Origin of the sequence: Aurantimicrobium minutum, assembly GCF_002355535.1 — a bacterium.
Taxonomy (GTDB): Bacteria; Actinomycetota; Actinomycetes; order Actinomycetales; family Microbacteriaceae; genus Aurantimicrobium; species Aurantimicrobium minutum.
Map to the genome: position 1 here is coordinate 690,500 of NZ_AP017457.1, position 57,671 is coordinate 748,170.

Annotated in this window: 54 protein-coding genes and 1 tRNA gene (2 of these 55 running past the window's edge); 8 read left to right on the top strand and 47 right to left on the bottom strand. The window is 51.9% G+C overall.

The genetic code is table 11. The features are described from left to right. Positions 1 to 360: the start of an isoleucine--tRNA ligase gene (ileS, locus tag AUMI_RS03380; protein WP_096381317.1), read on the bottom strand. The gene continues 2,985 nt to the left of window position 1, outside the view; only the first 360 of its 3,345 coding nucleotides appear in the window; its start codon is at positions 358 to 360; its stop codon lies beyond the left edge, outside the window. Positions 361 to 664: 304 nt separating this feature from the next. Between ileS and valS the strand changes: the two genes are divergently transcribed. Beyond that, positions 665 to 3,256 carry a valine--tRNA ligase gene (gene valS, locus AUMI_RS03385; RefSeq protein WP_096381319.1) on the top strand — a complete coding sequence of 864 codons (2,592 nt, stop codon included), beginning with the start codon at positions 665 to 667 and terminating at the stop codon, positions 3,254 to 3,256. Between the two features lie 242 nt (positions 3,257 to 3,498). Next, positions 3,499 to 3,723, top strand: a complete 225-nt coding sequence (locus AUMI_RS03395; protein WP_096381324.1) for a TM2 domain-containing protein — start codon at positions 3,499 to 3,501, stop codon at positions 3,721 to 3,723. A 54-nt stretch (positions 3,724 to 3,777) separates the two neighbouring features. Here the strand turns inward: AUMI_RS03395 and trxA are convergent, their stop codons facing one another. After that, complete coding sequence (gene trxA / locus AUMI_RS03400; RefSeq protein WP_096381327.1) at positions 3,778 to 4,155, bottom strand: thioredoxin; 378 nt, start codon at positions 4,153 to 4,155, stop codon at positions 3,778 to 3,780. 195 nt (positions 4,156 to 4,350) lie between these two features. Between trxA and AUMI_RS03405 the strand changes: the two genes are divergently transcribed. Continuing rightward, complete coding sequence (locus AUMI_RS03405) at positions 4,351 to 5,760, top strand: APC family permease (protein WP_425338940.1); 1,410 nt, start codon at positions 4,351 to 4,353, stop codon at positions 5,758 to 5,760. A 65-nt stretch (positions 5,761 to 5,825) separates the two neighbouring features. Here AUMI_RS03405 and AUMI_RS03410 read toward each other — a convergent pair whose 3' ends face one another. The 3 genes from AUMI_RS03410 to AUMI_RS03420 all read right to left on the bottom strand — a co-directional run bounded on the left by AUMI_RS03410 (position 5,826) and on the right by AUMI_RS03420 (position 8,896). Next, positions 5,826 to 7,196: a class II 3-deoxy-7-phosphoheptulonate synthase gene (locus tag AUMI_RS03410; RefSeq protein ID WP_096381329.1), complete on the bottom strand. Its 1,371-nt coding sequence runs from the start codon at positions 7,194 to 7,196 to the stop codon at positions 5,826 to 5,828. 89 nt (positions 7,197 to 7,285) lie between these two features. Then, complete coding sequence (locus AUMI_RS03415) at positions 7,286 to 7,975, bottom strand: lysophospholipid acyltransferase family protein (protein ID WP_096381331.1); 690 nt, start codon at positions 7,973 to 7,975, stop codon at positions 7,286 to 7,288. A gap of 15 nt (positions 7,976 to 7,990) precedes the next feature. Continuing rightward, positions 7,991 to 8,896 (bottom strand): ROK family glucokinase, encoded by a 906-nt coding sequence (locus tag AUMI_RS03420; RefSeq protein ID WP_096381334.1) that lies wholly within the window; start codon positions 8,894 to 8,896, stop codon positions 7,991 to 7,993. A gap of 75 nt (positions 8,897 to 8,971) precedes the next feature. Here AUMI_RS03420 and AUMI_RS03425 point away from each other — a divergent pair, with 75 nt between their 5' ends. Next, entirely contained in the window at positions 8,972 to 10,792 is a 1,821-nt protein-coding gene (locus AUMI_RS03425; RefSeq protein WP_096381336.1) for an AMP-dependent synthetase/ligase, read from the top strand. Here AUMI_RS03425 and def read toward each other — a convergent pair. From def to AUMI_RS03440, 3 genes are all read right to left on the bottom strand, one after another. Beyond that, positions 10,789 to 11,280: a peptide deformylase gene (def, locus tag AUMI_RS03430; RefSeq protein WP_096381339.1), complete on the bottom strand. Its 492-nt coding sequence runs from the start codon at positions 11,278 to 11,280 to the stop codon at positions 10,789 to 10,791. The genes AUMI_RS03425 and def overlap by 4 nt on opposite strands. A gap of 15 nt (positions 11,281 to 11,295) precedes the next feature. Then, positions 11,296 to 12,609 carry a MinD/ParA family ATP-binding protein gene (locus tag AUMI_RS03435; RefSeq protein ID WP_231951824.1) on the bottom strand — a complete coding sequence of 438 codons (1,314 nt, stop codon included), beginning with the start codon at positions 12,607 to 12,609 and terminating at the stop codon, positions 11,296 to 11,298. A gap of 108 nt (positions 12,610 to 12,717) precedes the next feature. Continuing rightward, positions 12,718 to 16,134, bottom strand: a complete 3,417-nt coding sequence (locus AUMI_RS03440; RefSeq protein WP_096381342.1) for a pyruvate carboxylase — start codon at positions 16,132 to 16,134, stop codon at positions 12,718 to 12,720. A 74-nt stretch (positions 16,135 to 16,208) separates the two neighbouring features. Here AUMI_RS03440 and AUMI_RS03445 point away from each other — a divergent pair, with 74 nt between their 5' ends. Continuing rightward, the gene (locus AUMI_RS03445; RefSeq protein ID WP_096383433.1) at positions 16,209 to 17,015 is read left to right on the top strand and encodes a ParA family protein; all 807 of its coding nucleotides are present in this window, start codon (positions 16,209 to 16,211) and stop codon (positions 17,013 to 17,015) included. A gap of 63 nt (positions 17,016 to 17,078) precedes the next feature. Here the strand turns inward: AUMI_RS03445 and AUMI_RS03450 are convergent, their stop codons facing one another. The 3 genes from AUMI_RS03450 to AUMI_RS03460 all read right to left on the bottom strand — a co-directional run bounded on the left by AUMI_RS03450 (position 17,079) and on the right by AUMI_RS03460 (position 18,946). Next, positions 17,079 to 17,624, bottom strand: coding sequence for a MerR family transcriptional regulator (locus AUMI_RS03450; RefSeq protein WP_096381344.1), 546 nt, complete (start codon positions 17,622 to 17,624; stop codon positions 17,079 to 17,081). 141 nt (positions 17,625 to 17,765) lie between these two features. Then, positions 17,766 to 18,461, bottom strand: coding sequence for a transcriptional regulator FtsR (gene ftsR / locus AUMI_RS03455; protein WP_096381347.1), 696 nt, complete (start codon positions 18,459 to 18,461; stop codon positions 17,766 to 17,768). A 5-nt stretch (positions 18,462 to 18,466) separates the two neighbouring features. After that, entirely contained in the window at positions 18,467 to 18,946 is a 480-nt protein-coding gene (locus tag AUMI_RS03460; protein WP_371412366.1) for an FHA domain-containing protein, read from the bottom strand. A 378-nt stretch (positions 18,947 to 19,324) separates the two neighbouring features. On the opposite strand from AUMI_RS03460, the gene AUMI_RS03465 reads away from it, so the two are divergent. Next, the gene (locus AUMI_RS03465) at positions 19,325 to 20,803 is read left to right on the top strand and encodes a DEAD/DEAH box helicase (RefSeq protein WP_096381349.1); all 1,479 of its coding nucleotides are present in this window, start codon (positions 19,325 to 19,327) and stop codon (positions 20,801 to 20,803) included. Positions 20,804 to 20,812: 9 nt separating this feature from the next. On the opposite strand, the gene AUMI_RS03470 is transcribed toward AUMI_RS03465, so the two are convergent. Genes AUMI_RS03470 through AUMI_RS03480 form a run of 3 tightly spaced genes read right to left on the bottom strand, consistent with a single transcriptional unit; the run spans position 20,813 to position 24,664 of the window. Further along, on the bottom strand, positions 20,813 to 22,270 hold the full coding sequence (locus AUMI_RS03470) for a cryptochrome/photolyase family protein (RefSeq protein WP_231951826.1): 1,458 nt from the start codon (positions 22,268 to 22,270) through the stop codon (positions 20,813 to 20,815). 8 nt (positions 22,271 to 22,278) lie between these two features. Continuing rightward, complete coding sequence (locus AUMI_RS03475; RefSeq protein WP_096381353.1) at positions 22,279 to 23,223, bottom strand: DMT family transporter; 945 nt, start codon at positions 23,221 to 23,223, stop codon at positions 22,279 to 22,281. 10 nt (positions 23,224 to 23,233) lie between these two features. Continuing rightward, on the bottom strand, positions 23,234 to 24,664 hold the full coding sequence (locus AUMI_RS03480) for a glyceraldehyde-3-phosphate dehydrogenase (RefSeq protein WP_096381356.1): 1,431 nt from the start codon (positions 24,662 to 24,664) through the stop codon (positions 23,234 to 23,236). Between the two features lie 159 nt (positions 24,665 to 24,823). Between AUMI_RS03480 and AUMI_RS03485 the strand changes: the two genes are divergently transcribed. Together AUMI_RS03485 and AUMI_RS03490 are read left to right on the top strand one after the other, a co-directional pair. Beyond that, positions 24,824 to 25,579, top strand: a complete 756-nt coding sequence (locus AUMI_RS03485; RefSeq protein ID WP_197702075.1) for an SDR family NAD(P)-dependent oxidoreductase — start codon at positions 24,824 to 24,826, stop codon at positions 25,577 to 25,579. A gap of 130 nt (positions 25,580 to 25,709) precedes the next feature. Continuing rightward, entirely contained in the window at positions 25,710 to 26,717 is a 1,008-nt protein-coding gene (locus AUMI_RS03490) for a LacI family DNA-binding transcriptional regulator (protein ID WP_096381361.1), read from the top strand. 2 nt (positions 26,718 to 26,719) lie between these two features. On the opposite strand, the gene AUMI_RS03495 is transcribed toward AUMI_RS03490, so the two are convergent. From AUMI_RS03495 to AUMI_RS03650, 33 genes are all read right to left on the bottom strand, one after another. After that, the gene (locus AUMI_RS03495; protein WP_197702076.1) at positions 26,720 to 27,631 is read right to left on the bottom strand and encodes a DMT family transporter; all 912 of its coding nucleotides are present in this window, start codon (positions 27,629 to 27,631) and stop codon (positions 26,720 to 26,722) included. Between the two features lie 232 nt (positions 27,632 to 27,863). Then, positions 27,864 to 28,529: a LysE family translocator gene (locus AUMI_RS03500; RefSeq protein WP_096381364.1), complete on the bottom strand. Its 666-nt coding sequence runs from the start codon at positions 28,527 to 28,529 to the stop codon at positions 27,864 to 27,866. A gap of 3 nt (positions 28,530 to 28,532) precedes the next feature. Beyond that, positions 28,533 to 29,009 (bottom strand): heme-degrading domain-containing protein, encoded by a 477-nt coding sequence (locus AUMI_RS03505; protein WP_096381366.1) that lies wholly within the window; start codon positions 29,007 to 29,009, stop codon positions 28,533 to 28,535. A 27-nt stretch (positions 29,010 to 29,036) separates the two neighbouring features. Beyond that, positions 29,037 to 29,441 (bottom strand): RidA family protein, encoded by a 405-nt coding sequence (locus AUMI_RS03510; RefSeq protein WP_096381368.1) that lies wholly within the window; start codon positions 29,439 to 29,441, stop codon positions 29,037 to 29,039. Positions 29,442 to 29,481: 40 nt separating this feature from the next. After that, the gene (locus tag AUMI_RS03515; protein WP_096381370.1) at positions 29,482 to 30,282 is read right to left on the bottom strand and encodes a potassium channel family protein; all 801 of its coding nucleotides are present in this window, start codon (positions 30,280 to 30,282) and stop codon (positions 29,482 to 29,484) included. 11 nt (positions 30,283 to 30,293) lie between these two features. Next, positions 30,294 to 31,640, bottom strand: a complete 1,347-nt coding sequence (locus AUMI_RS03520; RefSeq protein WP_096381373.1) for a hypothetical protein — start codon at positions 31,638 to 31,640, stop codon at positions 30,294 to 30,296. 166 nt (positions 31,641 to 31,806) lie between these two features. Continuing rightward, positions 31,807 to 32,385 (bottom strand): carbonic anhydrase, encoded by a 579-nt coding sequence (locus AUMI_RS03525; protein ID WP_096381375.1) that lies wholly within the window; start codon positions 32,383 to 32,385, stop codon positions 31,807 to 31,809. A 174-nt stretch (positions 32,386 to 32,559) separates the two neighbouring features. Continuing rightward, entirely contained in the window at positions 32,560 to 34,056 is a 1,497-nt protein-coding gene (locus AUMI_RS03530) for an MFS transporter (RefSeq protein ID WP_096381378.1), read from the bottom strand. A 41-nt stretch (positions 34,057 to 34,097) separates the two neighbouring features. After that, positions 34,098 to 35,828, bottom strand: coding sequence for an amidohydrolase (locus AUMI_RS03535; RefSeq protein WP_096381379.1), 1,731 nt, complete (start codon positions 35,826 to 35,828; stop codon positions 34,098 to 34,100). A gap of 112 nt (positions 35,829 to 35,940) precedes the next feature. Continuing rightward, entirely contained in the window at positions 35,941 to 36,318 is a 378-nt protein-coding gene (locus AUMI_RS03540) for a DUF2200 domain-containing protein (protein ID WP_342411722.1), read from the bottom strand. After that, positions 36,293 to 37,621 (bottom strand): MFS transporter, encoded by a 1,329-nt coding sequence (locus AUMI_RS03545; protein WP_096381385.1) that lies wholly within the window; start codon positions 37,619 to 37,621, stop codon positions 36,293 to 36,295. The genes AUMI_RS03540 and AUMI_RS03545 overlap by 26 nt, the downstream gene beginning before the upstream one ends. 79 nt (positions 37,622 to 37,700) lie before the next feature. Beyond that, positions 37,701 to 39,122, bottom strand: coding sequence for a phytoene desaturase family protein (locus AUMI_RS03550; RefSeq protein WP_096381388.1), 1,422 nt, complete (start codon positions 39,120 to 39,122; stop codon positions 37,701 to 37,703). Next, on the bottom strand, positions 39,119 to 39,964 hold the full coding sequence (locus AUMI_RS03555) for a UbiA family prenyltransferase (RefSeq protein ID WP_096381391.1): 846 nt from the start codon (positions 39,962 to 39,964) through the stop codon (positions 39,119 to 39,121). Before AUMI_RS03555 ends, AUMI_RS03550 begins: the two co-directional genes overlap by 4 nt. A gap of 121 nt (positions 39,965 to 40,085) precedes the next feature. After that, a tRNA-Pro gene (locus AUMI_RS03560) sits at positions 40,086 to 40,162 on the bottom strand. A gap of 38 nt (positions 40,163 to 40,200) precedes the next feature. Next, positions 40,201 to 40,839: a TMEM175 family protein gene (locus AUMI_RS03565; protein WP_096381393.1), complete on the bottom strand. Its 639-nt coding sequence runs from the start codon at positions 40,837 to 40,839 to the stop codon at positions 40,201 to 40,203. A gap of 9 nt (positions 40,840 to 40,848) precedes the next feature. Further along, positions 40,849 to 41,349, bottom strand: coding sequence for an NUDIX domain-containing protein (locus tag AUMI_RS03570; RefSeq protein ID WP_096381396.1), 501 nt, complete (start codon positions 41,347 to 41,349; stop codon positions 40,849 to 40,851). A gap of 9 nt (positions 41,350 to 41,358) precedes the next feature. Further along, the gene (der, locus tag AUMI_RS03575; protein ID WP_096381398.1) at positions 41,359 to 42,888 is read right to left on the bottom strand and encodes a ribosome biogenesis GTPase Der; all 1,530 of its coding nucleotides are present in this window, start codon (positions 42,886 to 42,888) and stop codon (positions 41,359 to 41,361) included. Positions 42,889 to 42,909: 21 nt separating this feature from the next. Further along, positions 42,910 to 43,578, bottom strand: coding sequence for a (d)CMP kinase (gene cmk / locus AUMI_RS03580; protein ID WP_096381401.1), 669 nt, complete (start codon positions 43,576 to 43,578; stop codon positions 42,910 to 42,912). Continuing rightward, positions 43,578 to 44,666 carry a prephenate dehydrogenase gene (locus AUMI_RS03585; RefSeq protein WP_096381403.1) on the bottom strand — a complete coding sequence of 363 codons (1,089 nt, stop codon included), beginning with the start codon at positions 44,664 to 44,666 and terminating at the stop codon, positions 43,578 to 43,580. The genes cmk and AUMI_RS03585 overlap by 1 nt, the downstream gene beginning before the upstream one ends. Further along, positions 44,666 to 45,436 carry a pseudouridine synthase gene (locus AUMI_RS03590; protein ID WP_231951869.1) on the bottom strand — a complete coding sequence of 257 codons (771 nt, stop codon included), beginning with the start codon at positions 45,434 to 45,436 and terminating at the stop codon, positions 44,666 to 44,668. The genes AUMI_RS03585 and AUMI_RS03590 overlap by 1 nt, the downstream gene beginning before the upstream one ends. Before the next feature lie 100 nt (positions 45,437 to 45,536). Further along, entirely contained in the window at positions 45,537 to 46,166 is a 630-nt protein-coding gene (gene scpB / locus AUMI_RS03595; protein ID WP_096381409.1) for an SMC-Scp complex subunit ScpB, read from the bottom strand. Then, the gene (locus AUMI_RS03600) at positions 46,156 to 46,995 is read right to left on the bottom strand and encodes a segregation and condensation protein A (RefSeq protein WP_096381411.1); all 840 of its coding nucleotides are present in this window, start codon (positions 46,993 to 46,995) and stop codon (positions 46,156 to 46,158) included. Before AUMI_RS03600 ends, scpB begins: the two co-directional genes overlap by 11 nt. After that, on the bottom strand, positions 46,982 to 47,842 hold the full coding sequence (locus AUMI_RS03605) for a ParA family protein (protein ID WP_231951828.1): 861 nt from the start codon (positions 47,840 to 47,842) through the stop codon (positions 46,982 to 46,984). Before AUMI_RS03605 ends, AUMI_RS03600 begins: the two co-directional genes overlap by 14 nt. Positions 47,843 to 47,952: 110 nt before the next feature. Continuing rightward, positions 47,953 to 48,861 carry a site-specific tyrosine recombinase XerD gene (xerD, locus tag AUMI_RS03610; RefSeq protein WP_096381414.1) on the bottom strand — a complete coding sequence of 303 codons (909 nt, stop codon included), beginning with the start codon at positions 48,859 to 48,861 and terminating at the stop codon, positions 47,953 to 47,955. A 2-nt stretch (positions 48,862 to 48,863) separates the two neighbouring features. Then, positions 48,864 to 49,529: an NUDIX domain-containing protein gene (locus AUMI_RS03615; RefSeq protein WP_096381417.1), complete on the bottom strand. Its 666-nt coding sequence runs from the start codon at positions 49,527 to 49,529 to the stop codon at positions 48,864 to 48,866. A gap of 8 nt (positions 49,530 to 49,537) precedes the next feature. Continuing rightward, positions 49,538 to 51,214, bottom strand: a complete 1,677-nt coding sequence (locus AUMI_RS03620; protein WP_172418245.1) for a CTP synthase — start codon at positions 51,212 to 51,214, stop codon at positions 49,538 to 49,540. A gap of 14 nt (positions 51,215 to 51,228) precedes the next feature. After that, the gene (gene recN, locus AUMI_RS03625) at positions 51,229 to 52,917 is read right to left on the bottom strand and encodes a DNA repair protein RecN (RefSeq protein ID WP_096381421.1); all 1,689 of its coding nucleotides are present in this window, start codon (positions 52,915 to 52,917) and stop codon (positions 51,229 to 51,231) included. Beyond that, positions 52,914 to 53,825: an NAD kinase gene (locus AUMI_RS03630; protein ID WP_096381424.1), complete on the bottom strand. Its 912-nt coding sequence runs from the start codon at positions 53,823 to 53,825 to the stop codon at positions 52,914 to 52,916. The genes recN and AUMI_RS03630 overlap by 4 nt, the downstream gene beginning before the upstream one ends. A gap of 2 nt (positions 53,826 to 53,827) precedes the next feature. Then, a complete protein-coding gene (locus AUMI_RS03635) occupies positions 53,828 to 54,628 on the bottom strand; it encodes a TlyA family RNA methyltransferase (RefSeq protein ID WP_231951831.1) in 801 nt (266 codons plus the stop codon). Then, the gene (locus AUMI_RS08145) at positions 54,621 to 54,782 is read right to left on the bottom strand and encodes a hypothetical protein (RefSeq protein WP_172418246.1); all 162 of its coding nucleotides are present in this window, start codon (positions 54,780 to 54,782) and stop codon (positions 54,621 to 54,623) included. The genes AUMI_RS03635 and AUMI_RS08145 overlap by 8 nt, the downstream gene beginning before the upstream one ends. A gap of 85 nt (positions 54,783 to 54,867) precedes the next feature. Beyond that, entirely contained in the window at positions 54,868 to 55,992 is a 1,125-nt protein-coding gene (locus AUMI_RS03640) for a bifunctional 2-methylcitrate synthase/citrate synthase (RefSeq protein ID WP_096381429.1), read from the bottom strand. A 39-nt stretch (positions 55,993 to 56,031) separates the two neighbouring features. Beyond that, positions 56,032 to 56,943, bottom strand: coding sequence for a methylisocitrate lyase (gene prpB, locus AUMI_RS03645; RefSeq protein WP_096381431.1), 912 nt, complete (start codon positions 56,941 to 56,943; stop codon positions 56,032 to 56,034). Beyond that, positions 56,943 to 57,671: the end of an MmgE/PrpD family protein gene (locus AUMI_RS03650; protein ID WP_096381433.1), read on the bottom strand. It continues 795 nt past the right edge of the window; the window shows 729 of its 1,524 coding nt (coding positions 796–1,524); its start codon lies beyond the right edge, outside the window — the gene reads right to left on this strand; it ends in the stop codon at positions 56,943 to 56,945. Before AUMI_RS03650 ends, prpB begins: the two co-directional genes overlap by 1 nt.

Consider the following 57,671-nt stretch of genomic DNA (forward strand, 5'->3'; position numbering starts at 1 on the left):
CTCTTCGATTTCTTCCTTCTTAGTAATTCCCAACTGACGCATAGCTTCCAGTTCGGCGGGGAGACCGTGTGTGTCCCACCCAAAACGACGATCGACCTTCTTGCCGCGCATAGTTTGGTAGCGAGGAAAGAGGTCCTTGGCATAACCAGTCAGAAGATGTCCGTAGTGAGGAAGACCATTGGCAAAGGGAGGACCGTCATAGAAGACCCACTCGTCTCCCTTGGAGCGCTGTTCAATCGAGGCCTTGAAGGTGTTGTCCTTCTCCCAGAAAGCCAGGATCTGCTCTTCGATGGCAGGAAACGACGGCGAAGGAACAATCTCAGTCTGCTGACCGAATGTATTACGGCGGGGATACGTCACTTAGGGCTCCAGTTGTTGAGTAAAACACTGTGCCAGGACGAAATTTCTTCCGCGGTACCACCTGAGCTTGTGAGAAAAATCTCACCTCTTGTTCTTGAGCAATAACGGGCTCGTCCCGTTCGGTTCTACTAAGTCCGAAGACTTTTCTTCCGAAAACTCCCCGGTGATAGCCGGATCGGTGTCGTTAGAGACCATTCTATTGCCTTTAGTAAGCTAGAAACATCACCATTTGAGGCATCAAGTAGGCAAACATCCTGTTTTCCTACATTGACGCGATGCCGCCCATAGAGAGCGAGAAATACCTATGACTAAGACGCCCGCGAATGTTCCTGACAAGCCGGCTCTGGAAGGTCTCGAGACTCTCTGGGATAAGAAATGGGAAGAGTCGGGTCTGTACCGCTTCCGCAAGGAAGGTCAGAGCCGCGAAAGTGTCTACTCCATTGACACACCTCCCCCCACAGCTTCTGGTTCACTGCACATCGGACACGTATTCAGCTACACCCACACTGATGTCATCGCCCGTTTCCAACGCATGCGCGGCAAGGAAGTTTTCTATCCAGCTGGTTGGGATGACAACGGCCTGCCCACAGAACGTCGCGTACAGAACTACTACGGCGTTCGCTGCGACCCTACTCTCCCCTATGTTGAGAACTTTGTTCCACCATTCGAAGGCGGAGATAACAAGAGCTCTAAGGCAGCTGATCAGCTGCCCATCAGCCGTAAAAACTTTATTGAACTGTGTGAAAAGCTCACCGTCGAAGATGAAAAGCAGTTCGAAGATGTCTGGCGTCAACTCGGGCTTTCCGTCGACTGGACCCAGACCTATCGCACCATCTCTGACGAAACCATCACCACCAGCCAGTTAGCTTTCATCAATAACCACGCACGTGGTGAGGCCTACCAGGCGATGGCACCGACTCTGTGGGATGTGACTTTCCGCACTGCAGTGGCTCAGGCAGAGCTCGAAGATAAAGAAATGCCTGGCGCATATCACCGCCTCACTTTCCACAAGCCTGACGGTGGTCACATTGAGATCATGACCAGCCGCCCCGAGTTGCTTCCTGCCTGTGTTGCTCTGGTGGCACACCCAGATGACGAACGTTACAAGCCCTACTTCGGAAAGACCGTAAAGACTCCTGTTTTTGGTGTTGAGGTTCCTGTTATGGCCCACCACCTGGCACAGCCAGACAAGGGTACTGGCATTGCCATGATCTGTACTTTTGGTGACGTCACCGACGTAATTTGGTGGCGTGAACTCAACCTGCCAACTCGTGCTGTAATCGGCTTCGATGGTCGTTTCGTATCCGAAGCACCAGAAGGCCTTGAATCGCCTCAAGCACAAGCTGCCTACGCAGAGCTTGCGGGCAAGACTGCCTTCAGCGCTAAGACTGCAATGGTTGAGATGCTCAAAGAAACAGGCGAAATGCTGGGCGAACCGGAGCCCATCATGCACCCGGTTAAGTTCTTCGAAAAGGGTGACAAGCCTCTTGAAATCGTCTCCACTCGCCAGTGGTACTTGGTCAACGGTGCCAAGGATGACCAACTCAAGAAGAAACTCATTGATTTGGGTAAAGAAATGTCGTGGCACCCTGACTTCATGCGGGTGCGCTACGAGAACTGGGTTAATGGCCTCAACGGCGATTGGCTTGTCTCGCGCCAGCGCTTCTTTGGTGTCCCCATTCCTGTGTGGTACCCGCTCGATGGTGACGGAAACCCCGTTTTCGACGAGCCAATCATTGCTTCAAGAGAACAACTTCCCGTTGATCCTTCTACAGATGTTCCAACCGGCTATACAGAAGCTCAGCGCGGCATCCCGGGCGGATTCCAGGGTGAAGTTGACGTCATGGACACCTGGGCAACTTCGAGCCTGACCCCTCAACTAGCTGGTGGGTGGGAACGTGATGAAGACCTGTGGAATCTGGTATTCCCCTACGACCTGCGTCCACAAGGTCAGGACATCATTCGCACGTGGCTGTTCTCCACCATGCTGCGTTCTGCCTTGCAGAACGGTGGCAAGCCATGGACAAATGCTGCCATTTCTGGCTTTATCGTTGACCCAGATCGTAAGAAGATGTCCAAATCCAAGGGCAACGTTGTCACTCCTGCAGACATGCTGGATCAGCACGGCTCTGATGCTGTGCGCTACTGGGCAGCAAGCAGTCGTTTGGGAACAGACGCTGCCTTCGACCCACAAAACCCCACCCAGATCAAGATAGGTCGTCGCCTAGCCATCAAGCTCCTCAATGCATCCAAGTTCATCCTGGGATTCAATGCTCCTGCAAACACAGTGATTACCAACCCACTGGATTTGAGCATGCTCGAAACTCTTCACACCGTGGTTCGAGAGGCAACAGAGGCGTTGGAGAACTATGACCACGCCAAGGCATTAGAAGTAACAGAGCATTTCTTCTGGACCTTCACAGATGACTACCTCGAGTTAGTTAAAGAACGTGCCTATAACCAAGAGCACCCAGAACAAGCTTCCGCAGCTGCTGCGCTCAACCAAGCATTGACTGTCTTCCTGCGCCTACTTGCACCTGTTCTGCCATTTGCCGCAGAAGAAGCATGGTCATGGTTCAACGACGACAGTATTCACCGTTCATCCTGGCCTGTTCCAGGAGATGAGGTTATTGGTAACCCCGAGGTACTCAAGGCTGCATCTGAGGCACTTATTGGTATTCGTCGCGCAAAAACTGAGGCCTCAGCTAGCCAAAAGACCGAGGTTCTCACCGCGACCATTGCTGCTCCGGAAGCCACTATTTCTCTCCTTGAAGCTGCTCGAGGTGACCTGATGGCTACCGGGCGAATTGCTCAACTCAATTTCGAAGAAGCAACCGAGCTTATTGTGAGCCAGATCGAACTTGCTCCAGCACCGGAAACTACCCCGGAGAAGTAATGCAGCTTGGAACGAGATGGAAGGCACATACTGAGCCTCCTCAAACGCTAGACAAGGCAGTTCGGGAAGCTGTTGCTGAGGTCGAACGTGAACTTACTGCGCTGAAACAGGACACTAGTACGTGGTTTTGGACTTTAACCTATCTAGAAAATCGTCCCGTGGTTCAGTTAGATGACGGAACAACGATACGTCAGAGTTCAACCGGTCAGATTTTTGTCGAGAACGTGGAGTAATTTGTAACTATGGCTCAAGAAACCGCAACTGCTCCTCGTGACTGGACAGTCACACTCATTTTGTCAATCTTCGTCGGCACCCTGGGAATCGACCGTATGTTTATTGGTAAATGGGGAACCGGAATTCTCAAATTGATCACAGGTGGCGGTTTGGGCGTCTGGTGGATTGTCGACATCATCATCATTGCAACTGGCAACATGCGCGACAAGTGGGGACGAGAACTCGTTAAGTAGTTTTATCAACACGTAATACGAAAGCCCCTCCTCTGGAGGGGCTTTCTGTTTGAGTCAGTAGTCGTTAACTATTGCTTGCTGCTTTGAAATCTCAGCGTGGACTTCTGTCATATCTAGGGCTTTTACTTGCCCGACTAGGTCTTCCAAAGCCGCCGGAGGCAAAGCGCCTGGTTGAGAAAACAGAAGAATACTGTCTCGGAAAATCATCAGAGTAGGAATTGACTGAATTCCGGCAGCGGCTGCCAGTGATTGTTCAACTTCGGTGTCTACTTTTCCGAACACAATCTCTGGGTGCTTTTCTGAAATCGCCTCAAAAGTTGGCGCAAACATCTTGCAGGGGCCACACCACTCAGCCCAGAAATCAACAACGACTATGTCGTTGCCCATGATGGTGGAATCAAAGTTTTCAGCGGTGAGTTCAACTGTTGCCATGGACTAACCCTACGGGAACAACACACTTATTACTCTGAGTAATTGTGTGAGTGAACCCGATACAAGAGATTATGAATTCGTTGTAAAAACTGCATTTCTACACTCGTTTCGCACCTCAATGAGGACTAGGCTGGGGAAATGCTCAGGGGTAACTCCCTTGACCTTAAGTAAATGGCCTCAACGAAGAGAGAAGTTATGCCAGAATCCTTTGTCCCCGGTAGCGGCTCGAGGGTCGCACTGAAACGTAATCTCGGCATGTGGGCCATTGTGGCTCTTGGCCTGGGTTACATGACCCCAACTGTTGTCTTTGACACCTTCGGCATGGTTGCCGAAACTACAAACAACGTTGTGCCACTGGCATACCTGGTTGCTTTGATCGTGATGATCTTTACCGCAATCAGCTACGGCAAGATGTCTGCAGAGTTCCCTTCCGCGGGTTCTGCATACACCTACGCAAAGAACTCGATTCACCCCAACGTTGGTTTCATGGTTGGTTGGACCTCCATGCTGGACTACATGCTGTTGCCTTTGGTCAACATCATCATCGTTCGCAGTTACATGGAATCCTTCTTCCCAGATATTGATGGCGCTGTCTGGGTCATCCTTTTCACTGTTCTTGCAACAGGAATTATCTACGTCACCATGCGTGGTACTTCGAACGTCAACACGATTCTGCTCATCATTGCAATCGCAGCAATGCTTGCCTTCGTTGTGATGGTTATTGTTCAGCTTCTCGGTGGCGCCGGTGAGGGAACGCTCATCACTCCAACCCCATTCGTTCACGAAGGCGTTGACTTCTCCCTCGTTCTTCTTGGTGCAACCATTGTCTGCTTCAGCTTCATTGGTTTCGATGCCGTCACCATGTACGTTGAAGAAGCTCGTACCCCCAAGGTTGTTCCTCGTGCAATTATGCTCACCGTTCTCATCGGTGGCGGTATCTTCATCGTGACCGCATACTTCACTCAGGCACTCTTCCCTGACTGGAACGTATTCGCTCCTGGTGGAGATCGTCAGTACGTTGACGATTCAACACTGCCCATCATTGGTGAGCTCGTTGGTGGTCAAACCATGAAGATCATCCTGACCGCAGCAGGCTTTGCCGCAACTATTGCGTCTCTGCTCGCATCACAGGCTTCTGTGGCTCGTATGCTGCTGGTAATGGGACGTAACAACGTTCTCCCCAACAAGCTCTTCGGTTACGTCAACCCCAAGACTCAGACCCCAACCTTCAACGTCATCCTTGCTGGTGTCGTCTGCTTGACCGGTGTTGTACTGACCTTGGCTGACATTGTTCACTTCATCAACTTCGGTGCGTTGATTGCATTCAGCTTCGTCAACATCTCCGTGTTTGCTTGGTTTGCAATCCGTCAGGGCCGCCGCAAGACAGGATCTGACATTTTCAAATTTGTCATCCTGCCACTTGTTGGTCTTGCAATGACCATCATCCTGTGGGTCAACCTCTCCCCCGAGGCTCTCACCGGTGGTCTCATCTGGGCCGGCGTTGGTCTGGTTTGGTTGATTATCCTGACTCGCGGATTCCGCAAGCAGGTTGCTGGCTTCGATGAAGCACAGCCTGTTACCGGCTTCAACAAAGTAGTCAAGTAACACTGAAAAACAAATAAGGCCCCGTCACCACAAGGTGACGGGGCCTTATCAGTGAAGAGTGAGAATTAAGCCTTCTTGAGTTCCTCAGCAACCAAGAATGCAAGTTCAAGTGATTGCATGTGATTGAGTCGAGGGTCACACAGAGACTCGTAACGGCTCTCCAGGTCCTTCTCATCAATCTGTTCAGAACCGCCCAAACATTCAGTGACGTCGTCACCTGTGAGCTCTACGTGCACTCCACCGGGGAATGTCCCAACCTGGCGATGAGCTTCAAAGAAGCCACGAACTTCGTCCATGACATCGTCGAAGCGACGGGTCTTGTAACCATTGGGGGTAGTAATGCCGTTTCCGTGCATAGGATCAGTGATCCACAGAGGATTAGCGTCCATTCCTTTGATGGCTTCAAGTAGCGGAGGCAAAGCCTCACGAATCTTGCCGGCACCCATGCGGGTGATGAAGGTCAGTCGGCCTGGCTCTCGCTCAGGGTCCAGCTTGTCAATAAGTTTCTTCATCGTGTCAACGTCGGTGGTGGGACCAAGCTTCACACCAATGGGGTTACGAACACGGGAAAGGAAGTCAACGTGTGCGCCATCAAGTTCACGTGTGCGCTCACCGATCCATAAGAAGTGGGCACTGGTGTTGTATGGGGTTCCAGTACGTGAATCAATGCGAGTCATGGGTCGCTCGTAGTCCATCAAGAGCGCTTCGTGGGAAACAAAGAACTCTGTGGTCTTGAGTGCATCAAAATCAGCACCACACGCAGCCATAAATTTGATTGCGCGATCAATTTCGTTCGCCATGGCTTCGTATTCAACGTTGGCTGGGTTTTTAGCGAAACCTTGGTTCCAACGGTGAACTTCGCGAAGGTCTGCAAAACCACCTGTGGTGAATGCCCGTATGAGGTTCAACGTTGCAACAGATGTGTTGTAGGCCTGGAGCAGACGGTCTGGGTTTGCTGTACGTGATTCAGGAGTGAAGTCGTAGCCGTTGACGATATCGCCACGGTACGCAGGCAGAGTCACCTCACCACGAGTTTCAGTGTCACTCGAGCGAGGCTTAGCAAACTGCCCAGCCATACGACCCATTTTGATGACGGGCATCTCTGCTGCGTAGGTGAGTACAACAGCCATTTGAAGAACAGTCTTGATGCGGTTACGAATCTTGTCTGCTGTCGCACCAGCAAAGGTCTCTGCGCAATCTCCACCCTGAAGTAGGAATGCCTGACCTTGAGCAGCCTTAGCAAGGCGTTCACGAAGAGTGTCTACTTCACCGGCAAAAACTAGAGGCGGAAGAGCAGCTAACTGTGCGCTGGTTGCTTTCACTGCTGCAGCATCTGGCCATTCAGGCTGCTGCTTGATAGGAAGTGTGCGCCAATAGTCCAAACCCTCGATGACGGTCTTGTCAGCGACGATGTTGGGCTCAGTTTGGCTAGCCACGAAGGAACTCCCCTAAAAATGGATGCGTGATGGATATCACAGCTTGTGAATGCTTGTCTCAATTGGCTTTATCCAGCCAAGTCTTAAGCTTATCTTGCGCTGACGGGCCGTTTTTCACGCACAGACGAGGCATAGACATCGTCATACTCTTGGCCGGACAAGCCAGCCAGCTCATAAATGATTTCGTCTGTCACAGCACGAAGAATGAAACGATCACCCTCCATACCTTGGAATCGAGAAAAGTCCAGAGGTTTACCGATGATGATTCCCGGGCGACGCAACTTAGGCCATTTAGAACCAATCGGCATGATCTTTTCGGTGTCAATCATGGCAACAGGAATAACAGGGACACCTGATTCCAGAACCATGCGTGCAATGCCGGTGCGACCCCGGTAAAGCTTGGCGTCAGGAGAGCGAGTTCCCTCGGGGTAAATTCCTAAAACGCGACCCTCAGCCAACACGCGTAGGCCTGTATTCAAACTAGCCTCTGAAGCTTTTCCGCCAGAGCGGTCAATGGGCAACATACCGGTGCCCTTCATAAACCACTTCGTGGCCCAACCTTTAATGCCTTTTGTGGTGAAGTATTCGCTCTTTGCTAAAAAGACCATTTCCCGATCGATAGAGATCGGAAGAAAAACTGAATCAACAAACGAGAGGTGATTGCTGGCCAAAATCACTCCGCCCTCAGCGGGAATGTTGTCAGCACCGGTTACCCACGGACGAAAGATGCCCTTGAGCAAAGGTCCGGCGATGACGTTTTTCATCAGCCAATAAAACATGCTTTTAGCTTACCGCTAGAGTTTTTCTGCGTGGCGGCGCGCAAGATCTGCAGCACCCACGACACCGGCATCATTGACCATTTCAGCAATACGAAATTCTGGTTCTGGGTGGTATCCGCGAGCAGATACGTTACTCAAAAATGACTCACGAATAGGGTTCAGCAGGTGTTCGCCAGCTGCGGCAACACCGCCACCGATGACAAATACTTGTGGATCAAGAATCGCTGAAAGACTGGCACAAGCCACACCCATCCAGCCCCCGAGAGTGCTCACCGCACGCCAGGCGGCTGGATCGCCGTCCTCAAGAAGTTTTTTTCCCTCTTGGGCTTCAAGCTGAGGGTTCTGGGTTTCTTCGCGCATGTAGCGCAACAGGGCACGTCCCGAAGCATATGCTTCGATGCATCCTCGCTGTCCACACCCACACTCGAGGCCATCAGGTTGCACACGAAGGTGCCCCAACTCAGCTCCTGCACCGAAACCACCGGTAAACAATTCTCCGTTAGCGATGATTGCTCCACCAACGCCGGTGCCAATGGTGAGCATGGTCATATGGGTGAAAGATTTCCCTGCACCGAATCTGTACTCTGCCCACCCGGCCGCATTCGCATCGTTTTCGATGACTATTGGTAAATCAATTTTTGCTTCGAGCTTGTCTTTGAGGGGTTCATTGCGCCACGCGATATTTGGGGCGTAGTAGACAGTGGACTGAGCAGCATCAATGAAACCCGCTGCTGCAACACCGGCAGCAACGACTGGGTTGCCTACTGAAAGTTCCGTGATGAGTGAGATTATGGCCGATTCCATATCTTCAGCGCTGTGCGCAGGGGAAGGAACCTGGGTTTTGGTGATGATTTCCCCCAGCTCATTGACCAGGGCTCCAGCTATTTTTGTTCCCCCGATATCGATACCAATGGAATACATAGCTGTGAGTCTCCTGAAAGTCTTGGGAGGGAATGGAGGGACTACTAAAGTGTAGTTAACACCGAAGGAGATGCCATGGTTAAGAGCGTTATTCAGTTCGACACACCCGCTTTAGTTCCAGCGGAGCCACAAGCAAATACCACTCAGGTTTTGCTCGACCGTGTGCGTGAAACTCCAAATAATGCTCTTTTTTCACTCCCTGTTGACGGTGGCTGGAAAGACGTCACTTCGACCGAGTTTCTTGAACAAGTTGTTGCACTTGCTAAAGGATTTATTGCTAGCGGCATCAAACAGGGTGACCGCGTCGGATTGATGTGCAAGACCCGCTATGAGTGGACCCTTGTTGACTTTGCGATGTGGTTTGCTGGTGCAGCATTGGTGCCGATCTACGAAACAAGCGCACCCAGCCAAATTCAATGGATTTTGGAAGACTCTGAAGCTGTTGCACTGATTGTCGAAACTCCCGACCACCTCAAGCGTTTTGAAGAAATCCGCTCAGATGCTCCATTTGTTCACTCAGTATGGCAAATAGATGCCGGCGATTTGGAAGCACTTGTGATTGCTGGATCTGGTGTTTCTGATGAAGAAGTTGAAGAACGTCGCTCCTCTTTACACGGCAGCGATCTTGCAACCTTGATTTACACCTCGGGTTCGACCGGCAAGCCTAAAGGCTGCGTGCTAACTCACTCCAACTTCTTGGAGCTTTCACGCAATGCGCAGGCTGCCGTCCCCGAGGTGGTTAACCCACAGTCCTCTACGTTGCTCTTCATCACAACGGCACATATTTTTGCACGCTTCATTTCGATTCTGGCTGTGCAAGGTGGCGTTAAAGTTGGCCACCAGGGAGACACAACCCAATTATTGCCAGCCATGCAATCTTTCAAGCCCACATTCCTTTTGGCTGTGCCCCGTGTATTTGAGAAGGTCTACAACTCTGCCGAGCAGAAAGCTGAAGCTGGTGGCAAGGGAAACATCTTCCGTGCAGCTGCAAAAACGGCAATCGAATACTCCACAGCAGAAATGGCAGGTCATATTCCTCTCGGCCTCAAGCTGAAGTTTGCTGTGATGGACAAACTTGTTCTTTCCAAGCTGCGTGCCGCACTCGGTGGTAACTGCACCTATGCCATCAGCGGTTCTGCCCCATTGGGTGACCGACTTGCACACTTCTTCCATGCACTTGGCCTGGTTGTTCTTGAGGGCTATGGCCTCACTGAAACAACTGCCCCCATTTCCATCAACCTCCCCTCCAAATTCAAAATTGGAACAGTAGGACCCGCATTGCCAGGGTGTTCTGTCCGCTTAGGCGATGAAGGTGAAATTGAAGCCGCTGGCATCAACGTCTTCAAGGAATATTGGAAGAACCCACAAGCAACTAAAGAAACGTTCCATGACGGCTGGTTCAAAACCGGTGACATCGGTGAGATTGATGCTGATGGCTACATCACCATTACAGGTCGCAAGAAAGAAATTATTGTGACTGCGGGCGGAAAGAACGTTGCTCCCGCTTTCCTAGAGGACCCTATTCGCGCAAACCCAGTCATTAGCCAGGTTGTTGCTGTGGGAGATGCAAAGCCATTCATTTCTGCGCTCGTGACGCTGGACCCAGAGATGTTGCCTATGTGGCTCACCAACAACAAGCTCGATCCCACAATGAGCGTTGCAGAAGCTGCTAAGAACCCTGCGGTGATTGCTGAAGTTCAAACAGCAATTGACCGCGCCAATGCACGTGTTTCTCGTGCAGAATCTATTCGTAAGTTCACAATCCTGCCCACACAGTTCACGGAAGAGTCTGGTCACCTCACTCCGAAGATGAGCATTAAGCGCAATGTGATTGTGAAAGATTACGCCAATGAGATTGAAGCGATGTATGAAGGTGCTTCTGGAGCGGTTGACTAAAACCAATCGCTTTCGCGCACTTGCCGCATAGCTTCTTTACGTGTTTGTTGGTCTAACCGGTCAAGATACACCAGACCATCTAGGTGGTCGCACTCGTGCTGAAGAGCCTGAGCCATCAGCCCCTCCCCCTCAAGCACGATGGTATTGCCGTCGAGGTCTATCCCTTCAACTTTGGCAAATGGATACCTGGGTGTCTTGAACCATAGGTTAGGAACGCTAAGGCACCCTTCCTCGACCAGCCCAATTTCTCCGCGCGTTTCAATAATGCGTGGATTGAGAATGTAACCAATCTCTCCGTGAACGTTATAACTAAACGCACGAAGACCCACTCCAATCTGAGTGGCGGCAACACCGGCACGTCCAGGAATCTTGACGGTGTCTACGAGGTCATCTACGAGAGCACGGATCTTGTCGTCAATAACGACGATCTCCTCGGTAGGTGTCTTGAGAACGGGGTCGCCAAAGATGCGAATAGAACGTTCAGTCATCTGAGCTCTTGAGACTTAGAGGCCGTCAACAACCAAAGAAGCTAGCTGTCGAGCAGCCTCTTGCGTCTCAGGCTTGAGCTTCTTGAAGTCGATGTAGGAACCAGCAGCAAGCATCGCGTCATAGGGAACACGAACTGTCTCACGAACACGAGACTTAAAGTGGTCTTCAATTTCGCGCAGCTTAATCAAGTTCGTTCCTTGAGTAGCGGTGTTAATTGCCACAATAGAGTTCTTCACCAGTTCGCCGTAGCCATTTGATTCAAGCCAGGTCAGTGTTTCAGAAGCAAGGCGCGCTTCATCGAACGAGCCACCGGAGACAATAACCAAACCATCAGCGCGCTGCAGGGTTGCAGACATGACAGAGTGAATGATTCCGGTACCACAGTCAGTCAATGCAACCGAGTAATAGCGGCTCGCGAGATCTGCCACGATGTTGTAGTCGTTAGCGCCAAAAGCTTCGGATAAAAAGGGATCGGTATCCGAAGCGAGAACATCCAGTCGAGTCTTATCACGGTTGACGTACTCAGAAAAATCATTGAAGGTCAAAATCTTGGCCGCGTTAGAGACCAAGTCTCGAACTGTTTTTTCAGTGGTTTTGTTGAATCGTTCAGCCAAAGTTCCGCGGTCAGGGTTGGCGTCAATGGCAAGAACACGGTCCTCGCGCACCAGGGCCATAGCCATACCAAGAAGTGTTGTCGTGGTTGTCTTACCCACACCACCCTTACGAGTGAGGACGGGAACAAACTTGGTTCCACCAGTAAGGGGGCGACCAATGCTGGTGTCCAGTGCTTTGCGGTGACGAGTCTGCGGTGAGTCACCTAAGTTCACGGCGTGGAAGGTTACGTTGTATACGAACTTGTTCCACCCCTCAGTGGGCTTGTCACGCTTTTTCTTAGCGTCAAGCACACGCTCAGGAGTGAGCATCGCAACAGGCTCTGGTTTACCCGAGGGTTCTCCGGAAAGACGGTCACGGCGGGTAGGAAGTGAGCCTGTGTCAACAGTGTCGATTTCGCCGTAAACAATGTCAGCTATCTCAGAAACAACTGCCTCTGCCGGGGTACCTGCCTGAGCAGAAGGATTGTTGTCATTGCCGTAGGAAGGTTCATCAAAATCTTCTGATGTGCGAGCCATGAGGTTCAGCGGAATGGCAGGAAGGCTGATGTTAGAAACTTCAGGAGCCTGTTCTACGGTGAGCTCAGTGGCGACAGAAACTTCAGAAATACGCTCTGCGGTTTCAACTGGCGCCGTAGCTTTAGCCGTGGATTTCTTGGCTGCAGGCTTCTTTGCGGCAAGTTTCTTTGCAGGGGTTTTAGGGGTTTCTGTGCTCACGAATTAATCCTTTAGTTTCGAGTAACTTCGTTAGTCTACCTAAACAACTTCGGCCCCGAATAGTTTCGGGGCCGAAGATAGTTTCTGTCCAATGAAATAAGGATTTACCTAGTTCGCTGGAGTAATCGGAGTAATCACGACGATCAGATCGCCTGCTTCAACCTGCTGAGATTTTTGGAAGGAAATACGCTCCACGCGTCCGGTGATGCTGGCCGTGATAGCCGCTTCCATCTTCATCGCTTCGATGGAAGCCACCGGATCTCCTGCTGCAACAGTTTGACCAGGTTCAACCTTGATCGTGACCACACCAGCAAATGGTGCAGCTACGTGACCAGCCTCTGTGAGGTCTGCTTTCTCTGCACTCTTTGTGCTGATTTCGACAGAACGGTCACGGACGAATACAGGACGGAGTTGACCATTGAGCGTGGTCATTACCGTTCGCATACCCTTGGGGTCTACCCCACCAATAGCTTCGAGTCCGACATACAAACGAACACCCTGACCAAGGTCAACAATGTGTTCGCTTCCAGATTCGAGACCGTAGAGATAGTCAACTGTGTCCAGTACAGAAACATCACCGAACGTCTCACGAACCTGTTCAAAAGCCTTCGTGGGAACGGGGAAGAGTAAACGGTTCAACGTGGCGCGGCGTGATGCAGAGCCACCCGACAAACCTGCATGATCTTCTTCAGATAATGGGGCAATCTGAATATTGATGGTCTTACCCTCGAGAACCTTTGAACGGAAGGGTTCAGGCCATCCACCAGGAATGTCACCGAGTTCACCGGCCATGAATCCAATGACCGAGTCAGGGATGTCATATTTCTGCGGGTTGGCCTCAAAGTCAGCAGGATCAGCTTTAACTGCTGCGAGGTGCAACGCAAGATCACCAACGACCTTCGACGACGGGGTCACCTTGGGGACGCGACCAAGAATCTTGTTCGCTGCGGCATACATGTCTTCAATCAACTCGAAGTCATCTGCAAGACCAAGTGCGATTGCCTGCTGACGCAGGTTTGAGAGTTGACCGCCAGGAATTTCGTGGTGGTAAACACGGCCTGTTGGTGCAGGTAAACCAGATTCGAATGGCTTGTATATGTTACGAACAGCTTCCCAATAGGGCTCAAGGTCGCAGACTGCATCCAGGTTCAGCCCTGTGTCACGTTCAGTGTTTGCCAACGCAGCAACTAACGATGACGCACTTGGCTGGCTTGTGGTTCCAGACATCGGCGCAGAAGCAACATCTACTGCGTCAGCACCTGCTGCTGCTGCTGCCAGAAGCGTGGCGAGTTGTCCACCAGCGGTGTCGTGTGTGTGAACGTGGACTGGCACGTCGAAACGCTCACGGAAAGCGCTAACCAACTTGGCTGCAGCTGCAGGACGCAACAAGCCAGCCATGTCCTTAATAGCCAAAATGTGGGCACCGGCGGCGACCATCTCTTCAGCTAAGGCGAGGTAGTAGTCCAGTGTGAACTTATCCTCGTTGGGGTCTAGCAAATTGCCGGTGTAGCACACACCAACTTCAGCGATAGTCGTTCCCGTTTCGAGGACTGCATCTATTGCTGGGCGCATTTGGTTCACATCATTGAGGGCATCAAAAATGCGGAAGATGTCAACACCTGTTGCGGCAGCTTCTTGGACAAATGCCTTGGTTACTTCCTCAGGATATGGGGTGTAACCAACTGTGTTACGGCCACGAAGAAGCATTTGAATCGCCACGTTGGGCAGAGCCTCACGTAACTTTGCTAGTCGATCCCAAGGGTCTTCACCCAAGAAGCGAAGGGCGACATCGTAGGTAGCTCCACCCCACGCTTCTACAGAAAGAAGCTGTGGAGTCATACGTGCTACATAAGGTGCAACGTTGACCAAATCCTTGGTGCGAACTCGAGTGGCTAACAGCGACTGGTGTGCGTCTCGGAAGGTTGTTTCTGTTACCGCGACTGCCTTTTGTTGCCTTAATGCCTGAGCAAAGCCCTTCGGGCCAAGTTCAAGCAAAGCTTGACGACTTCCTGCAGGGGCAGATGTGTTGAGGTCGATGCGGGGCAACTTGGACTTGGGGTCTGCACCTGCAGGCCGGGGGCCATTGGGCTTATTCACGGTGACATCGGTAACCCAGTTAAGAATCTTGGTTCCGCGGTCTTTCGACTCGCGACCGGTCAGCAGGTGTGGTCGTTCTTCAATGAAGTTGGTTGCAACGTCACCAGCTTTGAACTGTGGGTCGTCAAGCACTCCTTGTAGGAAGGGAATGTTGGTGGAAACACCTCGAATACGGAATTCTGCAAGCGCACGACGGGAACGGTCAACTGCAGCCGCATAGGTGCGACCTCGGCAGGTGAGCTTGACCAACATGGAGTCAAAGTGGGGGCTGATTTGTGCGCCAGGGCTGACCGTTCCACCATCGAGACGAATTCCGGCACCACCGGGTGAACGGTAGGTCGTGATCTTGCCAGTGTCTGGACGGAAACCTTGTGAAGGATCTTCCGTGGTGATGCGGCACTGAAGTGCGAAACCACGAACGTGAATGTCCTCTTGGTGGAGGCCCAAATCGCCGAGGGACTCTCCCGCCGCAATACGCATCTGCGACTGCACAAGGTCAACGTCAGTCACTTCTTCAGTAACAGTGTGCTCAACCTGAATACGGGGGTTCATCTCGATGAAGACGTGCTGTCCAGCGCGTTCACCCGCAGTGTCGACCAGGAACTCAACAGTTCCGGCATTTTGATATCCAATGGAGCGGGCAAAAGCGATTGCGTCGCGGTGCAAAGCAGCACGCAGTTCATCAGAAATGTTCGGTGCTGGAGCAATCTCAACAACTTTTTGGTGACGACGCTGGACGGAGCAGTCACGCTCGAACAGGTGAATGGTTTCTCCCTGGCTATCGGCCAGAATCTGAACTTCAATGTGTCGTGGACGAAGAACTGCCTGCTCAAGGAACATGCGGCCATCGCCGAAGGCGCTTTCAGCTTCTCGCATGGCTGCCTCGAGTGCGGGACGTAGTTCTTCCATCGTCTCCACACGACGCATACCGCGCCCCCCACCGCCGGCTACTGCTTTGGCGAAGATGGGGAATCCGATTTCTGCTGCTCCTGCTAGAAGCGCGTCGATGTCGGTTGTTGCTGGTGTCGATTTGAGTACGGGAACACCTGCTGAGATGGCGTGTTCTTTGGCAGTGACTTTATTTCCTGCCATTTCCAGTACCCGGGCAGGTGGACCGATGAAGGTGATGCCGTTATCTGCGGCTGCTTGAGCTAATTCTGGGTTTTCCGAGAGGAAACCGTAACCGGGGTATATGGCATCGGCGCCGGAAAGTTTCGCGACGCGAATAATTTCGGAAACGTCGAGATAGGCACGAACAGGATGACCGGGTTCACCGATCTGATATGCCTCGTCTGCCTTTTGGCGGTGCAGAGAACTGCGATCTTCCTCAGGGAAAACAGCGACAGTCTTCGCTCCTAGCTCGACAGCCGCACGAAATGCGCGAATCGCAATTTCGCCACGGTTTGCTACCAAAATTTTCTTGAACATATGACCCCTTCGAATGCCGCCAGCATCGGTTCGTAGTTAGGTACTCCAAGACTACAGAAGGTATCGTGGTCTCAATGCACGTGCTTAGTATTAGTTCACTCAAGGGTGGCGTTGGAAAGACAACGGTCACCCTCGGTTTGGCATCTGCTGCTTTCGCTGCAAACTTGCGTACTCTCGTCGTCGATTTTGACCCTCAGGCTGACGTCTCAACGGGTCTCGGTGTAGACACTCGCGATCACCTTAATGTTGCTGATGTTTTGGCTAACCCAAAGCTGAAGACTGTTCGTCAAGCCATAGCCCCTGCTGGTTGGTCTGCTCCAGGTCATGCCCCCATCGACGTGATGATTGGAAGCCCTTCCGCTGTCAACTTTGATGGCCCCCACCCCACAGCCCGTGAGGTGTGGCGCCTGGAAGAAGCATTGGCCACCATAGAGGACGAATATGACCTGGTCCTCATCGACTGTGCCCCAAGCTTGAATGCGCTTACCAGAACCGCTTGGGCGGCTTCTGACCGTGTCGTAGTTGTCACCGAACCAGGCTTATTCTCTGTTGCCGCTGCAGACCGTGCTTTGCGCGCCATCGAAGAAGTGCGTCGCGGGCTTAGCCCACGATTGCAGCCTCTTGGCCTGATTATCAACCGCGTCCGTGCTCAATCATTGGAGCACCAGTTCCGCATTCAGGAACTTCGCGACATGTTTGGCCCCCTCGTTCTCCAACCTCAGCTTCCTGAGCGCACCTCCCTCCAACAAGTCCAGGGTGCTGCACGCCCTGTTCACGCATGGCCTGGAGAAGCAGCAGCCGAGATGGCAAAAAACTTCGATCAACTCCTCAACCGCATTTCTCGCGCTGGCAAAATCGGCGAATACGCTCCCAAGTCCTAAACAGGACAAGAAAAAACCCAGGCACTGCCTGGGTTTATTTCGTTAAGTTTTCGTAAATGAGGCTTAGCCAACTTTGCGGGCACGTCGAGCTGCAAGCTCATCTGAAGCATCGGTTGATGTTGAGGTGATTTCAACCAGGCTGGTTTCGACTTCACGCAAAACCTTGCCAATGGCGATACCAAACACACCCTGACCACGGCTGACCAGGTCAATGACCTCGTCATTGGTGGTGCACAGGTAGATGCTGGAACCATCGCTCATGAGCGTGGTTTGAGCGAGGTCATAAATACCGGCAGAACGCAACTGGTCAACAGCTGCACGGATCTGCTGGAGTGAGATTCCTGTGTCTAGCAGCCGCTTGACAAGCTTGAGAACCAAAATGTCGCGGAAGCCATACAGGCGCTGGGAACCAGAACCTGATGCGTCACGGACGGTGGGAACAACAAGTTCGGTACGCGCCCAGTAATCTAGCTGGCGGTAAGTGATTCCAGCTGCCTTTGCAGCTTCGGCACCACGGTAGCCCGCATTCTCATCTCGTTCAGGCATGCCATCACTGAACAGGACGTCGAGCTCGTAGCGAGCTTCGTCGCTGCGGTTCACTTCGTTCATTTCCGGCCCTTACCTGACGTCAACAACTTTAAGGTTCAAGTTGTTGTTGAGAGTTTGTATCCTCAAACTTACAGACAGTTTTTAATCGTGTCTGGGATTTAAAGCTTCACACGCCCTTTCGGCGTGTCGCAATACTCGAAGTTATCGAGATTGTTGGGCAATAACTTGACGCAACATCTGAGAACGAACAATCTCAATGTGGCGAGAAATCTCATGAGCACGCTCAATGGAACGAGCTTGGCTGGCTGCATCCTGGCGGTGAGAGACAGGTACCAGAGCACGTTCGATCAACGAGTATTCCCGCTCAGCTGCTGCACGCATGGTGCGCAAGTGACGTGGCTCAATTCCTGAGCGTTGAAGTTCCACAAGCGCGGTCAACACAACAATGTGCTCATCCGTATAGGAATCGGCAGGCTCAAGCATTCCAGCAGAAACAGCATCTTGTAGCAGGTTCATGCTCGCACCACATGCACGAACAAACTCTTCACGCGTGTAGCGAGAGGGTGTTGCCAAAAGTGAATCTGCGGACAGGCTTGCTGCGTTCGGAAGTGCCGGGTTGTTTCCTGCATCAATTTCTTCCAAATGTGCACGAATGACCTTCAGTGGAAGGTAGTGATCGCGCTGCATGGTCAGAATCAAACGCAAGCGATCAACGTGCTCAACGGAGAACTTACGGTATCCGGAGGGGGTGCGCTCGGGAGTGATCAGGCCCTGCTCTTCAAGGAAACGGAGTTTAGAGGGGGTCAGATCAGGGAAGTCTGGTGAAACCTTGGCTAGAACTTGCCCAATGCTGAGAAGTCCACGCGCGGGGGTGCTTTTTCTTACCGTTGTTGCCATGTTCCTTATGCACCTCGAGCTAGGTCTACACGTGAAGCAAAGAAGGTGAGGTGAAACTTCCCAACCTGAACTTCATCGCCATCTTTGAGAGCATGACGTTCAACACGTTCACCCTCGTAATAGGTGCCGTTCAGTGAGGCAAGATCTCTCACTTCAAATTCTGTTCCGTTGCGACGGAATTCAGCGTGACGACGTGAGACAGTCACGTCATCGAGAAAAATGTCCGAGTTAGGGTGACGACCGCAGGTTGTCACATCAACGTCGAGGAGGAAACGCGAACCCTGGCTTGGACCTCGACGAACAATCAACAGTGCATTCCCGCTGGGAAGAGAAGCGATAGCTTCCTGTTCTTCAGCAGTGACATCGACTGCTTCAAGTGCTTTAACCTGCTCGAGGAAAGACTGTGTGAAAGTAGCAGTCACGTCTGGAGCTGGGGTCGAACCGGGGACCTGTGTGGCGTCATCGCCAGCGAGTGAATCGTTCACTTTTCCCCTTTCGTACTTGTTCACATTAGTGGACTTTTCTCGTTAACAAAATACGAGACAAATTACGACCTTTCACCGGAAACCCCCACCGGTATTTTTGTAGTCTCAAGCATCCTTTGAGCATGCGGAGGGGCTTTCACAGCTTTCCCCGATAGGCTAGAGAAATCTTGTGAACGATATATTTCGTTCCCTGCGTCGATAGAACGCTTCCCTCACCACACTGGTTGACATTTTTCTTCGGCGAACGGATGCGTCACCAGACGCCTTCGCCATATATTCCCAGTTATTTACCACACCTCGTTTGACGTTCACTTACGTTCAATGTTGTGCTTGAAACACATAGTGAATGACCGGGAGATTTATCCAAAGGTAAAACTTATGTCTGAAAAGACTTTTTCCCAACTGGGCGTGCCCGCCCCTCTCGTCACAGCGCTGACCGCAGCTGGTATTGATTCTCCCTTCCCTATCCAAGTAGATACGCTTCCGGATACTCTTGCCGGCCGTGATGTTCTCGGCAGAGGCAAAACCGGATCGGGCAAAACACTGGCTTTTAGCATTCCGATGGTTGCTCGTCTTGGCGGCAAACTTGCCGGTGGCCGCCGTCGTGCTGGCCGACCGCTGGGCCTTGTGCTGGCCCCGACACGCGAGCTTGCAACACAGATTACGAACACGATGTCACCGCTAGCCGAAGCGTATGACTTGCGGGTAACAACCATCTTTGGTGGGGTTTCTCAAGGTCGCCAGGTCACCGCACTCAAAGAAGGCATCGACATCGTAGTTGCCACACCCGGCCGTCTAGAAGACCTCATGAAACAAGGTTTTTTGCATTTGGATGCCGTCGAAATTACGGTGCTAGATGAAGCAGACCACATGGCTGATTTGGGCTTTTTGCCCATCGTGACCAAAATCTTGAAAGCTACGCCTACCGGTGGCCAGAGACTCCTGTTCTCGGCAACACTGGATAACGGTGTTGACAAGTTAGTTAACCAATTCCTTCACAATGAAGTTCTCCACTCCGTTGATGAAGCGAATTCACCCGTAGCGGCAATGACCCACCATGTTTTCGAAACCAGCGGCAACGATGCCAAAAAGGAGCTTGTGTACAAGCTTGCTTCAGGTACCGGTCGTCGCATCTTGTTCATGCGCACCAAGCACCATGCCAAGAAACTGGCTAAGGCCCTGACCGACGCAGGAATCCCTGCAGTAGATCTCCACGGCAATCTATCCCAACCTCAGCGCGATCGAAACCTTGCTGCATTCGGCGACGGAGACGTCAACGTCCTCGTTGCAACCGATGTTGCAGCTCGAGGAGTACACGTAGACAACGTGGAACTCGTGATTCACGTTGACCCGCCGATGGAACACAAAGCATACTTGCACCGTTCTGGGCGAACCGCCCGTGCCGGCGCTGAGGGTGATGTCGTGACAATCTGTCTTCCCACACAACAAAAAGATCTAGCTTCGCTTCTCAAGAAAGCAGATATTCAGGTCCAACCCCAGAAGGTGACGGCAAACTCCCCCGAAGTTCTCGAACTCGTAGGAGAGATAGCACCTTATGTGAAGCCTGCTCCGCGGGAAGCCAAGCCTCAAGGTGGAAGCGGAAAGTCAATGGGGGCGAATGCTCAACGAAAGCGCGCACAGCGCGAATCGCGCGGCGCGAACCCTGCAGGTTGCCCCACTCGTGTGACCAAAGATGGCAAACCAGCACGAGATCGTTCTGGACGTCCACCAGCAAATGAGAACGGCCAACGTCGCTCAGGTTCTCACAAACCTAGCAATGGCTCAGGTTCTCGTAACTACGGAACTGCTGCTGGAGGCGGCCAACGTCAACGTCCTGCTCGACAGAACAGCCGTTAGTCAGGTCTCCTACCAGCTCGTTCGATGAGCTTCCTGCTCAATAACGGCATCGATATCTGCGAGCTTTCGCATGCCTGCTAGTGGTTGAGCCATCCTGTGGTTTCCACGAATACGTGGTTCGACTCGGTGTAAAAATGCCCAATACCCCGCGGTAAACGGACAAGCATTTTCTCCCAATCTCACCTTGGGGTTGAACGGGCAGCCACTACAAAAATCAGACATGGAATTGATGTAGGCGCCACCGGAAGAATACGGCTTGGTGGCCACAAGGCCGCCATCTGCGTGTTGGCTCATTCCTATCACGTTCGCAGGCATGACCCAGGGAGTTCCATCGACGAATGCGTCCATGAACCAATCGTTAAGTTGTGCAGGGTTATATCCTCGTTGCAAAGACCAGTTACCTAAAATCATCAAACGTTGAATGTGGTGTGCGTAGCCTGTATCGCCAACGGACTTCAAGACATGGCTCATACACTTTGCTGAAACATTCTCGCCGTCGAGATCCCAAAACTGTTGTGGCAAATCGACGTGAGCATCAAGGTAGTTACTCTTTTGGACATAGTCCTCACCGAGATGCCAATACAAGTGCCATACCCAGTCACGCCAGCCCGCTATTTGCCGAACTATGGCCTCCACACTTCCTAGGGGAGCTTTCCCTTGGTCATAGGCATTCACACAAGCATCAATAACTTCTTGAGGGTGGAGAAGACCAAGGTTCAGCGGGACGCTCAGCATGGAGTGAGCCATGACATCATCACCCATGAGACTTGCATCCTCAAAAGGGCCAAAATCCATCAATCTGGTCTCAACAAAGTCAGCCAATGCAACCAGTGCTTCCTGACGTGTTGCAGCAAATCTGCGTGGTCCATCACGACCCAAGAGCGTGATCTTTCCTTCACGCGACCATGTCGTGAGATCCTCCCGAACCTGAGCATCAATCTCGTCTTCAACAGGTTTCCACGGTGCAGGCAAACCAAGATTGGCAGCGCCTTTGGGCGGTGGCTGTCTATTGTCATGGTCGTAGTTATATTGACCACCTGCAGGCTGAGAACCCTCCATCAGAACACCTGAGGCGTCTCGCCAGTGCCGGTAGTAGTTTTCCAGTTTGAGAGATCCCGGCTTTTTCCCTTGAACCCAGGAAGAGAAGAATTCTTCAGAGCTAACAAACCCTCTACTGGGGAGAATCTTGAGGCCCAGCTCTTGGACAAGCGCCCTACTTCCCCAGCTTGTCGGGTTCACTACGCTCAGTGATTCCCCAGAATCCCGCAAAGGAATTAAGACATCTCGATAGTGCTCTGCAGTGACATATCGAGCACGATCACCTAATTCAGCTGCGCGATGACGCAAAGCACTGAGAATCAGATGAGCTTTTGCCCAGTGATATGGCCTGCGTGCAAGTACTGCTTGCGCCTCAATGAGTAAGACATCTCCCCCATCATCAAAATGCGGACCAAGTTGATCGGCCATGAGCCATCTCATCGTGACCGCTTTTCCTGAGATAAAAGTGCAAGACCGGCAAGAACTATGAGAAGCCCAATCCAACCCAGTGGAGTAATCACTTCTCCCACAACAATGACAGCGAGAATGACAGCGACCACTGGCTCAAACAGGGTGTAGACCGCAGCACGCGATGCAGGCATAACTCCCAAGCCAACGGCAAGAAGCAGATGGCCCACGGCAGTGGGGAATATAGCTAGATATGCCATAACAGGAATAGCTAAAGGAACATTCGAAAACTGTCCCGGATTCACAATGACGAGAGCTACCAACAAGACAATAAGTGGAAGCGCTGAAACAAACTGAATCGTCGAGATCACAGGCCGATGACCTAATCCTTGAGGCCTATCTGCATGAGGCTTCATGAGCTTGTTCGCCATGTAGGTGTAAAGCGCATAAGCAAAACCAGCTAGCAAGGCCAATACAATTCCTGCAACTACCATTGCTGAATCGCGAACTACTCCCCTACCGTCCTCGCCAAAGTTTCGGCCGGAAACCAAAAGCACTCCACCGACAACAGTGATTGCTGTGGCACCTAGCCACATCGCTGTGGGGCGCTGCTTGTCCACAACCCATTCGATGAGTCCAGCAAATAATGGAGCAGACCCCAGAGCAATCACATTCCCCAGCGCAACTCCAGCCCAACTCATTCCGATATAGAACACTGTGCTGTACAGCGCGAGTCCACAAGCACCAGCAATAACCAAAGATTTTGCGCCAATGTTGTGCCACACCATCCAGACCCCGGGAAGGGCAGTTAGTCCCAGAATCAGACCACCAATGCCCATGGTGCTGGCACCAATGATGACGGGATTGATTTCTGGAATGAAGCTCGCGGCCATTCCAGTGGTTCCCCAGAAGGTGCACGCCAGTAGTAAAGCAACAACACCCCCGCCATAACTGGCGTGGGGTGTTGTTTTCATAGTCTTCAGACTACAGAGCTGGGAACTTGGGTGGGTGTAATCCGGCAAGTTCTTGAATCACCCGAACAACTTGGTGGCTGTAGCCATACTCGTTGTCGTACCAAACGTAGAGAATGATGTTCTTGCCATTAGCAATCGTGGCCAGGCCGTCCACAATTCCAGCACGGTTTGACCCGACGAAGTCAGTTGAGACAACCTCTGGAGACTCGATGTAATCAATCTGGTTTCGTAAGCCTGACTTCAACGACGCATCACGCAACATCTTGTTGAGGGTGTCACGATCGACTGCTTTGTTGAGTGTCAGGTTCAAGATTGCCATCGAGACATCTGGGGTGGGGACGCGAATAGCATTACCCGACAGCTTGCCTTCCAACTCAGGTAGGGCTTTGGCAACAGCTTTGGCTGCACCCGTCTCAGTAATGACCATATTCATTGCGGCAGAGCGTCCTCGGCGATCTCCCTTGTGGAAGTTATCGATGAGGTTTTGGTCATTGGTGTAAGAGTGCACTGTTTCGACGTGACCGTATTCAACGCCGTATGCGTCATTGATGACTTTCAAGACGGGCGTGATGGCATTGGTTGTGCAGGATGCAGCAGTGATGATCTTGTCCGAATCAGTAATGGTGTCGTGGTTGATTCCGTAGACAACATTCTTAAGTGGGCTCTTACCAGGTGCTGTGAGCACAACCCGCGAAATGCCCTTGGCCTCTAAGTGTTGAGACAGGCCTGGCTCATCGCGCCAACGGCCAGTGTTATCCACCAGGATCGCATCTTTGATTCCATAAGCTGTGTAGTCCACAGTGGTGGGATCGTTCGAGTAGATGACCTGAATTGGCTTGCCATTGGCAATGATGAGATTCTTTTCCTCATCGATGGTGATGGTTCCGTTGAAGGGGCCATGAACAGAATCGCGACGAAGCAGGCTGGCACGTTTGACCAGGTCTTGGTCGCCACCTTTGCGCACGACTATGGCTTTGAGGACCGGCCCGCGGCCGTTCTCAGCATTTCCGAGCAGAATACGAGCCAAGAGACGACCGATGCGCCCAAAACCGTAAAGGACAACATCTTTGGCGTCCTCTGCGGTAGCGGGGCGCCCCTGACCAGCTACGGGAGCGAGCTCTTCAGCTGCATACTCAGAGATGGACTTACCCGAGGTAGCTTGCTCAGCCAAAATTCCTGCGACGTTAATCGATGCAGGACCAGGGTTGAGGGCAACGATGGCCTTTACCAATTCGAGAGTGCGGTTGATGTCGAGTTCTTGACCGTCAACATGGCGCGCATAACGATGAGCTTTGACGATTTGTAATGGTGATGAGTTGATCAGCCGGCGGCCATGAATCGAGGTAACAACTCCGTTGTCTCGATAGAGCCCACCAATCAGTGGAATGAGCTCTTCAGCAACTGCCTGACGGTCGGTCCAGGTGGCGTCGTGTGGTGCCATAACCTTCGGTTCTCCCTTGAAACATGTAACCAGTCGCCGTCTCGAGCTTGTGGCTGTGAACTGTTCTATTTGTACCGCAAGAAAAACTTCTTGTCAGGGAGGGAATATCTCAAGCCTAATTCAGCCCTTGCCTTAAGTGCGGGAGATACATTTGTTTCCATGAGTATGTTTCAAGCAACTGGGCGATCAATTCTTGTTATTGGCGGGCTGGGTGGATTAGGTCGGGGCATTAGTTCGTCTTTCCTCCACGCCGGAGCTCACGTGATCGCCCTGGACACACATGTCGAAAATGAGGCATCTTTCCGCAAAGAATTAAGGTCATCTACGTCTCAACTGAGCGTTATTTGTGGGGATGCAACACAATCTGAGGTTTATGCCACAGCACAAGAAGTTGCTAAATCACGGGGCCACACTGTTGACACAATAGTCATTTCTGCCACTCCGCCTCAATTTACCCACGCCATCGAAGACTATGACTGGGACTACCACCAGCAGATGATCGATGTTTTTCTCAAAATTCCATACGTTGCAACAAACGCATTGGTATCGAGTATGAAAACAGCCAAATTCGGTCGAATAATCAACATCACCTCAGAAGTATTTGAAACGAGCGAACCTTTCTCCTCCGCGTATGTTGCTGGTAAAGGTGCGCAGATTGGATGGACTCGATCTATGGCCGCTGAGCTCGCACCTTTTGGAATCACGGTCAACCATGTCGCACCAGGATTCATCCCTGTTGAACGTCATAAAGACCTGCCTCAAGAAGTCCTAGATGGTTACCTGAGAACTGTTCCCGCGGGCAGATGGGGTACTCCAGAAGATATCGGTGCTGCGTGTGTCTTTTTTGCTTCCAAAGAAGCCGGGTTTATCTCGGGACAAACACTTTTAGTAAACGGGGGACGAACTCCACATTGAAAACAGTCCTTCTATGAAACTCAGGGCTGAGGAACGCAGATAGCGGGAAATCCCCTCTCCTGTTTACGATCTGAAAATTCTAGGAATATAGTCGTGTGAGGTGCTTAACAGTTAAGCAATAAAGGCATTTATGAATCCCAGGCGCAGCACATCAACCTCAATCACCCTCAAAGAATTCGCATCCGCAGCAGGTGTATCGACGGCGGCGGCGTCGAATGCTCTGAGTGGCAAGGGAAGATTGTCCGATGAAACACGTCAACGCATCGTTGAGTTAGCAAGAGAACTCGGATACAAGCCCAATCCGACTGCAGCGTCTTTGCGCACAGGTTTGACCAAAAATATTGGCTTTGTCATTTACTCCGACCCCGATCCCGCTTCGGAACAACGCTGGGCCGGCTACAGCGCCCACTTGCTGTACACCCTTGTTGCAGAAGCCACACGTCACGGCTATTCCGTCAGCATCATTGCTGCAGATAGGCCAGAACAACTCATCACTTCACGAATTGACCTGCTGTATTACCTTGACCCATTTGATGATGAAGTACTCATTGATGAAGCTGTACGACTGGGTATCCCGGTACTCTCCAACGATCGTTTTGATGATCCGCGCATCTCCATCAACATCGATACACAATTTGAAGCAATGACTAGAGCTGCGCTTGATTTACTCGTGAGGCATGGTTCGACCAATCCAGCTTTATTCACCGAACTGAAAGGTATTGCCTCGGACGAGGGAGCTGAACGCGTATATCGCTCCTGGTGTAGCGAGAAGGGATTTACCCCCAGAGTGGTCAGAGGCGATTACGGTCGCACTGATTTGCACGAAAGACTCGCAGAGTTACTCTCTACTGGGTGTGACGGCATTTATTCCTTCTATGAAGAAGGGCCACAAATCCTCGAATATCTCACATCGCAAGGAATCCGGGTTCCGCAAGACGTCTTGCTTATTGCAGCGGCAACAGACCCGCGTGAAAATTCCTCAATCGGAGTCTCGTCGACAGTTTTTCACCCCGAACATACTGCCAGCGCAGCATTCAACTCCATCATCGAATTGTCGAAAAACCCTGACTTAGCTCCACTCACAGTTCAGTTACCGTGGGAATTGGTTGAACAGAATTCTTCCGCACGAGCTAACTGAGATTACCCAGGACCAAGAGGAAGTACCGGAACACTCCGATGTTTAAGCTCAATGGCTTGGGCTCGATAGCTTCCACCGATAATCAGTAGCGCACCGAGAGCTCCCAACCAGCTGAGAACGTCAGAACCTAAGCTCACCCCTATCAAAACAGCCCAAATGGGCTCAGTCCCGAGAAGCAAACTCACTCGAGCAGCAGATGTTTGGCGCACAGCCCATAACTGCACCAAGAAGGCAAATACGGTGCAGGCAGCTGCAAGATAGAACAGATCAAGCCAATCCCCCAGTGTAAAGCTCGAATAACTGGCGATGACACCGGGGACATCAGCGAGGGTAAACACCACAGCACATACAACGGTCTGGACAAATGTCACGCTGACGGAACTATAGCTATATCCCGAAGTGAGCCTGCCGAGAGCTGTGACGTGAATACTGCGCACTATTGCTGCACCTAGCATGAGTGCATCACCCCAGTTGGGAGTGTGGAAACCATTGCCCGAAACTAAAAGCAAAACGCCCACAATTGCGACGGTCGCGGCAATGAAATACGCCCTCGGCAACCATTTCTTCATCCACAGGGATTCAAGAATCGGGGTAAACACAATGGTCATGCTGATAATCAGCCCAGCATTGGTTGCACTCGTGAGCTTCACACCCCACGTTTCCAGGCTCAAAATACCTGCTTGGGTGAGACCAAACACCACGCCGATGAGGAAACCTCGTCGATCAAGGCGGCGGTTTTTTGACAGAGACCATACGGCAAGCATGATCACTGCAGCTATAAGGAAGCGTGCAGACAAGATGGCAAAAACACTGCCTCGCTCCGTGAGTACTTTGGTAGCCAGGTAACTACTTCCCCACACCGCTGCAACACCTAAAAGCAAGATGTCTGCTTTATTGCGGGTCAGAAAGTTCACATATTCAGACTAGGTGTCTTGGGCGCGTTCAGTGTGCACGCAGACTTCAGGCGTAGGCTCACGAACAAGAGTCACCGCGACTCGCCTGAAAGGCATCATCATGGCCGAGAAAAACATCAAAAAGAGCAATGGTAAAACTGCGCCTGCTAAATCACTCAAGGAAAAGCGTGCAGATAAGAAAGATAAAGCAACCGCAAAGGCCAACTACAAAGAGGTCTAATTCGTGGTGGGCTTAGTGCACACTCAAACCTGAAAACAACAATGTGATGGCCAGCACGGCGAACACTGTTGCCACAACAAATTCCATGGCAATGGTGAAGCCCGTGGTGGTCATCACTTTTCTCATGGCTGATGCTGCAAAAACTAACGTAACCAGCCACACCGCTGAAACCACTACGAAGATTAGGCAGAGCATGGTTAACTGCACCGCCGCATGTGAGCTGTCCCCGAGAAACTGGGGGAAAAATGCAAGAAAGAATATGAGAACTTTGGGGTTGGTGACGTTTGTCAAGAAACCCAAGACAAATGGGCCTGCCTTCGTGCGCGTGACACTCTGGTCCTGATCGACCGTAATAGATTCACCAGCAGAGTTGCGCTTAACGAGGTTTACTCCTGCACGCAAGCTCTGAACGGCAAGAAAAAGCAAATACAGTGCACCCAGTATTTTCAGCCAGAACAAAGCGCCGGGGGCTTTGGCAACAACTAAGCCCACCCCTGAAATCAGAAGCAATGACAGCGTTGTGATACCGGCATATATCCCCAGCATGGTGAGGAAACCATCTTTCTTTCCCCCACGGAGCGTTGATCGCAACATCAAGAAGGTATCTGCACCGGGAGAGAGAATAATCACCAAGGCGGAAACAAGGAATGCCGGCAAAACCGACAGGTCAAGAATCATGAATTAGTTTTCGAGTGCAGCACGCAACGTTTCAACAATGATGGCGTGATCATCTTGGTGTGGAACTCCACTGGAAAGAATTGCTCCCACAAATTCTCCGTTGACAATCAAAGGGAAACCTCCCCCGTAGGGAACGTAGTCGGGGTTAGGCAAACCTGTTTCCACATAGAAATCTTTGCCCTTTGCAGCAAATCTTTGACCGATTAAGAAAGTGGGTTCGTGAAACTTGTAGACAGTCCGTCGTTTTCTTTCCAGCCACTCATCATTTTCTGAACTAGTACCAGGACAGGCATAACGAAAAACGTGTTGATCACCCAGATACACAGAAACAGCCATTGGCCAGTTTCTCTCTTCTGCCCGAGCAGCTAGGTCCATTCCGAGAGCAAGCGCATCTTCGTGAGTGAGGGAAGTGAATTGCAATTGGGCAAATTGTTCTTCTAATTCAGTAACATCGGCAATAAGTGGGGGCTGTTCAACCATGAGTTCAGCCTAATGAGTTACGTGTAACTATCGAACTGTTGCTGAACCAATAATTGCGTCAACATCAATTTCAACGAGCATGTCTGGAGCAGCTAAGGCGCTTACTTCAACAGCTGTTGCAGCCGGGCGAATTTCACCAAAGAACTCTCCGTGGACTTTGCCTACGGCATCAAAATCAGCGATATTGGTGAGATAAATCCTGGTGCGGACAACATCACCAAAAGTTGCTCCCGCTTGTTCGAGAGCTACAGCCACACGCTTAAAAATCTCTCTTGTTTGAGCGGCAGGGTCGTTGCCGCCAATAGCGCCCTCAGGCGCACCAGCAGTTGTGCCGGCAATAAAGACAAAGTCTCCTGCGCGAACCGCGCGGGAATATCCCACAACAGGTTCATAGACGGATCCGGAAGAAATCAGTGTGCGTTCATAAGTCATAGCTCAACGATACCGGCGAGCAAGATAGGCAACGAACGAGTTACTTGTTTGTACCTCGTGAGCTCGCTGCTGCCGAAGAAGTCTTCTTCGCTGGAGAAGATGAACTTGATTTACCAGAGAGCTCTTTCACCTCAGCACGAAGTGCTTTAACCTCAGCTAATAAATCGCTGAGCGTAGCTTGAGCTTTCACTGATTCGTCTTGGATGTCTTTATCGCGTTGACCGGTTGGGTCCATCAAGAATGAGGCAAGGAATGCACTAATCGTTCCCAGCAGAGCAATACCCATGAGAACGATAACGACACCCACGAATCTGCCCTCGGGTGTGACAGGGAAACGATCTCCATAACCCACGGTTGCCAGTGTGATGAGTGACCACCACCAGCCATCTCCTACATCAGAAATGTTGGAGCCTTCAACACCGCGTTCTACTTGGGTTACGGCCAAACCTGTGATGAACCATAACAACAAGGAGCCACCTAGAACATAGAAACCAAATTTGTTTCGAGTGCTGCCACCATAACGAGACATTCCCATTGTCAGAACTGAGATCAAACGCAGCAGGCGGAGGAATGGGAACACCACAGAAATAATCATGATGATGTTGCGCTTCACAAATGGCTTTTTGTGTTCAGCGAGGATGAATCGGCCAACTAAATCGATAGCGAAGGCAAACCAGATGACAATGTTTGTTATGCCTAAGAACGCAATGAATCCTGGCTCAAGGTCAGGGAAGATAATGGGCATCGCATAGCAGAAAAGAAAAACCAGGGCCAACACCAATAAAGGAGTGGCTGTTACTTGCTCCCAGCGTGCTTCTTTCTCATCCCGGGTTAAAGCCATGGAAATACTCCCTAGTGACGAAACCTACGACGCACAGCCACGAGTACTGCGCCGCTCAGAAGCATAAACGCAGCTAGACCCAATGGCACACTCACTGATAGGCCAGTGACTGCAAGACGTGACGGGGCAACTAAGGCAATCCCGGCAACATTTCCACCAGTGGTGTTCAATGCTGTCACAGAAGAAGTTTCCCCTTGAGGTCCAACGACAACAAGTTGAAGGTTATTTGCTGGTGGAACAAACGGGATAACAAAGGTTCCGTCAGGTTGAACGTCAGCTTGAGTAATAACAGAACCAGAACCATTGAGGACTTCAACATCAAAAGCAGTGGGGTCACCTTGCCCATTGGATACGGTTCCACTTACTTCGTATTCCGCCGGTGCAATGATTGTCGGAATTACAACTGCACCATTTTGATCTGTTGCAGGAACTGCGATGGGTCCGCCCATAGGTTCGCCATAGGGCCCTGTTGCATCAATCTGATAAGTGCCAGAGGGTTCTGGATAAACGGCGGGGAACGAGTAATTACCTGATGAGTCAGAGGTTGTCGTCGCAACAATCTCGTTTGTGGCAATGTCAATGAGATCTAAAGTGATCGGCGGAACAGGTGTTGCATTAACTGCTGGAGTTCCCTGGAATGGATCAACATCGCCTGAAACCGCCTTGTATTGGGTAGCAAACCAGGTTTGATAAACGGGAAAGCCTGATTTACCAAAAGCAGCAATGCTGATGTAGCTCAAGGAGACTGTGGGCTTGAGCCAGATAGCAATTCCCACTGTGTCACAAGAAGATGGGCAACTTGCATCCTCAACGACGACACTGTTCCCGCTTTGAGTGACACTGAGATGTGTAGTGGAATCTGAGTAGTCGTTGTAGTTGTATTCCGATTGAAACCCGATTTCAGCAGCTGTCGCGGCAGAACCATTAGATTTTGTTGCTGTGATGGTGAGGCGTTCTGCATCAATATCCCCCAAGCTAAATGCCCATTTACCGTTGTTGGGAGTGTTGTGAAGGAAACGGTACGTGTTAGTTGCCGTTGCATTGGTTGTCATCTTGGTATTGATGTACTGCTGACCAGAACTAGAGAGTCCGATAAATGCGGCAAAAGGTGTTGTCATTGGCTGCATAGCTGACGAACCGCCAGGAATCGTGACACTGGAGGAGCCCAGTGATTGATAGGTAATGTTTCCGAATCCTGCCGTCATTGAGACAGTTCCGTCAGAACCGTTAGGAATTGCAGCTGTATAGGTTGCATAGCCTGTGTTGGGAGCAACGGCAGAGGCAGAAAATGCACCAATCGAAAAGCCTGCAACAACCGCGAACGAAGTGAGTGCGGCCACTAAATTACGAAACTTCATTTGTGGCCTTTCATGCCGCCAATTCCCTAAAACCTTTTCCAGCGTAGGCGAAATGAATCTTCAATAAAGCGTTTTCATCTCACAGGTAGGGATTAACACACGTATTCCAAAGTGGTTAAACAAACTTCCCCTCTGCCTAGTCAGGCAGAGGGGAAGTTGACTTTAATTACTTGGCAGCGCCCGCAGCTGTTGCTGCAGGAACTTCGACCAAACGACCTGTCTTTACGTCGTAGATATAACCGTAAACAGGGATTCCTGCAGGAACGAGTGGGTGAGACTTGATGCGCTGAACATCTTCAACAACGCTCTGAGCATTGTCAGAAATGGTGAGCCAGTCAATGTACTTTGCTTCAGCAGATCCTGGACCAGTTCCTACGTCGTAGAAACCTTCAGCACCAAGTGCTGCAGTTTCAAGGCTGTTAGCCAACAGGCCACGCATTACCTCGTCGGTAAAGAACTCCATTCCGCAGTCACTGTGGTGAATGACGAACCATTCTTTGGTTCCCAGGAGTTTGTAGGAAATAACGAGTGAACGGATTGCGTCGTCGGAGGCACGACCACCGGCATTGCGGATGACGTGTGCGTCACCTTCACTGAGCCCGGCATACTTTGCAGGGTCGAGACGTGCATCCATGCAGGTAAGGATGGCGAATCCACGAGCAGGAGGAAGAGCGAGTTCGCCTTTGGCGCCAAAATCAGCGACGTAGGCCTCATTAGCAGCAAGAACTTCGTTGAGTACAGACATTAATCTTTACCTTTTGAATGAGGGGAAAACGGAAGTTTTCTTCCGGTATTTCTAAGGTATTGATAATTGAATTGTTACGTCGGTTTGTGTCGAAATTTGACGAAATAAGACGGCACAACACCACTGCTGGATTAGCACAACACAATGTGGGTGCTGAAAGAACCAAGTCTTGAATTATTGCTGTGAGCTATGTTGCTTATCTGCCTTATTTGCGACAAAAAACACAAAAAATCCCACAATGAGCATCAACACTGCATAGATAACCATCAGCAGCGCGAACCCTTGAGTAAATCCTTCAACAGCGGTGGGGAACACTGAGGAATCAGTTGGTTTAGACCCAGAGGCAGACCATGAATTCAATTGCTGTTCAGCGCTGGAGCCTAATTTGTTGAGAACATGAGCGCGCGCAATAGTGTCAATAATCACTGTTGAGGAAGCCAAGCCCAGCGAATACCAGAATTGACCAATTGTTGTCCTGGATGAAGACACAACACCGTAATGTTTGGTGTCTGCTTCCTGCAGAATCATTGATCCATAGGCAACTGCGGGAACTGCCGCGCCAACTCCCAGCACAACAAGTGCCGGAAGATAATCAGCTACAGATTTAGGTGAACTCATCGCGGTGATGGCAAATAGAATTCCACCCAAAGCAGCAATAAATGAACCAATAAGCGTCGAGGTTTGTCTCGTCAGTACACGCTTACTAATCAACGCTCCGACAATCAACGCAGTCGGAATAGCCAGCAACAGATAAGGCAACTGGGATAGCGATAGTGCTAATCCGGAAAGATCCAACTGGTACTGAAAAAGGTTACTGAAGGAAAGTAAACCCACTCCAGTAGAGAAGTTATAGAGGAATCCAACGCCAATGGCAGCTAGAAATAAAGGGTGCTTGAGTAAAGAAATAGGAAAGAATCGTTTGTCTGTCTGGGTTCGCTCACGCAGATAGAACAGCACGAAAAGAACAACACCGATAACAAAGGGAACAATGGTTAGTGCAGTAAAGAGCCCATTTGCCGCATGCGAGATTCCATAGAGGCTAAAAACAACTGCCAAGCCCAAAAGTAACTGTCCCAGGAAATCCCATTGCTCAGTGTTTTTTGTCCGTTTTTCATCCTTGGGCAAAATGAACAAACCAAGTAAGAGTGAAAGCACGCTCAAAGCAGGGATAACCAGGAAGGCTTCTCGCCATCCCACGCCCACCAGCGCGGATCCCGCGAAGGTCACCAGTAGTGTGAACAAACCAATCGATGCCGAAAAAGTACCTAAAGCCGCAGAGAGCCCACCTTTGGAGTTATCGCCGAAATACTTCACGTAAGCAAAAGCTGAACCATAGACAGCACCCAGAGCAATACCTGCCAATGCTCGGCCCGCAATAAACATGATCGGGTCTTGAGAGACTGAAACTAAACCATCACCAATGACAGCAAGCAACATTGCAGCAATGATGATCTTCTTTCGACCCAGCCGGTCAGCGAGCATTCCGGTGCTAATAACGGTGGCCGCGAGAGCAAGCGTGCTCACCGAGGCAGCAAGCGCTGTCAGTCCCCCAAACTGGAGGTCTTTACCCGCCGATAACAATGCCGTAGAGGCAATGTTGGGATCTGCACCTTGAATGGACGCAAGTAGACCCAAATAAATCAGAGGTAATACTGCAGATTTAGTCTTCATCGACACAACGCCTGATTTCCCACCACATCAACGGACGTTGATTAGCAGCACTTCTTTCTGGAGTGTGCCTTGTGAACAAGTTCTTTGTGCCCGGTTGGATCCATGGCCTCAACCTGAGCGAGGAAAGCATCGAGATCGATACGCTTTCCGCCGACCCACGTACCCTGTACCGTGACCAACTCGGTGAGTTTGTGAGGGTCAACTGTGAACGGATCTGCAGAGAGCTCACAGAAGTCAGCAAGCTTACCTGCTTCGATAGATCCCACCTCGTGGTCCCGGCCCAGCTGGAACGCCGCGTTGGTGGTGTGCGCCTTCATAGCGTCTTCCAAGCTCACGGCTTGGTTTTCGCCATGAACCTTACCCGAAGCGGTTTGACGAGTAACCATAGCCTGCATGTTGAGAAGAGGAATGGGTGGGCTGACAGAGCCATCGTTGTGGAAGGAAACGGATGCTCCTGAACGGAATGCGTCTCCGACGGATTGCCACTGTGAACCAATCGAGCTTTCAAACATTGTGCCGTCGAGCAAATCACCCCAGTAAATGAACTGGAAGGGGCTCATGGACAAACAAACACCCAGTTGTGCCGCGCGGTCAAACTGATCCCGACGGCAAGCACCGAGATGTTCGATACGCCAACGGTGATCAGTGCCTAGCAAGTTGTGCTTGCTCAGTGCATGCTCGTAGGCATCAAGAACAATATCCATACCAACGTCACCGTTGCAGTGGAAAGCCATCTGGTATCCGGATGGAACCAGTTTGTCCAAGATTTCATCAAGCTGAGCTCTGTTGTAATTCATCATTGCCTCGCCGCCTGGGCCTAAGGGAATGTTGGCATTACGCGTAGTTTCGTTATCCAGATATGGGAAAGAAGCAGCAATAGTTCCCACCCAAGGAGAACCATCTGCCCACAGTTTGATGCCCTGCTTCTTGAGTTTGTTTTCAGGAACGGGAATCTGGATGGGTTCTGCACAGTCAGCCTCAATAGACATGTGGTACAGGGAAATGCGCAATGGGCTATCTGGCGCCATTGCCATCGCAACGTATGCTTTGAACTGGTTCGACTCATATGTGTGCTCGGATGTTGAAGTAATACCGTTTGTTGCCATGAGTTTGTACCACTGCGCAATGGGTGCCAAAGGATGTTGACCAATTGCAGCAAGAACTTTGGACGCAGCAATGAGAAGAGCTGCAGACTCGTAGGCACGGCCGTTTGACGTTCCATCTTCGTTGCGGCCAAAACGCGAGCCGACAGGATCAGCTGGAGGTTTTCCATCTTCCCAGCCAAGTAGCGTGATGTTCGCGGTGTTGAAATAGACCTCGTGTCCTGAGTTATCAATCACGATGACGGCACGGTCAGGGAAATACTTATCTAACAAAGTGTTGGTTAGCTCAGGAGCATTGTGAAGAATTCTGTCTAAACCGTTGAACGCAACAGGAACTCCAGCTGGTGTCTCTGCGTTTACCTTGGTGAAATAGGCGGTGACATCATCAAAAGTTGGGAAACCTACATAAGGCGCAATCCAGTGAGCCGGTGATTGTGTACTCAAACCACTCAATGCCGGGTGGCTGTGGGGATCGATCAGACCCGGAGTAAGAACAGTCTTACCCAAATCTTTAACATCAGCACTCGGGTTGGCAGATTGAAGATCTGAAAAAGCTCCGACCGCCGCAATTGTTCCTGCCACTGTGTCAACAGCGACTGCTTCTGCACGAGGATTGTGAGGGTCCATTGTGATGATGGAAGACGCCTTGATGATGAGATCTACAGCCATGACGAGAAAACTCCAAAGTCAAAAGAAATGTAATAGACCTGAGGTCTAGTTTGTATCTTTACACTATCTCTTCGTGATGACAAGGATAAGAAACAAGAGGTGTTTGAGGAATCTAACGAAGAATCTTGCTCAGATCGTGACCTTGAGCTAACTCATCGACAAGTTTGTCCATGTAGCGAATGCTTCGCATGAGAGGGTTCGCAACCTCTTGAACTTTCACACCGCACACACTTCCGGTGATGAGTACAACTTGTGGATTGAGATGAGCTCCAGCGAAGAATTCAGTCAAGCTCTGCCCTGAGGAAATACATGAGTCTATTTCCCGGTCGTCAAACCCAGTCAGCCAAGAAATAACAGAACGAAGCTCTGTCTCGGTTCTGTTCTTCTTTGTAACTTTGGTCACATAAAGCGGATACAGATCAGCAAACGGCATAGCAAACAGGCGTTGCATGTTTGCTTCTTGTCTAGAGCTCAGGGGTGCGGTTGTCATAGTTTCTAAATCTTTTATTGGTGTTGAGCAACACAGTAATCAGGACAATGATTCCCAGTCCACCAATAATTCCAGGTGCCCACAAGGCTACAGACACCGCCATTACTCCGGTGAATAGGTCGCCTAGACGTGGCCCACCGGCAACGACGGAATAAAAGACACCTTGAAGTCGACCACGCATTTCATCTGGTGCTGCTGTCATCAAAATGGTGGAACGGAATATCGCAGAGACTTCATCAGAAGCACCCATACCTACAAAACACAGAGCAGCAAGCACAAGCCCAACAACACTGACCTCTGACCAGGTGTTGCCGACCGGACCAAACGCGCCCAACATTCCTGCCAGCACGACCACACCAAACAAGGCAATAAATGCGCCATAGATGGTGATGGCGCGGCCAATAGCTAGACCAAAACGGTTAATTCGAGCCACAGGTCCACTGAGCAAACTAGTGGAGAAAGTTCCCACGGCAGCCGCTGCCGTGAGGATTCCCACCGTGGTGGGTCCTCCCCCAATCACGGTGGCAGCAACAGCAGGGAGAACTGCATAGGGCCTACCTAACCCCATAGCAATAATGTCGAAAAGGAAACTTGTGCGGATATTCGGTGCGGAACGCAAGAATGCAAGTCCTTGCTTGATGCCATCCCATCCCTTAGCAACCGCATCGTGAAGTGGGGGAATCTTCGGCAACGTAAAGACACCAAAGAATCCAGCCAGCATCAAGACCATGTCCACAATGAATGTCACCGTGAAACCGGAAGTAGCAACAAGGACCCCTGCGAGAGCAGGTCCCACTGTGTATTGAATGCCCATTGAAATACCACTGAGCGCATTAGCTTTGGGAACGTCCTCGAGCTTGAGGATTCGAGGATAGACCGCCATGCGCGCAGCACCAGAGATGATGTATGCCATGGCGCTAATCGTTGTAAAGACATAGAACGGCCACACTGCAACGCTGTCGCCATTGGCTTCGAGATTCGCATCAGCAACAGAGAGAACAACAAGACCGATCGTCGAGATGAACGAAACAGTGATGGCTCCCAAAATCACGGTTCTTCGATCTTGGCTATCCGCAAGCATTCCACCCCACGGCCCAGCAAAAAGCATCGGGATAAGAGCAATGCCACCCACAAGTCCCACCATGAAAGTGTTTTGGGTGATGTCGAAGATTTGGAGACCCACCGCCATGATGGTCATCTGAGCACCAATGCCCGAAAGTCCAGCACCAATCCAGAGCCTGGCGAATGCGGGCGAAACCTTGAGCGGCGTCAGATCGACAAAGCGGCGCTTGGTTTCAGTCACGAAGGAGAGTCTAGCTTTGCCGTAAAGGGCTCACAGGTCAGCGATAGTTGATGTGTTAACGCAATCAATGCCTCGAAACTTAAAGTTTCTTGAGCAAACGGGCTACAGAATTCATTGATCCACCTAGGACCGCAGGTATTCCGCCCCCGGGGTGAACTGATGCTCCGACTCTCCACAACCAGGGTCGAGACAGTGACGAATATGCCGGCCGGTGGAATGGACCACCCTGCCACAGTTTCCTCGTTGCCCCGTAGAGTGCTCCCCCCTCAGCACCAAAACTAGAAAAGTATTTGGGGTGCAAAACGGTGTAGTCCTCAATGCACTCGGCTAAATTGCGCGGAAGCCCCATCATTTGGGAAATACGCCTGAGCTCTCGTTGAACAAACTCACTTGAGAGGTCATACTCTTTGCCATCTGAGGGGGCAGTGAGTAACAGTGCAGCAGTTGCCTTGATGTTGGGATAAATATGACCTGGCTTGTAGTAGTTCACAAAGGCCATAGTTTCTTCTGGAAGTTCTCGCCTATCCAATGCCTCATGGAGTTGAGCTGGGTTGCTGGGCATAATCACCGAATGAGTGACGGTTGACTCCGGCAGCGGCTCGTCCAGCACAGCAAAGACAGCAACCCCTGAGCAGGAGACCCTTTCATTTTGTGGAATCTTTTTCCCCAGCAATGCATCAATCACTTGGGCATCGGCAGCACCGATGATGACATCGGCGTCATAGAACCCGTTTTCAGTGGTGACACGTCCTCGAGAAATAGAGGCGACAGGCACATCCGTGAGTATGCGTGCGCCTGCTGCAGTTGCCATTCGTGAAATTGCTAAAGCAATTTCATAGACTCCCCCACGCGGAACGAAAATACCTTCTCGTGCCATGACTGCCGGCATCGTGGCGTACAGCGCCAAAGTGCGTTCCGGCGAAATTCCTGCATTCAACGTATGGATTGCAATAACTTCTTTGAATTCTTCTGGCATCCAATCCAAACTGGAAAGATACGAGCTTGTTGAAATATGTCTTCCATAGTTTTTGAGCAGGGCATTCACTGCTGGAAGCGTGCTGGGATCAAACGGGTCAGAAACGAGAAGTTTGACCATTTCGGGACTAAGCCCTCCATGAATCTCATCAAACCTCTTCCATGCTGGATACCAGTGGTGATCTGGTTCGACGGGAAGATTCACCACCTCATCACGAAAGAAATACGTCCCCACCTCAGGAAGTCTCACTAACTCAAGGTTGGCTATTTCTGCTGAAGGTGTTCCAGGACCCAGACTGTCATACCGGGAAAAGAGTTCTTCCAATACTGCGGGGAAAGTGACGAGCGAAGGGCCGGTGTCGATGCGTTGACCGGCAACCTCAATGCGACGAGATTTTCCACCAATCCATGAGTTTCTCTCCAGAACAGTGACGTAGTGGCCTGCTTTAGCAAGCAGTGCTGCCGCACTAAGTCCACCGAGGCCAGCGCCTACGATGACAATTTTTTTCTTCTCTGCTGATTTCACGCTTGATATAAACCAAAGAAAATAGCCAGAACGAGTTGAACCCCCGCTACAGCACCCACGATGTAAGGGTAAGCAACCGAGTATTTATAGACCCGCTTGGCATTCTCAGGGGAATCATTTTGAGTAATCAGCCACACTAACCAGGCTGCATAACCGGCGTTGGCTAGTGCCAAAGGGATGTTTATGAACGCAAAGAAGACAGAAGAAACAGCCCACCAGATAGAGACCCACCACAGTGAGCCCTTGGCACCCAGTAATACTGCAGTGGTTTTTATTCCCACGTAACTGTCTTCTTCAATGTCTTGGATGGCGTCATAGGTGTGCTTGGCAAGTGACCAGGCCATCAAACCCCACACGGCCATCCAGATGGGCTCGAAACCCAAAGCTAAGGGGACAAAGGCCAGTGGGAAGGCATAGTCAGCATTACTTAGAGAATCAAGAAATGGCCTGCCCTTGAAGCGAAGAGGTGGCGAAGAATAGAAGTAGAAGAAGAGCGTGTATGCCCAGATCCAGGCGTTTGCTTGCCACGAATAGTTGAGACCAAAGAACACCAAGAAGGGAACGTTCGTGAGAATAACTCCCCAGAAAATCCAGGGAACTTCCTTCGGATCAATCTTTGCCCCACCATATCCGCCCTTGCGGATATTGATGTTGTCAGTCTCTTGATCAAAAATGTCGTTGATGCCGTAAATCAAAAGATTAAACGGAAGTGTGACCCACAACAGAATCCAAATAATGTCCCACGTCCACAGCTGGCCAGTGAGCCACATGGCCATGACCGTGGTCCCAATGGTGTTTACCCACAACACGGGGCGGGAAATGGTCAGAAGGCGTGAGAGCACTTCTCCACTCTAGCCCTCGACGTTTTGATCCGGAGGCCCTCATTTCATGATTTAGGTGAGTCCTCAGAGCGAGGCCACGTCAGGCAAATGAAAAACGACCGACAGAAGCCGGTCGTTTTTGTGGTCGGGCTGACAGGATTTGAACCTGCGACCCCTTGACCCCCAGTCAAGTGCGCTACCAAGCTGCGCCACAGCCCGTAATCTTTGCGATTTCTCGCGAAGACAACTTGATAATCTTATCGGTTCTTACGGAAAGATTTTTCCCTTCCCGTTTCCCCATATTTGCGCTTTGAGATGTAGCTGGCAATGAATGGGGTCAGCCACAACAGTAAAAGTGCATAGAGCCCAATCTTGGGAAAAGTTAGAGCAATCACGATTGAGATAGCCAACAGCACCGAGACAACTTCAGAACCGATTAATCCCTTGAGTCTTGTTGAATCAGAGGCAAGAAGTTCTGGTTTCTTTATGACGTGAAGCTTCATGAAAAGTTGCGTCAAAGCCAAAACCATCATGGTGGCGAGATAAATGATGTTTGCCCAGCCTGAGGGCCCTTTCGCATCCACGATAAGAACGGTTGGAAAGGGAATAAAGACAATACCCAACAGCCAAATCATGTTGAGCATCATGATGGGCATATCTACTTGCTGAAGTTGGTCAAAGAAGCTGTGGTGCAAGAACCAGTAGTAGGCAATGACAGCAAAACTGAACAAGAATACATAGAACTGTGATGCAACGGACTCCAGGAACGCATTGATGCTTTCTGTGCCCAAGTTGCTAGCTTCGTCTACCAGCGGCAACACCAAAATAGTGATCGCGATAGCCACAACTGCGTCTGAAAAGTTGACGAGACGGTCAAAACCGCGAGAACTAGCCATACAGGTACTTTAGCTTCCTAGATGAGCGTCAATGCGTTCGCGAAGCGTAGGCCACGAAGCGGCAAATCCTGGGTGAAGATCAAAGGAGTCGACGAGGTCGAACCCCACCCACGCAAGAGCTTCACTTTCGGAATCCCCCATTACCGGTTCAAAGACTTCTGAGGCTTCAACGACAACGGTCGTGTAGCTCCAGAAACCTAGATCTTTAACGTGGGTGAAGACGACAACAACTTTGTCTGCAGGAACCCCCGCTTCTTCATCTGCTTCGCGCAAAGCTCCTGCAACGGCTTCTTCACCCTGACGTATTGCACCACCAGGGATTCCCCACGTTCCGCCGTGGTGAGACCACTCTGCCCGATGTTGTAACAGGACCCCTGCTTCCGAATGGAAGACCAGCAGTCCTGCTGCTCCAAATGCGCCCCAATACTTGGTGCCGTCTGGTCCCACCGCCCACGCATCACCAGGGTCGCGTAAATGCGGCGGTGGGAGGTGTGGCGGGATTTTGCCCATGTGTGAAGGCTATCGCTTCCGCTTCTCACGCACACGCATGTTGATGTTGATGGGAGAACCTTCAAAGCCATAAATTTCACGCAAGCGACGTTGGATGTAACGACGATAGCCGGGGTCCAAGAAGCCGGTAGTGAAGAGTACGAAGGTAGGTGGACGAGTCGAGGACTGCGTTCCAAAAAGAATGCGTGGCTGCTTTCCACCACGGAGGGGGTGGGGATGTGCCGCGGTGAGCTCTGCCAAGAAGGCGTTGAACTTACCGGTAGGGATACGGGTATCCCAAGACTCGAGCGCACGCTCGAGAGCTGGAACCAGCTTCTCCATGTGGCGACCAGTACGTGCAGAGATGTTGACACGAGGTGCCCAGGCAACGTGTGCCAGATCTTGTTCGATTTCACGCTCAAGATAGCGGCGACGATCATCGTCGAGCATGTCCCACTTGTTGAAAGCGAGAACAAGTGCCCGACCTGACTCAAGGACCAAGTCAATGATGCGAACATCCTGCTCAGAGATGGGCTCGGTAACGTCAATCATGACGACGGCAACTTCTGCCTTTTCCAATGCAGCACTCGTGCGCAGAGTTGCATAGAAGTCAGCACCCTGCTGAAGGTGAACACGGCGGCGAATACCGGCGGTGTCAACGAAACGCCACACCTTGCCGGCAATCTCTACCTGCTCATCAACGGGATCACGTGTGGTTCCCGCGAGGTCGTTGACGACCACGCGCTCTTCACCAGCCGCCTTGTTCAGCAAAGAAGACTTACCCACGTTGGGACGCCCCAGAATGGCAACGCGACGTGGACCGCCAACTTCTTGCTTAGCAACGGCAGAAACTTCGGGGAGCTTGGGGATGACCAGATCGAGAAGGTCAGCAACACCGCGTCCGTGGAGTGCGGAAACAGGGTGTGGCTCGCCCAGGCCGAGCGACCACAGGTTAGCAATGTTGGGTTCTTGACGAGCATCATCGACCTTGTTGGCAAGTAAGTAGACGGGCTTCTTGGTTTTACGTAGGAGCTTCACAACATGCTCGTCGGTGGCAGTTGCACCAACATTTCCATCAACAACAAACAAGACTGCATCTGAGAGGTCAATGGCGACTTCTGCCTGTGCAGCTACTGACGCGTTGATGCCCTTGGCATCTGGTTCCCAGCCGCCGGTATCCACCAGAGTGAACTGGCGATCCATCCATTCGGCTTTGTAGGAGACACGGTCACGTGTCACGCCTGGGGTATCTTCAACAACCGCTTCACGGCGACCAATGATTCTGTTAACTAAGGCAGACTTTCCCACGTTCGGACGTCCCACCACTGCCAACACAGGAAGTGCAGGTAGATAGGTAATCTGGTCTGGGTCTTCGGTTGCTGCATCAAGCAACTCAAAGTCTTCCTCGTCGAGGTCATAGTCATCCAAGCCAGCGCGCAGCGAAGCTGCCCGGGCAATGGCAAGTTCTTCGTCGAGATCTTCTAGGCGCTCGGAAAGCTGCTCAAGTTCGTTTTCTTCGTCGAACACATCCTCGTCACCGGTGGTGAGGTTCTCAGCCATAGTTTTCTCCTTCGCCTGCGCCTACGCCGTGCGCGAGCGAATAACTTCAACGACCGCATCAATCGTCTGCTCATAAGAGAAGTCAGTTGAATCAACGGTCACAACGCCACCAGCGGCGGTCATGAAGTCAGATACTCGCGAGTCGGCTGCATCTCTGGCACGCAGTGCAGACGCCGTTTGATCTTGCGATTGCTGCGGAAGTTCCGCAGAGCGCCTTGCCATTCTAGCTTCTTCGCTGGCTGTCAGCAGGATTCGTACAGGTGCATCCGGGGCAACAACTGTGGTGATGTCGCGACCTTCGGCAATAATTCCGGGCTTGTCGGTGGTGGCCATGATGTGGCGGAAGAGGTCGCCCAAGTATTGGCGCACCACAGGAATCTTGGCCACTTTGCTCACCACATCTGTGATGCGGGGCTCTCGTATAGCTTCTGTGATGTCTTCTTCATTGACGCGAACGAAGTATTCATCAGGGTTTGTGCTGATGACGTAACCGAAGTCGTTCAAGGATTCAATCACTGCAGCTTCATCCGCTGGATCGACTGTTTCGTTGAGGACATGCCATGCCACAGCACGATAGGCCGCACCGGTGTCGAGATAAGCAAAGCCCAGTGTGCGCGCCGCTGCTTTCGAAACAGAGGATTTACCACTACCGGCAGGACCATCTATTGCCACAACAATAGGTGTGCTCATTAGGCCACTCTCCAGTCACGTTTGGTCAGTTCTGCAATGAGGGTCTCCCTCACCTCGGGAACGACAGAAAATTCGACCATACCCATTTGTGCACCTTCGGCATGCTCAAGACGGAGATCTTCCAAGTTGATGTTGAGCTCCCCCAGTTCTGTGAGCAACTGTGCAAGTTGACCTGGACGGTCATCAATGAGAACAACAATCTGGGCATAGCGACGGTTTAGTCCGTGCTTACCGGGAAGCCGTGCGACTCCGGCATTACCGGCAGCCATTTCTTCGGCAATGATCTTGCGCGCTCCGGGTGCATTAACATCCTTCAGAGCCTCAGTGACGCTCTGAAGATCTTTTTGCAAGTTTTCGAGCACTCCGACAATGGAGTCCTTATTTGCTCCCAAAATTTGAATCCACAGCTCAGGTGAGCTGGCAGCGATGCGTGTCACATCACGCACACCCTGGCCAGCTAACCGAACTGCTTCATCTGAAGCACCTTCAAGTTGTTTCGCCATCAGGCTGGAGACAATCTGAGGAACATGAGAAACCAAACCCACAGCCTCATCATGAGCCTCTGGGGTCATTTCGATGGGCACAGCACCTAAGTCCAGAACAAGGTCTTCAACAAGGGCGAGAGCCCACGCAGGAGTGTCCTCATCGCGGCAGACTACCCAGGGGCGACCTAAAAAGAGATCTCCGCGGGCAGAAATGGCTCCGCCGCGTTCTCGGCCGGCAAGTGGGTGTCCACCCACGTAGTGGGTGATGTCCACTCCCCTGGCCTGAAGCTGGTGCAGTGGTGCCAACTTCACGCTGGCCACATCGGTGACAACAGCTTTAGGGAATGCCTTAAGTTCTGCCTCAATGACATCGGCCGTGACGTCAGGGGGAACACACACCACGATGATGTTGGGTTTATCGTCTGCGTGAGCTGGGCGTCCAGCACCAAGGTCTGTGGCGAGGTGCACTGAACTGGGCGAGGCATCGGCGAGCGCGACATCAATCCCTAGCGAGCGCAATGCAAGACCGATACTGGCTCCAAGAAGGCCAGTTCCGACGATACGGACTTGTGCATTGAGACGCACGGCGTTGGTATCCGACATTAGTTGTCTTCTCCTTCGCTCAGATCGTCGTTGTCGATTTCGGTGTATTCGGGCAGTTCTTCCGTATTGGAGCGCGAAAGCGCAAGCACTGCCCCTAATTCAACTTTAGTGAGGTCTCTCATCTGTCCTACCGGCAGCGTGCCCAGGTGCAGGGGGCCAAATGCACGTCGCACCAACTCGAGTACGGGGTGGCCTACTTCTTTGAGCATGCGACGAACAATTCGGTTACGACCAGAGTGCAGCGTGATTTCTACAAGTGAGGTGTCTCCATTATTCGAAACGGAGAGTAATCGTGCCTTATCGGCTTGGATGAAACCATCGCTGAGTTCAAACCCTGTTGTGAGCTTGGAGAGTGTTTGTGGTGTGACTTTTCCTCGCACCTTAGCGATATACGTCTTTTGCACTCCGAAAGAGGGGTGAGCGAGTACGTGAGCGAGATCTCCGTCATTGGTGAGAATGAGTAGACCGCTGGTGTCTTGGTCTAAGCGCCCGACATAGAACAGGCGTTCTTCGTAGTGCTTGGTGAAATCTGAGAGGTCTGGTCTTCCTCGGTCGTCTGCCATGGAGCTGACGACACCGACGGGCTTGTTCAAGATGAGGTAACGCTTGGAGGTGTCTACTTGGACGGGAATGCCATCCACGGTCACTTCATCCACTTCGGGGTCAACACGTAAACCGGGTTCGGTCACGAGTTTGCCGTTGACGGCTACACGGCCTTGGGCAATCATGTTTTCGGCAACCCTGCGTGAGGCTACCCCTGCTGCCGCCATGACCTTCTGAATTCTCACCCCTTGGGGTGCTGCTTCAGCATTCCAGTCTTCTATGGGTGGACGGTCAGCGTTTTTGAACCCTTCGGGTAAAGGATCACCACTACGAAGCGTCGACATCGAAGCCTTCCTGGCCATCTGGCAGCAGTGGAGAAATGAGCGGGAGTTCATCTAAAGAGTTGATTCCCAGCTGCTGCAACAACAGGTCGCTGGTGCCATAGAGGATGGCCCCGGTCTCTGCATCACTGGAGACCTCAGTGATGAGTCCACGGCTGAGCAGTGTACGCACGACAGAATCCACGTTGACCGCACGAATCTGTGCGATTTGTCCACGGCTAATGGGTTGTTTGTAGGCAATCACAGCCAACGTCTCAAGTGCCGCCTGGGAGAGCTTGGTGGGGTTTTGGGTAAGAACGAAGTCCGCTACAACGTGATCGTATGTTTCGCGAACATATATGCGCCATCCACCGCCAACTTCGCGCAGTTCAAAACCGCGTTCAATAGTTCCGTTGATGCCGTTGTAGTCGTTCACGAGGTTCTCAATAGCTTGCTTCACGGCTTTTACTGGAACACTCATGGCAGAGGCAATGGAAACGACCGATTGTGGTTCGTCTGCAACCATCAAGATGGCTTCAATGGCGCGCTCAACATCAACAGGGGCATGTTCTGCCACAGTTGCATCCACTACATCATCTACGGTGACCTCGGCGGTGGTTTCTGCGTTATCGGTCATAGTCTGCCCCCAAGTTGGCGAGGTTGTCATCGGACCAGTTGGTGGCGGTCCACTCAATGGTGAGATCACCCAAGGGTTCATCCTGGGCAAAAGAAATAGCTGCGTGGCGGTAGAGCTCCAGCACCGCAAGAAACCTCGCCACGATCACACCGGCAACGACAGCATCTGCAACCAGTTCACGGAACGTCATCGGTTTGCCTGAGCGAAGTTTGGTCACGACGGTGGCAGCCTGTTCGCGGATACTGACCAGTGGGGCATGCAGGTGATCAAGACCGACCACGGGAATCTCCCGCGGCGCCATGGCCAACATGGCCAACGCCGCGAAATCTTCCTTACTCGTGTTCCAAATCAGTTCAGGAACCTGCTTGCGGAAGCGATCTTCAAGACGAACGGTGCGCACATGACGGGTTGATTCAGTATCCAACCGTTCTGAGAACCACTGTGCGACATCTTTGAATGCGCGGTATTGCAGTAGTCGAGCAAACAGCAGATCACGAGCTTCAAACAGTGCCGCATCTTCAGCGTCAACAACTTCGCCTTGAGGAAGCAACCCAGCAACTTTGAGATCAAGCAACGTCGCGGCAATAACGAGGAATTCTGTTGCGGCGTCGAGTTCTTTCTCCAGATCGAGGGTGTTGAGGTACTGGATGAACTCATCTGTGACGACACTGAGAGAAATTTCAGTGATATCAAGTTCGTGCTTAGAAATGAGGTTCAACAACAGGTCAAACGGACCCTCAAACTCCCCTACAGCAACACGAAAACCGCCGTCGGCACCCTCAACAGGAGTGTCAACAGCGTCAGTGGTGGGCTCGCTAAGCGACGACACCGCGTTCGATCAATTCACGAGCAAGCTGACGGTAAGCCTTAGCCGAGGCATGGTCAGGCGCAAACTCAGTAATGGGAACCCCAGCAACGGAGGCATCAGGGAACTTCACGGTACGGCCAATAACGGTGTCGGTGACTTTGTCACCGAAGGTTTCCACCACGCGCTCCATGACCTCTTGCGAGTGCAAAGTGCGAGGGTCATACATGGTCGGAATAATTGCATCGAGTTCAATAGCAGGGTTGAGGCGCTCTTTGACCTTGTCAATTGTCTCAATCAGCAATGCAACACCACGCAAGGCGAAGAACTCGGTGGCCAAAGGAATGATGACGCCGTGTGCTGCGGTGAGCGCATTAACCGTGAGAAGGCCCAGTGAAGGTTGGCAGTCAATGAAGATAACGTCATAGTCGTTCTTCACTTGACGAAGCACACCGGCAAGAATCTGCTCGCGGGCAACCTCGTTGATGAGGTGGACTTCTGCAGCAGAAAGATCAATGTTGGCAGGAATCACATCAAGGTTAGGAACCTTCGAGTGTTGAATTGCCGACTTCGTGTCCTTGACCGATCCACGCATGAGGTCGTAGATGGTGGGAACGTCGTGGGTTTGTATGGCTAATCCAGCAGAAAGTGCACCCTGAGGGTCGAAATCCACTGCCAGCACTTTACGGCCGTATTCGGCGAGCGCAGCAGCTAAATTGATGCTCGTGGTGGTCTTACCAACCCCACCTTTTTGGTTCGACATTGAGATGATGCGAGCAGGACCGTGAGATGTGAGTGGTGCCGGAACGGGGAAGTCTTTCAAGGGACGTCCAGTTGGGCCGACCTTCACGCCGTTCTTGTACGTAACCACTCGAGTGTCCCCACTGTGAGATTGAGCAAAAATCACGAAACACGGTGAGCACTCTCACGTTGTCTCGTGCTGTTTAGTCTAACGAGATATTAGGCCGAAGATGAGCTTGTTCAGCGTGCTCGTGGATGTGCCGTGATGTAGGTCTCACGCAACGTATCTGCGGTTACCAGAGTGTAAATCTGGGTAGTGGAGACAGAAGCATGACCGAGTAGTTCTTGAACTACTCGAACGTCTGCCCCGCCGGCGAGTAAATGAGTTGCAAATGAGTGCCTGAAGGTGTGTGGTGAGAGTTCAATGTCTAGTTGAGCACGCTCCCCTGCTTCACGAATGATGAGCCAGGCCATCTGCCGGCTTACACGCGCACCTCGAGGACCGAGAAAAAGTGCCGGAGTGGACTTTCCCTTGATCGAGAATACGGGTCGCACTCGCACTAAATAGGCATCTAATGCTGCTTGTGCATAGGAACCAACTGGAACAATCCGCTGTTTGCCACCCTTACCGCGTAAACGAATCATTCCCTCGTTCATAGTGACATCGTCGACATTGAGGTTTACTGCTTCAGAAATACGTGCACCGGTGGCATACAGCAGCTCCAGGAGTGCTTTATCGCGAACGCGAATCTCTTCCTCGCCATCAGTAGCGGCCAACAGTGCAGACATTTGTTCAACACTGATGGCTTTCGGCAAGCGCTTGGGAAGCTTGGGCGGATTGAGGTCTGCCGTGACGTTGTGTTCGAGGAGCCCTTCTTCGACCAAGAACTTGTGCAAGCCTTTAATTGAGCTGAGAGTTCTGGACTGGCTTGAGGCCGTCAACGGGCTTTCTGTCCTCGTTGCTAGCCATTGAACGTATTCACTGACTAGTTGCAACGTAATCTGTTGCGCTTCAGTGATGTCGCGTTCGATGAGCCACAGCAGGTAGGCATCAATATCTCGGGTATAGGCCGCAACAGTGTTGACGGAAAGCCCGCGTTCTATTTGGACATAGCGCAGATAGTTATCTCTGGCTTGCTGCAGATTCACTGCTACCCCTGCCAGGGTGCGCCACTGCCGAGTCGGTCACGGCGCTCCCGCATCACGAAGGGGGCATCCCCCGGTTGCAGGGTGTCCCAGCCTCGAGCTCGGCAGGCATGTGCTTGCAAGATGGCGATTTGGAAGATGGAGTTGGATACTCGACCTTCCAAAACCGCATCGTGGGCTTCATCCAGGCTCACCCAGCGCAATTCCATATCTGCTTCTTCTTCACTGCGCTCAAAAGGAACAGGTGTGTTATGTAGGTCTCTGGCCAAGTAGATACGCACAAATTCATTGGATCCACCTGGTGACGTCCAATAGTCAGTGAGTACTGCCCAAGAATCTGCCTGTAAATCTACTTCTTCTGCTAATTCACGTTGCGCAGCAAGCAGTGCACTTTCACCACGAATGTCCAACAGTCCTGCCGGAATCTCCCATTCTCGCATGCGAATGGGGTGACGGTACTGCTGAATTGCCAGTAGACGGTCATTGTCGTCTAAGGCCAATACTGCAACAGCGCCGGTGTGGTCGACAAAGTCTCGGGCAATGACGTGATCGTTGTATTCGAAGCGTTCGTGCTCCACATTCCACACGCGACCGGTAAACACCGTGTCACGTTCGGTAATCGACACGTCAACAGGAAGATCGCGAAATTCTTCCTGCGATGAATTGGACATGAGAAGGATTAGACCTGTTCGATATCAAACAGGCGCGTTGCCTTCTGACGTTCAAGTGACGCCTCAACGAGCCCAGAGAACAAGGGGTGAGCGTTGTTGGGGCGTGAACGTAGTTCAGGGTGAGCCTGGGTCGCGATGTAGTAGGGGTGAACGCTGGTGGGCAATTCCACGAACTCGACCAGTTGTCCATCCGGTGAAGTACCCGAGAAGGAAAGGCCTGCGTCAGCAATCTGCTGACGGTAGGTGTTGTTCACTTCGTAACGGTGACGGTGACGCTCTTCAATGAGCTCAGAACCGTAGACCTGTGCTGCCAAAGAATCCTTGGCAAGAGCTGCCTTGTAGAGGCCCAGACGCATGGTTCCACCCAGGTCACCATCGTTGAGGATGTCCACCTGTTCAGCCATGGTGGCAATCACTGGAGTCTTGGTCTCAGGGTCAAACTCGGAAGAGGATGCGTCTGTCAAACCTGCCATGTTGCGGGCGTATTCAATAACCATGCACTGCAGACCGAGGCACAGACCCAGGGTAGGAATGCCGTTCTCGCGAGCGAACTTCAGCGCACCGAGCTTGCCTTCAATTCCACGAATACCAAAACCACCAGGAACACAGATGCCATCGAGGTCGGACAGATTCTCTGCTGCACCCTCGGGAGTTTCACAATCGTCGGAGGGAATCCAGCGCAGGTTCACTTTGGTGCGGTGAGCAAAGCCACCGGCACGAAGTGCTTCCGAAACGGAGAGATAAGCATCTGGCAGGTCAATGTACTTACCGACCAGGCCAATGGTGACCTCGTGTGCAGGATCATGCACTGCTTCCAGCAATGGAGTCCAGTGAGACCAGTCGACTTCGCCGCACTCCAATCCCAGTTGCTCCACGATGTAGGCATCAAGGCCTTGGCTGTTGAGCATGGTGGGAATGTCATAGATGGAAGGAACGTCAATGGCGTTAACAACCGCGTCCTCGTCGACGTCACACATGAGCGCAATCTTGCGCTTGTTGCTCTCCGTGACGGGGCGATCAGATCGCAGCACGAGAGCATCTGGCTGAATACCGATGGAGCGCAGCGCAGCAACAGAGTGCTGGGTTGGCTTGGTCTTCTGCTCACCCGAAGCACCCATGAAGGGAACGAGAGAGACGTGTACAAAGAACACGTTCTTGCGACCTAGTTCGTGACGAACCTGACGAGCAGACTCAATGAAGGGTTGTGATTCGATGTCACCGACAGTTCCACCGATTTCGGTGATGATGACATCCGGTTGAGGAATGTCCTCTGCCTGCAAGCGCATACGGCGCTTGATTTCGTCCGTGATGTGAGGAATGACCTGAACAGTGTCTCCCAAGTATTCACCGCGACGTTCTTTGGCAATGACTTGAGAGTAAATCTGACCGGTGGTGACGTTAGCTGCCTGAGACAGGTTGATGTCAAGGAAACGTTCGTAGTGACCGATGTCGAGATCTGTCTCTGCTCCGTCATCGGTGACAAAGACTTCACCATGCTGGAACGGGTTCATCGTTCCAGGATCAACGTTGAGATAGGGATCAAGCTTTTGCATGACGACCCGCAGACCGCGAGCGGTGAGAAGATTGCCGAGGCTAGCTGCCGTCAGGCCTTTCCCGAGTGACGAGACAACGCCCCCGGTGACAAAAATGTGCTTGGTTACGTTAGATCCCGAAGTATTCACCACGGAATTAGAGCCTATCAGCGGGAGGAGGCCAGCTCAATCAACTCGCGGGCGTGAGCCAAAGCATTTTCTGAATCTGGCAGCCCAGAAAGCAATCGAGCCATCTCTGCCTCGCGTTCGGATCCGGTGAGTTTGTGCACGCTGCTTGCGGTGACTTCCCCGGAGGTGTCCTTGACCACACGCAAATGGTTGGTCGCAAAGGCGGCTACTTGAGCAAGGTGAGTCACCACGATAACTTGTGACTTTTCTGCCAAGCGGGCAAGGCGTCGACCAATCTCTATCGCAGATGCCCCACCAACACCAGAATCGACTTCGTCGAAAACATAGGTGGGAACAGAGTCTTGTCCGGCAATCACCACCTCGAGAGCAAGCATGATGCGTGAAAGTTCACCACCAGAAGCGCTCTTGGATATTGGCCGAGGCTCAGAACCTGGGTGGGGTCGAAGCAGCAGCTCAACGGTGTCTACACCGTGCACAGCTGGTTCTTCACCCTGAGTGACTTTCACAAACAATTGAGCATCAGGCATTGCCAGTGCAGCAAGTTCTTCTGTGACCGCAGCAGAGAGTCTCTGTGCCGCTTCTTCGCGGAGTGTATGCAATGCTTCCGCACCACGAATAACTAGTGCGTGATCTGCATTAACCTCCTCAGCAAGCTCAGTAATGCGCTCACTATCACCATCAAGTTCAAGCAGCCGGGCACTACCGGAATTCACCAGTGCGAGAACGTCATCGAGAGTGGGACCGTATTTGCGCATTAGGGTGTTCAGTTCTGCGCGGCGTTCCTGAATAGTGTCGAGATTCTGTTCACCTTCCCCCTCAAGATTGGCCAAATGGGACGAGAGCGCCCCGGCAACATCATGGAGTTGGAAGGACAACTGGGTGAGATTTTCGAGTAAGGATGTCAGCGTTGGATCAACCTCTGCCACCTTCTCAAGTGCCCTCTTGGCAAGATCAACACGGGCAAGTGCATCAAGCTCGTCTGACTCATCCGATGACAGCGCTGCCCGAGCTTGAGCTGTTGCCAATCGCAAATCTTCGGTATGCATTAGGCGCTGTGCGAGTGCGGTGAGCTGCTCATCTTCACCCGGCTGTGGAGCTACTGCTTCAATGTCGGAGATGGACAGACGTAATTCTTCTGCCTCTTTTTCGCGAGCGTCACGAGCAGCAATCAGGTCAGCAAGCTCGGCAGCATTAGCTTTCCAGCGGCGGAAAGCATGAGCGTACTCACCCAAGACTTCAGCAAAATGTGGTCCAGCAAAACGATCTAGTGCCTCACGTTGTGCTGATGCGGAGCGCAAACGCACCTGATCAGATTGGCCGTGAACAGCAACGAGTAGCTCACCTAGTTCTCCCAGGACGGCAACTGGAGTGCTTCGCCCGCCAACTACTGCACGTGATCGTCCCTCTACAGAAACAGATCTACCCAAAAGAAGTTCGTCACCTTCAATGAGACCGCCAGCATCTGTCACTGTTTCGGTAATGGCTTCGGTGGGCTCAATAATCCAGCGCCCTTCAACCCAAGCTGTATCGGATCCAGTACGCACAGCTGTGGAATCCGATCGTTCTCCCCGCAGCAGCCCCAGAGCTGTAACAACCATGGTCTTTCCTGCACCTGTTTCACCCGTGATGGCAGTGAACCCGGGACCTAATGGAAGTATTGCTTCAGAGATAACGCCAAGATCTCTGATTCGAATTTCTTCAATCACGCGCCAGGACCTCGCCAGCCGGTGACAGGTAGATCAAACTTCTCAACGAGTCGATCGGTAAACGTTTCGTGGTGCAGTCGGGCAAGCAACACAGGCACAGCTGACTTCTTGACCACTACGCGTGCTCCGGGAGGAAGATTACGTGTTCTGCGACCATCACACCACAGCACACCATGACCACTGCGGCGTTCAAGAATTTCAACAGCGAGGACAGATTCTGGACCGACAACTAGCGGCCGTGCAAAAAGCGCATGGGCTGAGAGAGGTACCAAAATCATCGCGTCAACGGTCGGCCACACAATTGGGCCTCCTGCCGAGAAGGAATAGGCTGTAGATCCTGTCGGTGTGCTCATCACGACCCCATCACAGCCAAAGGAAGACAGAGGCCGACGATCCACCTCGATAACCACTTCGAGCATGCGTTCCCTGCTCGCCTTTTCAACCGTGGCCTCATTCAGCGCCCATGTTTCAAAAACAACTTCGTTGCCTACTTTGACGCGAACAGAAAGTGTTGAGCGTTCCTCCACCGCAAAGTCTTTAGCTAACACGCGAGAAACGGTCTCGGTAATAGTGTCTCGTTCTGTTTCAGCAAGGAATCCTACGTGTCCCGTGTTCACCCCCAACATAGGAATACTTGTTCCCCGCAATAACTCTGCTGCGCGAAGAATGGTTCCATCTCCCCCGACAACAATGGCGCACTCAATCTCAGTGACAGGAACATTTTTTTCTAAGACTTTGAGCGAGGTGAGCTCAGGAGCAAGTTCCAGAACCGCAGAAAGTTCTAGTTCGCGAATTACTGGAACAGCTCCCTGCGACTGTATCTGCTGACAAACCTCAACCGCAGCTTCCAAGGTGGCCTGCTGGGTGGCATGGGAGACAACGAGGATATAGCGATCGTGTGCGCTCATACCTATGCTCCTGCCAGTTTGTGAACTTGTTGAGTCCATTCTGATGGATTAGACCCACTGTCTGCACGGAGCCAGAGAACAAACTCTTGATTACCTGCCCCACCCAGGATTGGGGAGGACAAGATTCCACACACTCCCAGGCCGTGATCAAAGGCAGACCACAACACCGCCATGACTGCGTCTTCGCGCAGGGCGGGGTTGGTCACGATGCCTTCTTTGACTCCGGTGCGGCCAACTTCAAACTGTGGTTTGACGAGCAGAATATAGTCAGCGGTCTCGGTTGCGCAGGCTTTGAGCGCAGTCATGATGTGAGTTAGCGAAATAAAGGACACGTCCGCAACAACCACGTCTGCCACAAAATCCTGCTTGACCAAGGCCGAGAGCTTGTCTCGATCAAGACCTTTCGCGTTCACACCCTCAACAACTAAGACACGTTCATCAGATCTAATGCGAGGAGAGAGCTGACTGTGGCCAACGTCAAGAGCAACGACAGGTTGCGCACCGCGCTCGAGCAACACTTGTGTAAAACCACCAGTACTTGCTCCCACATCAAAGGCAGCACGGCCAGAGACATCGATGCCAAAACCGTCAAGACCAGCAATCAGCTTGTGCGCAGCACGAGAAACATAGTGATCGGCGCCGTCCACGCTGATGTCGTCATTGTCTTCAACTTTGAATGAAGGTTTGTTGATGACCTTGCCGCCAACTCGAACGAAGCCTTCCGTGATCAATGTGGCGGCATGACTGCGCGAGCGAGCCAGAGATCTGGCTGCGAGGGCGGCATCGAGGCGTTGACTAGTCACGAGAAGGGATGTCGCCACCTTCGAGCTGTGCTCGGAGGTCGTCGTAGAGCTTTGCATAGCCTTCTGCACGGTTTTCGAGCGGTTGGTCCTCAACGACGGACAGCGCAGAGACGAGTTCGCCGTCTGACTGAGTGATGTTTTCTGAGGTGCTCATGATTCAAGGTTATCGGAAGGAAACCAAGAACAAAGCCTTGCGGGAGAGACGATCCCGCAAGGCTTTACTCATATCCCCTATGTGTTCAGAGGTGACGCTCATCCACACCGTTGTAGGCCGACAACGGGCGGATGAGTGCGTTGGCTTGGAGCTGTTCCATGATGTGAGCAGTCCAGCCAGTGATTCGTGCTGCCACGAAAATTGGGGTGAAGGTGAGGGTGTCAAAGCCCATTAAGTGATACGCCGGACCTGAAGGGTAATCCAGGTTGGGCAGAATTCCCTTACGCTCAGTCATTGCCGCTTCAAGGCCTTCATAGAGGTCAAGAACATCGGGGCGGTTGTAGTACTCAATGAGCTCAACCATGGACTTGCGCATAGTGGGCACACGGGAGTCGCCCTTTTTATAGACACGGTGACCAAAGCCCATGATTTTGCGCTTTTCAGCCAATGCCTGCTCGAGCCATGCTTCAGCACGCTCATGCGCGTTGGGTCCAAACCCGATTTCGTTGAAGATGTGCAGCACAGCTTCATTGGCACCACCGTGAAGAGGTCCTTTGAGTGCACCAATAGCGCCGGTTACTGCTGAGTACAGGTCAGACAGGGTAGAGGTGATCACGCGAGCGGTGAAGGTCGACGCGTTGAAGGAGTGCTCCGCATACAAAATCAGAGAAACCCGGAACGCGTCAACGACCACGTCATCTGGAATCTCACCAAAACTCATCCAGAGAAAGTTTGCTGAGTAGTCCAGGTCCTCACGGGGTTCAATAACACCCTCGCCACGGCGGCGGCGCTGGTCATAGGAGACGATTGCGGGAAGCTTGGCAAAGAGTGTGATGCTCTTGGCAAGGTTTCCCTCAGGCGATGAGTCATCGGTGGTGGGATCAGACGCACCAATGACACTGACAGCGGTGCGCACAACATCCATAGGGTGTGCGGTAAGCGGAAGCTCATCAATGACGCGCTTGACGTGGGCATCCAGTGCCCGCTGTGCGCGCTCCGACTTCTGAAAACCTGCCAGCTCCGATGCTGTGGGAAGCTCTCCGTGCCAGAGAAGCCAAGCTACCTCTTCGAAGCTCTTGCTGGCGGCAAGTTCTTGCACCGGGTATCCGCGGTAGAGCAGTGAGTTGGTCTCGGGGTTAACTTTAGAAATTGCAGTGGCATCGACCACAACGCCAGCTAAGCCCTTAAAAATCTGTGGTTGTTCCGTCATTGCTTATCCTCACAGGTAGAGACGAACGTGTCGTTCGAGTTAGTGCTTGGTGTGTGTGCTCAGGTCAAAGTTGAAAATGCCTGAATCAAAGTGGTTGTAATCCTCGTAATCAAGGGTTTCGTAGAGATCTGCACGAGTCTGCATCTCGGGCACAGATGCCTGGAAGGAACCTGTTTCGTTAAGAGAATCAAGTCCTCGAACAGCAGAACCCATGGCCAGACGCAATAGTGAGACCGGGTAAATCACAATATTGATGCCGATGTCTGACAACTGCTGCTTGGTAAAGAGCTCGCTCTTGCCGAACTCGGTCATGTTCGCCAACACCGGGACATCGAGAGCAGCACGCATGGCCTCAAACTCACTGAGATCTTTCATCGCCTCGGGGAAGATGGCATCAGCGCCAGCGTCGACGAGCATCTTGGCACGGTCAATAGCTGCATCGAGACCTTCAACAGCGCGAATATCGGTACGAGCCATGATGAGAAGGTTCTCATCTCGGCGTGCATCTACCGCTGCCTTGATGCGCTTGATGGCAGTGTTGTCGTCGACAACGTTCTTGCCGTCGAGGTGTCCACACCGCTTGGGGTTGTGCTGATCTTCAATGTGAAGACCAGCAACACCAGCGTCCTCGAGGGTCTGCACGGTGCGAGCAAGGTTCAAGGGTTCACCAAAACCGGTGTCGGCATCGATGAGTGCAGGAAGATCTGTCATGCGAGCAATTTGTTCACCACGACCAGCAACTTCGCTCAACGTGGTCAACCCAATGTCAGGCAAACCCAGGTCCGCCGCCAAGACAGCACCAGAGATGTAGACACCGTCAAAACCCTTGCTCTGAATGAGTTTGGCCGAGAGCGGGTTAAACGCACCAGGGAACTGCAGCAGTTCACCGGTGGCTAAACGCTCACGGAAAAGGCGACGCTTTTCTGCTGGAGTTGTCTTGGCATACAGCATTAGAACAGGCCCTTGGGCAGAGGCACTGTGGACAGAACGCCTGGCTTGGCGGTGACGGTCAAACCGCCAATCTCTTCAGCGGTGAGTTCTGGCAGACGCTGAACCAGAGCCAAGAAGCGCTCAACTTCTGCATCGTCAATGACACCGTCAGCGAGGATGCGGAACTTGTTGATGTATTGCTCACGAGCAAAGGGACGTGCACCGAGAGGGTGCGCATCTGCAACTGCGAGTTCATCCACGATGACAGTTCCATCGTTGAGGGTGATTTCCACGCGACCACCGAATGCCTTCACAGCAGGGTCTTCAGAGTGGTAGCGACGAGTCCACTCAGCATCCTCGAGTGTGGTGGTCTTGTTCCACAGTGCGACGGTGTCTGCTCGAGATGCCCGAGCGGGAGCGTAGCTGTCCACGTGGTGCCATGAACCATCCTGCAGCGCAACAGTGAAGATATAAGGAATCGAGTGATCCAACGTCTCACGGCTGGCAGTGGGGTCATACTTCTGGGGGTCGTTAGCACCTGAACCGATGACGTAGTGGGTGTGGTGTGAGGTGTGAATCACCACAGACTTCACGTTTTCAGGATTGGTCACTTCAGGGTGTTCGTTGTGAATCTTGCGGGCAAGGTCAATCAGCGCCTGTGCTTGGTATTCAGCCGAGTGCTCCTTGGTGTACGTGTCAAGGATGCCGCGCTTGGCCTCGCCCTTTTCAGGAAGTGGCACTTCATAAGC

What these genes read in the sequence shown, in the direction of transcription:
- AUMI_RS03415 (WP_096381331.1), bottom strand. Translation starts at nt 7,975, where the DNA reads ATGTTTTATTGGCTGATGAAAAACGTCATCGCCGGACCTTTGCTCAAG.
- AUMI_RS03395 (WP_096381324.1), top strand. Translation starts at nt 3,499, where the DNA reads ATGGCTCAAGAAACCGCAACTGCTCCTCGTGACTGGACAGTCACACTC.
- AUMI_RS03530 (WP_096381378.1), bottom strand. Translation starts at nt 34,056, where the DNA reads ATGAAGACTAAATCTGCAGTATTACCTCTGATTTATTTGGGTCTACTT.
- AUMI_RS03585 (WP_096381403.1), bottom strand. Translation starts at nt 44,666, where the DNA reads ATGTCGGATACCAACGCCGTGCGTCTCAATGCACAAGTCCGTATCGTC.
- trxA (WP_096381327.1), bottom strand. Translation starts at nt 4,155, where the DNA reads ATGGCAACAGTTGAACTCACCGCTGAAAACTTTGATTCCACCATCATG.
- AUMI_RS03440 (WP_096381342.1), bottom strand. Translation starts at nt 16,134, where the DNA reads ATGTTCAAGAAAATTTTGGTAGCAAACCGTGGCGAAATTGCGATTCGC.
- cmk (WP_096381401.1), bottom strand. Translation starts at nt 43,578, where the DNA reads ATGAGCACACCTATTGTTGTGGCAATAGATGGTCCTGCCGGTAGTGGT.
- AUMI_RS03445 (WP_096383433.1), top strand. Translation starts at nt 16,209, where the DNA reads ATGCACGTGCTTAGTATTAGTTCACTCAAGGGTGGCGTTGGAAAGACA.
- AUMI_RS03630 (WP_096381424.1), bottom strand. Translation starts at nt 53,825, where the DNA reads ATGAGCGCACACGATCGCTATATCCTCGTTGTCTCCCATGCCACCCAG.
- AUMI_RS03540 (WP_342411722.1), bottom strand. Translation starts at nt 36,318, where the DNA reads ATGACAACCGCACCCCTGAGCTCTAGACAAGAAGCAAACATGCAACGC.
- ftsR (WP_096381347.1), bottom strand. Translation starts at nt 18,461, where the DNA reads ATGGCAACAACGGTAAGAAAAAGCACCCCCGCGCGTGGACTTCTCAGC.
- AUMI_RS03505 (WP_096381366.1), bottom strand. Translation starts at nt 29,009, where the DNA reads ATGGTTGAACAGCCCCCACTTATTGCCGATGTTACTGAATTAGAAGAA.
- AUMI_RS03425 (WP_096381336.1), top strand. Translation starts at nt 8,972, where the DNA reads ATGGTTAAGAGCGTTATTCAGTTCGACACACCCGCTTTAGTTCCAGCG.
- AUMI_RS03615 (WP_096381417.1), bottom strand. Translation starts at nt 49,529, where the DNA reads ATGTCCAATTCATCGCAGGAAGAATTTCGCGATCTTCCTGTTGACGTG.
- AUMI_RS03535 (WP_096381379.1), bottom strand. Translation starts at nt 35,828, where the DNA reads ATGGCTGTAGATCTCATCATCAAGGCGTCTTCCATCATCACAATGGAC.
- AUMI_RS03515 (WP_096381370.1), bottom strand. Translation starts at nt 30,282, where the DNA reads ATGGCTTTAACCCGGGATGAGAAAGAAGCACGCTGGGAGCAAGTAACA.
- AUMI_RS03475 (WP_096381353.1), bottom strand. Translation starts at nt 23,223, where the DNA reads ATGAAAACAACACCCCACGCCAGTTATGGCGGGGGTGTTGTTGCTTTA.
- scpB (WP_096381409.1), bottom strand. Translation starts at nt 46,166, where the DNA reads ATGACCGATAACGCAGAAACCACCGCCGAGGTCACCGTAGATGATGTA.
- AUMI_RS03640 (WP_096381429.1), bottom strand. Translation starts at nt 55,992, where the DNA reads ATGACGGAACAACCACAGATTTTTAAGGGCTTAGCTGGCGTTGTGGTC.
- AUMI_RS03525 (WP_096381375.1), bottom strand. Translation starts at nt 32,385, where the DNA reads ATGTCTGTACTCAACGAAGTTCTTGCTGCTAATGAGGCCTACGTCGCT.
- AUMI_RS03450 (WP_096381344.1), bottom strand. Translation starts at nt 17,624, where the DNA reads ATGAACGAAGTGAACCGCAGCGACGAAGCTCGCTACGAGCTCGACGTC.
- der (WP_096381398.1), bottom strand. Translation starts at nt 42,888, where the DNA reads ATGGCTGAGAACCTCACCACCGGTGACGAGGATGTGTTCGACGAAGAA.
- def (WP_096381339.1), bottom strand. Translation starts at nt 11,280, where the DNA reads ATGACTGAACGTTCTATTCGCATCTTTGGCGACCCCGTTCTCAAGACA.
- valS (WP_096381319.1), top strand. Translation starts at nt 665, where the DNA reads ATGACTAAGACGCCCGCGAATGTTCCTGACAAGCCGGCTCTGGAAGGT.
- prpB (WP_096381431.1), bottom strand. Translation starts at nt 56,943, where the DNA reads ATGCTGTATGCCAAGACAACTCCAGCAGAAAAGCGTCGCCTTTTCCGT.
- AUMI_RS03590 (WP_231951869.1), bottom strand. Translation starts at nt 45,436, where the DNA reads ATGGCGGCAGCAGGGGTAGCCTCACGCAGGGTTGCCGAAAACATGATT.
- AUMI_RS03485 (WP_197702075.1), top strand. Translation starts at nt 24,824, where the DNA reads ATGAGTATGTTTCAAGCAACTGGGCGATCAATTCTTGTTATTGGCGGG.
- AUMI_RS03565 (WP_096381393.1), bottom strand. Translation starts at nt 40,839, where the DNA reads ATGGCTAGTTCTCGCGGTTTTGACCGTCTCGTCAACTTTTCAGACGCA.
- AUMI_RS03465 (WP_096381349.1), top strand. Translation starts at nt 19,325, where the DNA reads ATGTCTGAAAAGACTTTTTCCCAACTGGGCGTGCCCGCCCCTCTCGTC.
- AUMI_RS03510 (WP_096381368.1), bottom strand. Translation starts at nt 29,441, where the DNA reads ATGACTTATGAACGCACACTGATTTCTTCCGGATCCGTCTATGAACCT.
- AUMI_RS03520 (WP_096381373.1), bottom strand. Translation starts at nt 31,640, where the DNA reads ATGAAGTTTCGTAATTTAGTGGCCGCACTCACTTCGTTCGCGGTTGTT.
- AUMI_RS03480 (WP_096381356.1), bottom strand. Translation starts at nt 24,664, where the DNA reads ATGGCACCACACGACGCCACCTGGACCGACCGTCAGGCAGTTGCTGAA.
- AUMI_RS03420 (WP_096381334.1), bottom strand. Translation starts at nt 8,896, where the DNA reads ATGTATTCCATTGGTATCGATATCGGGGGAACAAAAATAGCTGGAGCC.
- AUMI_RS03490 (WP_096381361.1), top strand. Translation starts at nt 25,710, where the DNA reads ATGAATCCCAGGCGCAGCACATCAACCTCAATCACCCTCAAAGAATTC.
- AUMI_RS03570 (WP_096381396.1), bottom strand. Translation starts at nt 41,349, where the DNA reads ATGGGCAAAATCCCGCCACACCTCCCACCGCCGCATTTACGCGACCCT.
- AUMI_RS03470 (WP_231951826.1), bottom strand. Translation starts at nt 22,270, where the DNA reads ATGGCCGATCAACTTGGTCCGCATTTTGATGATGGGGGAGATGTCTTA.
- AUMI_RS03500 (WP_096381364.1), bottom strand. Translation starts at nt 28,529, where the DNA reads ATGATTCTTGACCTGTCGGTTTTGCCGGCATTCCTTGTTTCCGCCTTG.
- AUMI_RS08145 (WP_172418246.1), bottom strand. Translation starts at nt 54,782, where the DNA reads ATGAGCACCTCAGAAAACATCACTCAGTCAGACGGCGAACTCGTCTCT.
- AUMI_RS03405 (WP_425338940.1), top strand. Translation starts at nt 4,351, where the DNA reads ATGCCAGAATCCTTTGTCCCCGGTAGCGGCTCGAGGGTCGCACTGAAA.